The 53764-nt window shown below is 65.4% G+C and carries 48 protein-coding genes; 27 read left to right on the top strand and 21 right to left on the bottom strand.

Annotation, left to right across the window (positions count from 1 at the left end; translation table 11 throughout):
- The 6 genes from VGE27_RS02510 to VGE27_RS02485 form a co-directional block, all read left to right on the top strand.
- The coding region (locus VGE27_RS02510; protein ID WP_331048052.1) for a histidinol-phosphate transaminase at positions 1 to 973 on the top strand (973 nt) is incomplete at its 5' end.
- Positions 970 to 1683, top strand: coding sequence for a cob(I)yrinic acid a,c-diamide adenosyltransferase (locus tag VGE27_RS02505; protein WP_331048051.1), 714 nt, complete (start codon positions 970 to 972; stop codon positions 1681 to 1683). The genes VGE27_RS02510 and VGE27_RS02505, both read left to right, overlap by 4 nt.
- On the top strand, positions 1680 to 2219 hold the full coding sequence (gene cobO / locus VGE27_RS02500) for a cob(I)yrinic acid a,c-diamide adenosyltransferase (protein ID WP_331048050.1): 540 nt from the start codon (positions 1680 to 1682) through the stop codon (positions 2217 to 2219). Before VGE27_RS02505 ends, cobO begins: the two co-directional genes overlap by 4 nt.
- On the top strand, positions 2216 to 3973 hold the full coding sequence (gene cobT, locus VGE27_RS02495; RefSeq protein WP_331048049.1) for a nicotinate-nucleotide--dimethylbenzimidazole phosphoribosyltransferase: 1758 nt from the start codon (positions 2216 to 2218) through the stop codon (positions 3971 to 3973). Before cobO ends, cobT begins: the two co-directional genes overlap by 4 nt.
- Positions 3970 to 4788, top strand: coding sequence for an adenosylcobinamide-GDP ribazoletransferase (cobS, locus tag VGE27_RS02490; RefSeq protein WP_331048048.1), 819 nt, complete (start codon positions 3970 to 3972; stop codon positions 4786 to 4788). The genes cobT and cobS overlap by 4 nt, the downstream gene beginning before the upstream one ends.
- Positions 4788 to 5441: a histidine phosphatase family protein gene (locus tag VGE27_RS02485; RefSeq protein WP_331048047.1), complete on the top strand. Its 654-nt coding sequence runs from the start codon at positions 4788 to 4790 to the stop codon at positions 5439 to 5441. Before cobS ends, VGE27_RS02485 begins: the two co-directional genes overlap by 1 nt.
- Positions 5442 to 5505: 64 nt before the next feature.
- Here the strand turns inward: VGE27_RS02485 and VGE27_RS02480 are convergent, their stop codons facing one another.
- The 5 genes from VGE27_RS02480 to VGE27_RS02460 form a co-directional block, all read right to left on the bottom strand.
- Positions 5506 to 6981, bottom strand: a complete 1476-nt coding sequence (locus VGE27_RS02480) for a diguanylate cyclase (RefSeq protein WP_331048046.1) — start codon at positions 6979 to 6981, stop codon at positions 5506 to 5508.
- Between the two features lie 82 nt (positions 6982 to 7063).
- Positions 7064 to 9583, bottom strand: coding sequence for a DNA gyrase subunit A (gyrA, locus tag VGE27_RS02475; protein ID WP_331048045.1), 2520 nt, complete (start codon positions 9581 to 9583; stop codon positions 7064 to 7066).
- 172 nt (positions 9584 to 9755) lie between these two features.
- On the bottom strand, positions 9756 to 10667 hold the full coding sequence (locus tag VGE27_RS02470) for a mechanosensitive ion channel family protein (RefSeq protein WP_331048044.1): 912 nt from the start codon (positions 10665 to 10667) through the stop codon (positions 9756 to 9758).
- Between the two features lie 71 nt (positions 10668 to 10738).
- Positions 10739 to 10963 carry a hypothetical protein gene (locus tag VGE27_RS02465; protein WP_331048043.1) on the bottom strand — a complete coding sequence of 75 codons (225 nt, stop codon included), beginning with the start codon at positions 10961 to 10963 and terminating at the stop codon, positions 10739 to 10741.
- Between the two features lie 24 nt (positions 10964 to 10987).
- Complete coding sequence (locus VGE27_RS02460; RefSeq protein ID WP_331048042.1) at positions 10988 to 12025, bottom strand: zinc-binding dehydrogenase; 1038 nt, start codon at positions 12023 to 12025, stop codon at positions 10988 to 10990.
- 153 nt (positions 12026 to 12178) lie between these two features.
- Here VGE27_RS02460 and odhB point away from each other — a divergent pair, with 153 nt between their 5' ends.
- Positions 12179 to 13438, top strand: coding sequence for a 2-oxoglutarate dehydrogenase complex dihydrolipoyllysine-residue succinyltransferase (gene odhB / locus VGE27_RS02455; RefSeq protein ID WP_331048041.1), 1260 nt, complete (start codon positions 12179 to 12181; stop codon positions 13436 to 13438).
- An 80-nt stretch (positions 13439 to 13518) separates the two neighbouring features.
- On the opposite strand, the gene VGE27_RS02450 is transcribed toward odhB, so the two are convergent.
- Positions 13519 to 14337, bottom strand: a complete 819-nt coding sequence (locus tag VGE27_RS02450) for an alpha/beta hydrolase (protein ID WP_331048040.1) — start codon at positions 14335 to 14337, stop codon at positions 13519 to 13521.
- A 439-nt stretch (positions 14338 to 14776) separates the two neighbouring features.
- Here VGE27_RS02450 and VGE27_RS02445 point away from each other — a divergent pair, with 439 nt between their 5' ends.
- The 3 genes from VGE27_RS02445 (at position 14777) to lpdA (ending at position 17646) form a co-directional block, all read left to right on the top strand.
- Positions 14777 to 15136, top strand: a complete 360-nt coding sequence (locus tag VGE27_RS02445) for a hypothetical protein (RefSeq protein WP_331048039.1) — start codon at positions 14777 to 14779, stop codon at positions 15134 to 15136.
- Between the two features lie 72 nt (positions 15137 to 15208).
- On the top strand, positions 15209 to 16237 hold the full coding sequence (locus VGE27_RS02440) for a DUF72 domain-containing protein (RefSeq protein WP_331048038.1): 1029 nt from the start codon (positions 15209 to 15211) through the stop codon (positions 16235 to 16237).
- Positions 16234 to 17646 (top strand): dihydrolipoyl dehydrogenase, encoded by a 1413-nt coding sequence (gene lpdA, locus VGE27_RS02435; RefSeq protein ID WP_331048037.1) that lies wholly within the window; start codon positions 16234 to 16236, stop codon positions 17644 to 17646. The genes VGE27_RS02440 and lpdA overlap by 4 nt, the downstream gene beginning before the upstream one ends.
- Before the next feature lie 114 nt (positions 17647 to 17760).
- On the opposite strand, the gene VGE27_RS02430 is transcribed toward lpdA, so the two are convergent.
- The 3 genes from VGE27_RS02430 to VGE27_RS02420 form a co-directional block, all read right to left on the bottom strand.
- Positions 17761 to 18234 carry a hypothetical protein gene (locus tag VGE27_RS02430; protein ID WP_331048036.1) on the bottom strand — a complete coding sequence of 158 codons (474 nt, stop codon included), beginning with the start codon at positions 18232 to 18234 and terminating at the stop codon, positions 17761 to 17763.
- Complete coding sequence (locus tag VGE27_RS02425; RefSeq protein WP_012681963.1) at positions 18234 to 18794, bottom strand: RNA polymerase sigma factor; 561 nt, start codon at positions 18792 to 18794, stop codon at positions 18234 to 18236. Before VGE27_RS02425 ends, VGE27_RS02430 begins: the two co-directional genes overlap by 1 nt.
- Positions 18795 to 18918: 124 nt before the next feature.
- A complete protein-coding gene (locus tag VGE27_RS02420; protein ID WP_331048035.1) occupies positions 18919 to 20106 on the bottom strand; it encodes a CoA transferase in 1188 nt (395 codons plus the stop codon).
- A 224-nt stretch (positions 20107 to 20330) separates the two neighbouring features.
- Between VGE27_RS02420 and VGE27_RS02415 the strand changes: the two genes are divergently transcribed.
- From VGE27_RS02415 to VGE27_RS02375, 9 genes are all read left to right on the top strand, one after another.
- Positions 20331 to 21170: a hypothetical protein gene (locus VGE27_RS02415; protein ID WP_331048034.1), complete on the top strand. Its 840-nt coding sequence runs from the start codon at positions 20331 to 20333 to the stop codon at positions 21168 to 21170.
- Positions 21171 to 21176: 6 nt separating this feature from the next.
- Complete coding sequence (locus VGE27_RS02410) at positions 21177 to 22148, top strand: hypothetical protein (RefSeq protein WP_331048033.1); 972 nt, start codon at positions 21177 to 21179, stop codon at positions 22146 to 22148.
- A 14-nt stretch (positions 22149 to 22162) separates the two neighbouring features.
- The gene (locus VGE27_RS02405) at positions 22163 to 23317 is read left to right on the top strand and encodes an ArgE/DapE family deacylase (RefSeq protein WP_331048032.1); all 1155 of its coding nucleotides are present in this window, start codon (positions 22163 to 22165) and stop codon (positions 23315 to 23317) included.
- 269 nt (positions 23318 to 23586) lie between these two features.
- The gene (locus tag VGE27_RS02400; protein WP_331048031.1) at positions 23587 to 23802 is read left to right on the top strand and encodes a hypothetical protein; all 216 of its coding nucleotides are present in this window, start codon (positions 23587 to 23589) and stop codon (positions 23800 to 23802) included.
- Positions 23799 to 24434: a ribonuclease H gene (locus VGE27_RS02395; protein WP_331048030.1), complete on the top strand. Its 636-nt coding sequence runs from the start codon at positions 23799 to 23801 to the stop codon at positions 24432 to 24434. The genes VGE27_RS02400 and VGE27_RS02395 overlap by 4 nt, the downstream gene beginning before the upstream one ends.
- 39 nt (positions 24435 to 24473) lie before the next feature.
- Positions 24474 to 24656: a hypothetical protein gene (locus tag VGE27_RS02390; RefSeq protein ID WP_331048029.1), complete on the top strand. Its 183-nt coding sequence runs from the start codon at positions 24474 to 24476 to the stop codon at positions 24654 to 24656.
- Positions 24653 to 25363, top strand: a complete 711-nt coding sequence (locus tag VGE27_RS02385; RefSeq protein ID WP_331048028.1) for a zinc ribbon domain-containing protein — start codon at positions 24653 to 24655, stop codon at positions 25361 to 25363. The genes VGE27_RS02390 and VGE27_RS02385 overlap by 4 nt, the downstream gene beginning before the upstream one ends.
- Before the next feature lie 317 nt (positions 25364 to 25680).
- Positions 25681 to 26661: a hypothetical protein gene (locus VGE27_RS02380; protein ID WP_331048027.1), complete on the top strand. Its 981-nt coding sequence runs from the start codon at positions 25681 to 25683 to the stop codon at positions 26659 to 26661.
- Positions 26662 to 26667: 6 nt separating this feature from the next.
- On the top strand, positions 26668 to 27498 hold the full coding sequence (locus VGE27_RS02375; protein ID WP_331048026.1) for a hypothetical protein: 831 nt from the start codon (positions 26668 to 26670) through the stop codon (positions 27496 to 27498).
- Positions 27499 to 27532: 34 nt separating this feature from the next.
- On the opposite strand, the gene VGE27_RS02370 is transcribed toward VGE27_RS02375, so the two are convergent.
- The gene (locus VGE27_RS02370; RefSeq protein WP_331048025.1) at positions 27533 to 28591 is read right to left on the bottom strand and encodes a phytoene/squalene synthase family protein; all 1059 of its coding nucleotides are present in this window, start codon (positions 28589 to 28591) and stop codon (positions 27533 to 27535) included.
- Positions 28592 to 28702: 111 nt separating this feature from the next.
- Here VGE27_RS02370 and VGE27_RS02365 point away from each other — a divergent pair, with 111 nt between their 5' ends.
- Positions 28703 to 30361 carry an FAD-binding oxidoreductase gene (locus tag VGE27_RS02365; RefSeq protein ID WP_331048024.1) on the top strand — a complete coding sequence of 553 codons (1659 nt, stop codon included), beginning with the start codon at positions 28703 to 28705 and terminating at the stop codon, positions 30359 to 30361.
- Positions 30362 to 30406: 45 nt separating this feature from the next.
- Here VGE27_RS02365 and VGE27_RS02360 read toward each other — a convergent pair whose 3' ends face one another.
- Positions 30407 to 30889 carry a MarR family winged helix-turn-helix transcriptional regulator gene (locus tag VGE27_RS02360; protein ID WP_331048023.1) on the bottom strand — a complete coding sequence of 161 codons (483 nt, stop codon included), beginning with the start codon at positions 30887 to 30889 and terminating at the stop codon, positions 30407 to 30409.
- An 80-nt stretch (positions 30890 to 30969) separates the two neighbouring features.
- Here VGE27_RS02360 and thyX point away from each other — a divergent pair, with 80 nt between their 5' ends.
- Positions 30970 to 31737: an FAD-dependent thymidylate synthase gene (gene thyX, locus VGE27_RS02355; RefSeq protein ID WP_331048022.1), complete on the top strand. Its 768-nt coding sequence runs from the start codon at positions 30970 to 30972 to the stop codon at positions 31735 to 31737.
- 202 nt (positions 31738 to 31939) lie between these two features.
- Here thyX and VGE27_RS02350 read toward each other — a convergent pair whose 3' ends face one another.
- The 3 genes from VGE27_RS02350 to VGE27_RS02340 form a co-directional block, all read right to left on the bottom strand.
- Positions 31940 to 34036: an elongation factor G gene (locus VGE27_RS02350; protein WP_331048021.1), complete on the bottom strand. Its 2097-nt coding sequence runs from the start codon at positions 34034 to 34036 to the stop codon at positions 31940 to 31942.
- A 569-nt stretch (positions 34037 to 34605) separates the two neighbouring features.
- Entirely contained in the window at positions 34606 to 35163 is a 558-nt protein-coding gene (locus VGE27_RS02345) for a hypothetical protein (RefSeq protein WP_331048020.1), read from the bottom strand.
- A gap of 226 nt (positions 35164 to 35389) precedes the next feature.
- Positions 35390 to 35872 (bottom strand): hypothetical protein, encoded by a 483-nt coding sequence (locus VGE27_RS02340; RefSeq protein WP_331048019.1) that lies wholly within the window; start codon positions 35870 to 35872, stop codon positions 35390 to 35392.
- A 100-nt stretch (positions 35873 to 35972) separates the two neighbouring features.
- On the opposite strand from VGE27_RS02340, the gene VGE27_RS02335 reads away from it, so the two are divergent.
- Both VGE27_RS02335 and VGE27_RS02330 read left to right on the top strand, forming a co-directional pair.
- Positions 35973 to 37817 (top strand): DUF1800 domain-containing protein, encoded by a 1845-nt coding sequence (locus tag VGE27_RS02335; RefSeq protein WP_331048018.1) that lies wholly within the window; start codon positions 35973 to 35975, stop codon positions 37815 to 37817.
- A gap of 18 nt (positions 37818 to 37835) precedes the next feature.
- The gene (locus tag VGE27_RS02330; RefSeq protein ID WP_331048017.1) at positions 37836 to 39149 is read left to right on the top strand and encodes a DUF1501 domain-containing protein; all 1314 of its coding nucleotides are present in this window, start codon (positions 37836 to 37838) and stop codon (positions 39147 to 39149) included.
- Positions 39150 to 39283: 134 nt separating this feature from the next.
- Here VGE27_RS02330 and VGE27_RS02325 read toward each other — a convergent pair whose 3' ends face one another.
- Complete coding sequence (locus VGE27_RS02325; RefSeq protein WP_331048016.1) at positions 39284 to 41542, bottom strand: PBP1A family penicillin-binding protein; 2259 nt, start codon at positions 41540 to 41542, stop codon at positions 39284 to 39286.
- 498 nt (positions 41543 to 42040) lie between these two features.
- Between VGE27_RS02325 and VGE27_RS02320 the strand changes: the two genes are divergently transcribed.
- Complete coding sequence (locus tag VGE27_RS02320; protein ID WP_331048015.1) at positions 42041 to 42898, top strand: polysaccharide deacetylase family protein; 858 nt, start codon at positions 42041 to 42043, stop codon at positions 42896 to 42898.
- 31 nt (positions 42899 to 42929) lie between these two features.
- Here the strand turns inward: VGE27_RS02320 and VGE27_RS02315 are convergent, their stop codons facing one another.
- From VGE27_RS02315 to VGE27_RS02305, 3 genes are all read right to left on the bottom strand, one after another.
- On the bottom strand, positions 42930 to 43532 hold the full coding sequence (locus VGE27_RS02315) for a hypothetical protein (RefSeq protein WP_331048014.1): 603 nt from the start codon (positions 43530 to 43532) through the stop codon (positions 42930 to 42932).
- Positions 43533 to 43619: 87 nt separating this feature from the next.
- On the bottom strand, positions 43620 to 43928 hold the full coding sequence (locus VGE27_RS02310) for a carboxymuconolactone decarboxylase family protein (protein ID WP_345787971.1): 309 nt from the start codon (positions 43926 to 43928) through the stop codon (positions 43620 to 43622).
- 121 nt (positions 43929 to 44049) lie between these two features.
- Complete coding sequence (locus tag VGE27_RS02305) at positions 44050 to 44643, bottom strand: hypothetical protein (protein WP_331048012.1); 594 nt, start codon at positions 44641 to 44643, stop codon at positions 44050 to 44052.
- A gap of 530 nt (positions 44644 to 45173) precedes the next feature.
- Between VGE27_RS02305 and rho the strand changes: the two genes are divergently transcribed.
- Positions 45174 to 47297, top strand: a complete 2124-nt coding sequence (gene rho, locus VGE27_RS02300; RefSeq protein WP_331048011.1) for a transcription termination factor Rho — start codon at positions 45174 to 45176, stop codon at positions 47295 to 47297.
- A gap of 330 nt (positions 47298 to 47627) precedes the next feature.
- The gene (locus tag VGE27_RS02295) at positions 47628 to 49754 is read left to right on the top strand and encodes a methyl-accepting chemotaxis protein (protein WP_331048010.1); all 2127 of its coding nucleotides are present in this window, start codon (positions 47628 to 47630) and stop codon (positions 49752 to 49754) included.
- A 27-nt stretch (positions 49755 to 49781) separates the two neighbouring features.
- Here the strand turns inward: VGE27_RS02295 and VGE27_RS02290 are convergent, their stop codons facing one another.
- The 3 genes from VGE27_RS02290 to VGE27_RS02280 are packed head-to-tail and all read right to left on the bottom strand — an operon-like array spanning position 49782 to position 53208.
- On the bottom strand, positions 49782 to 51182 hold the full coding sequence (locus VGE27_RS02290; protein WP_331048009.1) for a dipeptidase: 1401 nt from the start codon (positions 51180 to 51182) through the stop codon (positions 49782 to 49784).
- On the bottom strand, positions 51179 to 51574 hold the full coding sequence (crcB, locus tag VGE27_RS02285) for a fluoride efflux transporter CrcB (RefSeq protein ID WP_331048008.1): 396 nt from the start codon (positions 51572 to 51574) through the stop codon (positions 51179 to 51181). The genes VGE27_RS02290 and crcB overlap by 4 nt, the downstream gene beginning before the upstream one ends.
- Positions 51575 to 51597: 23 nt before the next feature.
- Positions 51598 to 53208, bottom strand: a complete 1611-nt coding sequence (locus VGE27_RS02280; RefSeq protein WP_331048007.1) for a glycosyltransferase family 39 protein — start codon at positions 53206 to 53208, stop codon at positions 51598 to 51600.
- 211 nt (positions 53209 to 53419) lie between these two features.
- On the opposite strand from VGE27_RS02280, the gene VGE27_RS02275 reads away from it, so the two are divergent.
- Positions 53420 to 53764, top strand: a 345-nt coding sequence (locus VGE27_RS02275) for an Ig-like domain-containing protein (protein WP_331048006.1), incomplete at its 3' end; no start/stop codon positions are given.

The following is a 53764-nucleotide window of genomic DNA, read 5'->3' as shown; positions in this document are numbered from 1 at the left end:
TTGCCTCAACGCACACGGTCCGGCGACCGTGGTGCGCGACGCCATCGCGGCGTGTGCGGTGGATGAGTACCCGGATCCCATCAGCCTCGGCGCCCGCGCAGCGGTCGCCGCACGATACCGCCGTCCCATCGCGGAAATCATGCTCGGTGCGGGTTCGGCTGAGTTGATTCAGGCCGTCTGCCTGGCGTACGTGGAGCCTCAAGACACAGTGCTGGTGGCCACGCCGTGTTTTGGGGAGTACGCGCGCGCCGCGGGCCTCTGTGGTGCCCGTGTACAGGAGGCACCCACTGTCGACGAGCTGCTGGCTCACATTGCCAATGGACCCAAGATGGTCTTCGTCGCGTCGCCGTCGAGCCCCGTCGGTCAGCAGCTGCCATTGAACACGCTGCGCCTGATTGCCGATGCGTGTGAGGCGGTGGACGCGTTGCTGGTGCTGGACCAGGCCTACGACGGCTTCACCGCCGCGCCACAGGGCACACCGGCACTGCCTGGTCACTCCCATGTGCTGCACCTGCGTTCGCTCACCAAGGATCATGCCCTGGCCAATGTGCGGGTCGCCTTCGGCGTTGGTACGCCCGAAGTGATTCGCGCACTCGAAGCCGTGCGCACTCCGTGGGCTGTCTCGGGCGCCGCGCAGGCGGCTGCGATGGCCACGCTGACTCCGGAAGCCGAGTCACACGCCCGCACGACGACGGCTACGCTGCGCGAGGAAGCGGTGCGCATGCGTGCCGCTATCGAGCGCATCGGCTTCTCGGTGACACCCAGCGACACGCACTACTTCCTCGTGCACTGCGGTGATGCCGCGCGCGCACGTCAGTGGCTGCTGGAACACGCCGCGCTGCTGGTGCGCGACGCCACATCCTTTGGCCTGCCCACCCAGGTGCGCGTGGCCGCCCGACTCGCCGAAGACAACGATCGCCTCATCGAGGCGTTCACCCGGCTTCGCTCCACCCTTTCCCTGTCTGCCTCATGACGCATCCCGACCTGCCGCTCGAGGACGATCTCGAGCCCACCGTGGAACTGCTCGACGACGAGATCGAACCCCGCGTCGATCCACTCGCTGCACCAAAGACCGCGCTCGCCGCCAATGGACGCAAGGTGCCCACCCCCAAGCAGAAGCGCCCCGGTGCGTATCGGGTGCCGCCGCGCAAGGACCGTCACGGCCTCCTCATCGTCAACACGGGACATGGCAAGGGAAAGACCACCGCAGCTCTCGGGGTCATGCTGCGCGCCCACGGCCGCGACATGAGCACCGCCATGTACCAGTTCGTGAAGCGGCTGGGCAACACCGGTGAGCATCGCACCGCACGCCTGCTGGGCATCGAAACCGTGGCCATGGGCGGCGGTTGCACCAAGAGTCGTCGCAAGGAAGACCGCGATCTCACCGAAGACCGCAACCGCGCGATCGCCGGCTGGGAGCTCTGCGCGCGTCACGTCACCGAAGGCACGTATGATGTCCTCATCCTCGATGAACTCACGTTACCGCTCAAGTGGGGATGGCTCGACGAGGCCGACGTGATCCGCACACTGCAGGAACGCCCACAAGGCACCCACGTGATCGTCACTGGACGTGACGCCTCGCAGGCACTCATCGACGCGGCCGATCTCGTCACCGACATGCGTGTCATCAAGCACCCGCTGCGCGAACAGGGCATCAAGGCGCAGGGAGGTATCGACGTATGAGCACCGATCGCGCCACGCGAAAGGGGCTGCTGCTGGTCAACACCGGCAACGGCAAGGGCAAGTCCACCGCCGCACTGGGCATCCTCGTGCGCGCCGCCGGCTACAAGTTCTCGATCGGCATGTTCCAGTTCATCAAGAGCGCGGAAACGCGCTACGGAGAACACATTGCCGCCGAGGAACTCGGCATCGACATCGTACCATTGGGCGACGGCTTCACCTGGCTGTCTGACAACATCGAGGCCGATCGTGCGCTGGCCCAGAAGGGCTGGCAGCGCGTGCAGGAAGTCATCGAGTCCGAGCAGTTCGACATCCTGATTCTCGACGAGCTCACCTACTGCCTCACCTACGGCTGGCTCGACGAGGCCATGGTGCTGGACGTGCTGCGCCGCCGCCCGTCCTGGATGCATATCGTGGTCACCGGACGCAATGCCTCACCAGCACTCATCGAGTTGGCCGATCTGGTCACCGAAATGCATCTCGTGAAACATCCGTACCGTGAGAAGGGCATCCCGGCACAACCAGGCATCGAACTGTGAGTCACGACGCGTCCTCACTCGCGGTCACTCGCCTGCTGCTCATCCGCCACGGTGAAACCGCGCACAACGCGAGCGGCCAATGCCAGGGTCGACTCGATGTGCCCATGAGTGCGCGTGGTGAGCAGCAGGTGCTGCGTCTGCGGTCGCGGCTGGCCGCATCCGGCGCGCTCGATGCAATCACGGCGGCGTATACGTCTCCACTCGCACGCGCCATCCGCACCAGCGAGCTGCTGCTGCACGACGCCGCGCAGCCCGCCAATGTCGACGACGATCTGGTGGAGCTGTCCTACGGACGCTGGCAGGGTTCCTCACCGCTCGACTGGCCACCGGGCGCCGACGCCCAGTGGCGTCTCGATCCATGGTCGCTCGATTTCCCCGATGGCGAATCGCTGGCGGCGGTACGCACACGCGCCATGCAGGCGTTGTCACGCATCGTGCAGCGACATCCTGGCGAATCGGTACTGGTCTCCGCGCACGGTCACTTCAATCGGGTGGTCCTCCTCGACGCACTCGGCATGTCGCCGCTCGACTTCTGGAGTTTGCACCAGCCCAATGCCGATGCCTGGTGGGTGTCGTGCACGCAAGGCGAAACCGGTGCGCTGCAATTCCTATCCGCCGAGCGTGCAGAACTCGCCGTCACGCCTGAAGCCGCCCAGCGGGCCATCGACGGCAAGACCAAACCGCTCGGCGCCCTCGGCGCACTCGAGGCAAGCGCAGTGCGCCTGGCCGTGCTGCAGCAAACACTGTCTCCACGCATCGATCAGGCGCGCATCTGCGTGTTCGGCGCCGATCATGGTGTGGCCGAAGAAGGCGTGAGCGCCTACCCGCGCGCCGTCACCGCGGAGATGATGCGCAACTTCGCCCGCGGTGGAGCGGCCATCAACGTGCTCGCCCGCACCAACGATGCCGAGGTGGAAGTCATCGACGTGGGCGTCGATGCCGACCTGATATCGCTCGCTGCCATCCGGCAGGACAAGGTGCGCCATGGCTCGCGCAACCTGCTCCGCGAGCCGGCCATGACGGACGCCGAGTTCGCCCAGGCATTGGAGGCTGGCGCCTCCGCCGTGCGGCGCGCCGTGCGCGCCGGCGTCGATGTGGTGGGGCTGGGCGAGATGGGCATCGGCAACACCACCGCGGCGGCGGCGGTGCTGTCTGCACTCACCGGTCGCGCTCCGGAGTTCACGGTCGGTGCGGGAACCGGCGTGCAGGGTGCGGCGCTCGCCCACAAGCGCGATGTGGTGGCACGGGCACTCACGTTGCACGGCCAGCGTTCCACTCCGCTGAGCGCGCGCGAATGTCTGCGACGGCTCGGTGGTCTCGAACTTGCCGCCATGGCCGGTGCCACGCTCGAAGCCGCCCATCACCCCGTGGTGATCCTCGTCGACGGGTTCATCTCCACGGTCGCGGTGCTTGCGGCGGCGTCCATGGCGCGGGAAGAGGTAGCGGGACCGAGCGCTGTCATGGCCCGTCTGTTCCTGTCACATCGTTCCACGGAGACCGGCCACACCATGGCCATCGAGTCGCTGGCGGCATTGAGCGGCGGTGAGCTGCGTCCGCTGTTGCAGCTCGATATGCGCCTGGGTGAGGGCAGCGGGGCGGTGCTGGCGGTGCCGCTGCTGCGCGCAGCAGCGGCGATCATGTCCGACATGGCGACCTTTGCGGAAGCCGGCGTGTCCGCCGGTGACCAGGCCGACGTGCACAATAGCGCGAACACAACGACATCGGCGTCGGCATCGGCATCGGTGACGCCGTGAGCAGTAGCGACACCGGCAGCGCCGGTTGGTCGTTCGCCGCCGAAGGTCGCGCCTTTGCGGCCGCGTTCACGTTCATGACGCGCATACCGTTGTGGCGCTGGATCGCGCACGACCTCTCTGACCTGCCCCGTTCCGCCACATGGTTTCCACTGGTCGGCGCAGTGGTCGGTGCGGTTGGTGCGATCGTGTTTCTGCTGGCCGATCAGTGGTGGTCGTCGCTCATTGCTGCGTTGCTCTCCACGGTGGCCACGGTGCGCCTGACGGGGGCTTTCCACGAAGACGCACTGGCCGATTCGCTCGACGGCTTCGGCGGTGGCTGGACGCCCGAGCAGGTGCTCACGATCATGAAGGACAGCCGCGTGGGGTCCTACGCGCTGGTGGGGATGATTCTGGCGGTCGTGACCAAGTGTGTGGTGCTGGCCGAGTTCTCCGGCGCACAGGCCGCCGCCGCGCTGATTGCCGCGCACACACTGGGCCGCTGTGCCAGTGTGTGGCTCATCGCGGCACTCCCCTACGTCCGGCCGGCTGAATCCGCCGAACGGCCCAGCGCCGGTCGACCGTTCGTGGACGGCGTGCACCGGGGCCGCATCATGGCAGCCACCATCGCGTCAGCAATCGTGGTCACACTGTGTCTTGGCGAGGTCGCGCTGCCGGCGATCACACTCGCACTCTTGCTGACAGCTGCTTCAGGGCGCTATTTCCGCCGTCGTATTGGTGGTATTACTGGCGATGCGCTTGGTGCCGTGAATCAACTCGTGGAGCTTGGTGTCTACCTGATGCTTGCCGCTGCACCCGTGAGGGGTTGGCTCGCCTGATGAGCGCGATCGAACCGATGGAGCAGGAAGAGTCGCATTCGGTACAACTCATCCTGATTCGGCATGCGGAAGCCGCACATGCCGACGGCCGTTGCATCGGACACACCGATCTCGCGTTGTCCGACCGTGGGCGCGCTTCATTGGCACACCTGATCGCACCGGACGGCGCACTCGCGGACGCACTTCAGGCTCCCGGTGGCGGGCTCGTAGACGCGGTGGTGGTGACCAGCGATCTCTCACGCGCGCGCGACACGGCCGCAGCAATTGTGTCGGAGTTCACGCTCCCCCTCGTGGTCGACCCCCGTCTGCGCGAGATGCATTTCGGCGCGTGGGATGGCCGTAACTGGCACGAGCTCGAGATGACCGAAGGCGCAGCCCTGCGGGAATGGATGGCGCAGTGGACGCTGCATGCGCCGCCGGGTGGTGAGACGGTCGCGGCGTTGGCGGCGCGGGTGGACGAAGCCCTCGACGCCATCAGCCTCATGCCACACGACGCGGTGGTGGTGGTATCGCACGCCGGCTGGATCCGCACCGCGCTGTGCAAGCTGCGTGATATCCCGCTGGCCAAGATGTTCGACATTCCGGTCGATCATCTGAGCGTCACAGTGGTCGAACTGCAACGCCCGCGCGGCCTCAGCGCGATGATCGGCTGACCAACACCCGGTGACGCACATCCGTCGACCTTCTCCCGACCGTCTCCCGGACGACCGAGGCAGTCTACATCCGGACCCGGTTTCGACCTTCGGCTTTGGACCGGTACAGCGCCGCGTCGGCGCGAGCGAACAGGTCCTCGACATTTTCGATGCGAGCCGCCGGAAACACGGCCACGCCCACTGAGGCCGTGAGCTTGAGCGGCTCCGCCATGGATCCGCGCGCAAAAGGATGTTCCTCAACGGCGACACGAATCCGCTCCGCAAAGGACACCGCGCCCGCATCGTCCGTCTCGGGCAGCAGCACCAGAAACTCCTCGCCACCATAGCGCGCCGTGATGTCGCTGCCGCGAATCGTCTGGCTGAGCAGCGCACCCACATCCCGCAACACGTCGTCGCCGACCAGGTGCCCGAAGGTGTCGTTGACCTTCTTGAAGTGATCGAGGTCGATCATGAGCAACGCGAGCGTCGAATCGTACCGCAACGCGCGCTCCATTTCGGCCGTGATGCGCTCGGTGAGTGCCCGACGGTTGAGGAGCTGCGTCAGCGGATCGGTCTGCGCGAGTTGCTCGAGGCGCGCATTGTCGGCCATCGTGCTTTCCACCATCTGCGCGCGCTGGATCACGGCAACGGCTGCGGTGATCACGGCCTGCGCAAACTCCAGGTCGGCCGGGCCAAAACGCTCCTGATCACGCGTACGACGCACGAGGAAGACCCCGTACTGCCCGCGGTCGATGGAGAACGGCAGGGCGATCACCGAGCGGATGGACACCTCGATGCCTTCGATGCCCCACACCTCGCGCACCCCTTCGTACAGCGGATGGGTCTCGAGGTCTTCCACGAGCACCGGCTGTCCGCTTTCGAGCGCCGCCCGGATTTCCGGGTAGCGATCGAGTTGCACCGACAGGTGCTGCAACGACGGATTCTCGAATGCGGCGACCACCACCGCATGGGAATCTCCCGGTCGCGCGAGCACCACCGAACAGTGTGACACATTGAGTGCACGCGCGGCGCGGCGAACCAGCAGGTGAAACAGCTCGTTCACCGACAGGTCGCCCGTCACCTCGTGGAGGATGTCCACCAGCTTGCGACGGCTGTCCGCGTCCTGCTGCGCACGCACGAGGGCTTCTTCGGTGCGCTGCAGGGCCGTGCGCGTGGAACGCAGCAGTGCGCCCATGCGCAATTGCGCCTGCACACGGGCCAACAACTCCTTGGGGCGATACGGCTTGCGGATGAAGTCGGCGGCGCCCAGGCCCAGCGACTTTACCGACGCTTCTTCCGGCGGCTGCGCCGACAGCATCAGCACCGGTAGATCGCGCCAGCGCTCATCGGCCTTGATGCGCTCGAGCAGCTGGCAGCCGTCTGCATCGGGCATGAGAATATCGAGCAGCAGCAGGTCCGGGGAACGCCGCTCGAGCTGTTCGAGACAGGCGTTGCCACCGTTGGCGGGAATGACCTCATAGCCGTTTTCCTGAAGCAACCAGGTCACGGACTGCAGCACCGCTTCGTCGTCGTCGGCTACCAGAATGCGCGACGTCGCCATTCCCACTCCTCGAAAGACCGACGCGCGCGGAATGCGCGCGTCCTGACGTTACTGCCCCACGTCATCCAGCGACGACGAGGTCTTACTCGCCGTCACCTTCCGTGGCCGGCGCTTCGCCTACCGCCTCTTCTCCACCCTCTCCCTCTTCCTTGTCATCCGGAATGACGCGGGCCACAGCCGAGACCCCGTCCTGATCGTCCAGCGCCACGAGCTTCACGCCCTGTGCCGCACGACCGGTCACGCGGATCTCACTCACCTTGCTGCGGATCGCGATGCCGCCACGGGTCATGAGCATCAGCTCGTCTTCGGGCACCACTTCCATCAGCGCGATGACGTCGCCGGTCTTCACCGTGCGATTGAGCGTGAGGATGCCCTTGCCGCCGCGCTTCTGCACGCGGTACTCGCTCACCTCACTGCACTTGCCGAGGCCACGCTCGGTCACCACCAGCAGCGTGGCCTCACGCTTGATGACGACCATGCCCACCAGTTGGTCGGACGGACGCAGCTCGATTCCCTTCACACCCGTGGTGTCGCGCCCCATCTCACGGACATCACTCTCGTGGAAGCGCAGCGACAGGCCATGCCGGGTGGCGAGCACCACGTCATTGTTGCCGCTCGTCACCTGCACGTCCATCAACTCGTCTTCCGAGTCGATCTTGATGGCCTTGATGCCGTTTGCCCGCGGATTGGAATACTGCGACAGCGCCGTCTTCTTCACGGTGCCGTTTCGCGTGCAGAACAGCAGGAATTCCGTATCCGAGAACTCCTTGGTGACCACGATCGCCCGGATGCGGGTGTCCGGTGTCACGTTGATCAGGTTCACGATCGGCTTGCCGCGCGTGTTGCGCCCGGCTTCCGGCAACTCGTGCACCTTGAGCCAGAAGCACCGGCCGTCGTCGGTGAAGATGAGCATGTACGTGTGCGTACTCGCCACGTAGAAGCGTTCCATGAAGTCGTTTTCCTTCAGGTCCGCACTCGCCTTCCCACGCCCGCCGCGCCCCTGACGGTTGTACAGCGACAACCGCGTGCGCTTGATGTAGCCGCCGTGCGAGATGGTCACCACCATCTCTTCCTCGGCGATCAGGTCCTCGATCGAGAACTCCCCTTCGTCGCTCACGATCTCGGTGCGCCGCTCGTCGCCGTACGATTCGACGATCTTGAGCAGCTCGCCCTTCAGGATCTCCATGCGGCGCGTCTTCGACTCGAGGATGCTCCGCATCTCGACGATGAACGCGCGCACTTCCCGCAGCTCGTCTTCGAGCTTGTCGCGCTCGAGCCCGGTGAGCTTGGCGAGGCGCATGTTGAGGATCGCCTCGGCCTGCCGCTCCGACAATCCGAACCGCGACTGCAGCTGGCCACTCGCCGTCGGCGTATCCTCGGCGGCACGGATCAGCGCTATCACTTCGTCGATGTTGTCGACGGCGATCTTGAGGCCTTCCAGGATGTGCTCGCGTTCCAGCGCCTTGTCGAGGTCGAACTGGGTGCGACGCACGATCACTTCATGGCGATGCTCGATGTAGTGCTCGAGGCACTGCTTGAGCGTGAGCACCTTCGGCACCAGCTGCCGCGTGTTCGGATCGGGCACCAGCGCCAGCATGATCACACCGAACGTGCTCTGCATCGCGGTGTGCTTGTACAGCTGGTTGAGCACCACGCGCGGAATCGCATCGCGCTTGAGCTCGATCACCACCCGCACGCCGTCCTTGTCGGACTCGTCGCGCAACGCCGAGATACCCGTGAGCTTCTGGTCGCGCACCAGCTCGGCGATGTCCGCCACCAGCTTGGCCTTGTTGACCTGGTACGGCACTTCCGTCACCACGATCTGCGACTTGCCGCTCGATTCCTTCTCTTCGATGACGGCGCGCGCGCGCATGATGATGCGGCCACGGCCCGTGTCCTGATAGTCCGCGATGCCTGCCCGGCCGTAGATGTAACCACCCGTCGGGAAGTCCGGACCTTTCACATGCTTGCGCAGCTCCCCGGCATCGAGCTCGGGATTGTCGATCAGGGCCACCACGGCATTGATCACTTCGCGCAGGTTGTGCGGCGGAATGTTCGTCGCCATGCCGACGGCAATGCCTGTCGACCCATTGACGAGCAGATTGGGGAAGCCGGCGGGCAGCACCCGCGGCTCTTCCAAGCGATCGTCGAAGTTCGGCGCGAAATCGACTGTGTTCTTGTCGATATCGGTGAGCATTTCCACCGCCATCCGCGTCAGGCGGGCTTCGGTGTAGCGATAGGCCGCGGCGCTGTCGCCGTCCATCGAGCCGAAGTTGCCCTGGCCGTCCACCAGCGGATAGCGCAGCGAGAAGTCCTGCACCATGCGGACGAGCGCGTCGTACACGCTGCTGTCGCCGTGCGGGTGATACTTGCCGAGCACATCACCGACCACCGTCGCGGACTTCTTGTACGCACGGCCCGGCAACAGTCCGAGCTCGTTCATCGCGTACAGCACGCGTCGATGCACGGGCTTGAGGCCATCGCGCACGTCCGGCAGGGCGCGCGACACGATGACGCTCATGGAGTAGTTGATGAACGACTCCTTGACCTCCTCGTCGATGAGGCGGGGCAGGATGCGTTCGCGGCTGGTTGGACCGGTCATGATGTCGCGGGCAGGGGGTACGGCCAATACGGGTGGAACCAGTGAAATTTAACCGCTGGTTTGCCCGGATTCACATGGGCGAAATCGCGTATTTCGGGCCTTGCGTCAGCCTCGACACATCGCCCGTACTGCGCGGATTTCGCGGTGCGACAGGGGGTGCTACAGGGCCTGCTTACAGCGAGACCTTGGGGGCGGCGCGATCAGGCGTCTGCGACGCCTTGCGGGCCACGGCCTCGGCCTGAGCCGCCGCATCGGCGGCCGCTTCCTCGGCCTCCTCGGACGTGGCCTCCGCCAGCTCCTCGGCTTCCTCGGCGGCCGCCTCGGCGTCGATGGCCCGACGTTCAGCGCGATAGCGCTCGTACCACTCCCGCGTGATCTCCGCGGCGAGGTCGCGATTGCCCAGCCCGAACGACAAAGCCAGCGCCAGGGCGACGGCACCAAACAGGATCGCGAACGCCGTGGTCACGATGTCGGTGGCGATACCCAGCTCCTGCAGCGCCATGAACACCGCCAGCACGATCACGCCACCACGGCCCGTACGCGCCAGCCACGGGCCGCCATACAGGCCGCCCGCCGACGCCATGATGAGCCCACCCACGAAGCCACCGAGCACGATGCCGAGGATGATGATCACGATCGCCGCGATCACGCTCGGGATGTAGCTCATGAGCTCCGTGAAGACGTTCGCCAGCGAGTCGAGACCGATGGCACTCGCGGCCACGAGCAGCACCGCAAACATCACCACCCAGAACAGCAGGTTGGCGATGACCTTGGCCGGATTCAGATGCGAACCCGAACGCTCCACGGCCTGCAGCACACCGCCGCGTTCGAGCAGTTGATTGAGGCGCAATCGCCGCAGCAACCGCGTCGTGCCCTTCTCCACCACCTTCGCGACGAGATATCCCGCGAACAGGATGACCAGCGCCCCGAACAGCGCCGGCACGAATTCACTGAGCAGCGAGAAGCTCTGCTCGAGACGCTCGGAGAACGTGCTCGGCATGGTCGTGGTGCCCGCAGGGCTCTGCGCCGCCGCATCGGCGAGCAGCAGCGAATCAGCAAACGGTGTCGCGAACGGCTGAAACAAGGGAATCCGGAGAAGAGGCGTCGAAGCGCGAAACAATCGGTACAAAACTAGTGGAGCACGGCTCACTACGCCTACAAGCGCGTCCCGCGTTTCACATCGAAGATGGAGCTGCGGCGACACGACGGACACAGCAGCCATTCGCGCTGCCGGTGGTAGCCCAACCCGAACGACCCACCGCCGATCGGGCGATGGGTCATACGCACCGCGCAGCGCGGGCACATGGGCGTCTCACCAGCCAGGACAGCGGCCTTGAGTGCCTTCTCTTCGTCTGCCGTGTACCGCGCGGCTTCGGCCATCCCGTTCTCCGGACCTCAGCGCCTTCAGAGCGTGACGACGACCTTGCCGAACTGTGCGCCCGAGCCGAGGCGCTCGTAGGCAAGTGGCGCCTGCTCCAGCGTCCACACCGAATCCACCGGCGGCTGCAGTGAGCCGTGCCGGAAAAACTCGGTCATCGCATCGAACTCGGCGTCGTTGCCCATGGTGGAGCCCATGAGCGTCCACTGGTTCCAGAACATCCGGCGCACGTCCACCTGCACCATCGGGCCGGAGGTGCCGCCACAGGTCACCAGACGCCCGCGCTTGCCCAGTGCGACCAGTGACTGCGGCCAGGTGGCCTCGCCCACGGAATCGATGACCACATCGACCCCCCGCTTACCGGTGCGGTTGCGAATCAGCTTGCCGAGATCGGCCTCGCGGTGGTCCAGCAGGTGGTCGGCGCCCAGGAACTGGGCCCGCTCGAGCTTCTGCGGGCTGCCCGACGTCACCCACACGGTGGCACCGATGTGCTTGGCGATCTGCAGAGCTGCCAGCGCCACGCCACCACCGATGCCCCAGATCAGGACATGATCGCCCGGGCGCACCTTTGCACGGGTGACGATCATGCGCCAGGCCGTGAGCGTGGCCAAGGGGAAGGCGGCGGCGATGTCCCAGGGGATCCAGTCGGGGATCGTGCGCACATTGGCCGACGGCACAACCACGAACTCGGCCAGCGTGCCCGGCAGGTGTTCACCCAGAATGCCATACGTGAGACACAGCGGCTGGTCACCGTCCCGGCAGTACTCACACCGGCAATTGCGGTCGAGCACGCCCGGATTGATGATCACCCGATCGCCCGGCTTCACGCTGGTCACGGCTGAGCCCACCGATTCAACGATACCGGCACCGTCGGATCCCAACGGCCAGCCGGGAATGATCCTTGACCCCGGGATGCCGCTGAGCACCCAGAGATCGAGCCGGTTGAGGGCCGCCGCCTGAATGCGGACACGCACCGAATCGGCCGACGTGAGGGTGGGCTCGCGCACATCGCGCACGACGAGCTGTTCGGGTCCACCAAAGGCGCTGAAGGTCAGGGCTCGCATGCGCGCAATCTAGTGACATCCCCGGATGCAAAAGGTACGGGTGGGGTGGGCAGCTTCGGTGTGCGGCTCTCTATATTTCGGAGTTCATGACCTGATTCGAAGCCCACGTTCGGATCCCGTTCCGCGACACTGTTCCTTCATCAGCTCCGCCTCATGTCGTCCATCAAGGTTCCCCCACTCGGCGAATCCATCGTCGAGGCGACCGTCTCGCGCTGGCTCAAGAAGGAGGGCGACGCTGTCGCCACCGGCGATACGCTGGTCGAGCTCGAAACGGACAAGATCACGGTTGAAGTGCCGGCGCTCGAAGCGGGCGTCCTCACGTCGCGTGCCAAAGGTGAAGGTGATGTCGTGGCGGTCGGCGAAGTGCTGGGCGAGATCGCGGCCGGTGCCGCGGCGTCGGCCGGCGCGGCGCCCGCTGCTGCGGCACCCGCGCCTGCGGCCTCTGCGGCGGCCCCGGTCGCTGCGGCTCCCGTCGCGGCCACGGCGTCTGCCGACGCCAAGGTCTCTCCGGCTGCGGCCCGTCTCGCCACGGAAAGTGGCGTGAACACGGCCGACGTGGCCGGCACGGGACGCGGTGGTGTCGTGTCCAAGGCCGATGTGGTCGACGCCCTGCGTGCGCCGGCAGCACCTGCGGCAGCGGCCACTCCCGCTGCGCCTGCTGCGCCTGCTGCGCCTGCTGCAGCTCCGGCCAAGGCCTCGGCGCCTGCATCGGCTGCTGGCCGCGAGACGCGCGAGAAGATGACCACGCGTCGCAAGCGCATCGCGGAGAACCTGCTGCAGTCGCAGCAGTCCACGGCGCACCTGACGACGTTCAACGAGATCGACATGACGGCGATCACGGCCTTCCGTGAGCGCATGAAGGAGCGTGTCGAGAAGGAACAGGGCGTGAAGCTGTCGTTCATGCCGTTCTTCGCGAAGGCGGCGTGCATCGCGCTCAAGTCGTATCCGCTCGTGAACGCGCAGATCGACGGCGATTCCATCGTCTACAAGCACTACGTGAACATGGGCATCGCCGTCGCCAGCGACGCGGGTCTCGTGGTGCCGAACGTGAAGGACGCCGACAGCAAGAGCGTCGTGGAAATCGGCAAGGACATCGGCGCCGTGGCCAAGCGCGCGCGCGACGGCAAGCTGTCGATGGACGATCTCACGGGTGGCACGTTCACCATTACGAATGGTGGCGTGTTCGGCTCGTTGGTCTCCACGCCGATCATCAACTATCCGCAGTCCGGCATTCTGGGCCTGCACAAGATTCAGGACCGCCCCATCGCGGTTGACGGCAAGGTCGAGATCCGCCCGATGATGTACATCGCGCTGAGCTACGACCACCGCATCATCGACGGACAGCAGGCCGTGCTGTTCCTCGTGCGTGTGAAGGAGCTGATGGAAGACCCGGCTGCCATGCTGGTCCTCTGATCTGCAGCGACCAAATACGAAGGGGGCACGGAATCTCGGTTCCGTGCCCCCTTCGCGTTCTTCACAACGACACCCTGCGCCTAGACGAGAGCGCGTGGCAGAAATGTGGTGACGGCGTCCATGACCGCCTTGGTGGCTTCACGATGCGGCGTGTGGCGGGCCTTGGGCAGCAGCAGCGCCTCGGCCTTGCCTCCCCACGCCTTCACAATGGAATCCACCTGCGCCGGTGTGCCGTATTCGTCGTCCTCACCCTGAATCACCAATGCGGGACAGCGCGCGAATCGCAGATCGGCCTCGATATTCCAGTCGCGAAAGCCAGGCGACAACCACGTGTCGATCCACGCCGACGTGAGCCGGGCCACCTTGTCACCATGATAGCGCGCGAGGCGTGTCGGGAGATCGGTCTTGGCCATGAGCGCCTTGGCGATGCGCACACCTTCCAGCGTCTCCTCTTCCACAAAGACGTGTGCGCCTTCGGTGATCACGGCCTTCACGCGCGTCGGCTGCATGGCCGCCGCAAGCAATGCGATGGATCCGCCATCACTGTGCCCGAACAGCACCACGTCGCCGATGCCCAATGCATCGAGCAGCGCAAACAGCCGCTCCGCCTCGACATGCAGGTAGCGTTTGGTGCGCGGTGCATCGGACATGGGCGCCGACAGGCCATAGCCCAATCGGTCGTACACGATTGCATCGAGTCCTGCTGCTTCGGCGAGAAACGCGGGGAACTCGCGCCACGTCTCGATGCAGCCGAGCGATTCGTGCAGGAACACCATGGTCGGCGCTGCCGCATCGGCCGGGCGCGATAACGTGATGCGCTGCACAGCCAGCGTCATGCCTCCGCGCACGTTGACATCGGGCACACGGGCGCGCTGGAGATCGATCTTGAAGTCGGACATCGGTGAAGGAGCCCCGGTGAAGTCGGCGCGGGGTGAAAGCACCCCCAGATGCACCACGACGCCCCAAGCGTTTCCGCCAGGGACGTCGGGGTTCGTCAGCGTGCGTTTTCAATGCGAGGATTGGAGCCGCTGCCGACGATCGGTCTGGAGCACGGCCTTGATGGCCTTCATGCTCAGGACGCAGTGAGCGTCGTGACGTCACGGATGCCGGTATGGTGACACCGGCCGTGGATCACGCACTCCTGATGCTCAATGTACGGACGGAGCCCGGGTTGCCAAGTGCCACAGCGGGCTCAGGCGACGTCACTGTGGCGTAACGGCGCCGTTCCGTTGCCAACCTTGTCACGGATCGCCGTGTCTCACGGGTACAGGCAATCAGGAGCCCCATTCCCGGCGCGCTCCACTGTGCTCCGCACCATCGTCAGTCAGGATGTCCGTCATGCCCTCGCTCTCTCTTGCACCGTTCTCGCTCTCCGGCCCCTGGCAGGGAGCGCTGACCGCCGACGAAGGCGGCGAGACGACGAGCTTTTCGTTGCAGCCGTCCCGCTCGCTCAACCCCAGCACTACCAGCACCATGGTCCCGTTCATGGGACTGACCATCACTGTCGCCGATGCTGCGCCTGAGCCGGTGCAGCTGCTCGACGGCGCCCAGCGCGCCCTGGTGGGTCTTGTGGAGGGTGCGCAGCTCCTGTTCGACGCGCGCGTGCGCGGCGGGCGCCTCGTGGGCCAGTGGTGGCGTCGTGACGCCGCCGGTGATGTGATCGCGCACGGTTCGCTGGACGCGGCGGCGGTGCGCTAGCGGTGCGTTAGCAGCACGCGGAACACTCGCTCGACGGTAGACCGGCTGGCTGCTGCCGCCTACAATGGCGGCATGGCGCCACGGGACGATTTTCAGCCATCGCTGTTCGAGGAACCCCTCGACGGTCACGAGCAGTTCATGCAGGAGGCGGCCAGGTTGAGGGCCGCTCTGCCACCGACGCTCCGCTTCGGAACATCCAGCTGGACGTATCCGGGCTGGTCGGGCATGGTCTATCGCCGCAGCTATCCGAAGACCGGCGCAACGGTCGAGATGTTGGCGGAGTATGCGCGATGCCCGCTGTTTCGGACGGTGGGAGTGGACTCGTTCTTCTATCGGCCACCAACGCCTGAGGTACTCGAGGAGTACCGACACGCGCTTCCGCCCGATTTCCCGCTCGTCATGAAAGTGTGGGATCAGGTGACCTCCTATGCGCTGAACAGCCCGCGACACCACATGCTCCGGCAGATGGGCGTGGTGCAGACGCATCCATCGGGCAGGAACCCCGACTGGCTCAATCCGGCCCTGTGCGTGGACGCGGTGATCGGGCCGACGGTTGAACATCTCGGTGAACACGCCGGCGTGTTTCTTTTCGAGTTCGAGACCATCCCCCGATCGGCAGGCCTCGATGCAGCGGCCTTTGCCGAGCAGCTCGATCGTTTCTTTGGCGCGCTACCCGTGGGGCCGCGATATGCCGTGGAGATTCGCACCCCTCAACACCTCAAGGCACCGTACTTTGCGGCGCTGCGGGCTCACCGGGTGGCGCACGTGTTCAGCTCCTGGACCCACATGCCTGCGATCGGTGCGCAATTGCTCCACGCGGATGCACTCACCGCGGATTTCACCGTCGCCCGCGCCCTGCTTCGGCCCGGACGCACCTACACAGACGCGGTCGAAGCGTTTTCGCCCTACGATCGGATCCAGGACGCGTTTCCTGAGGGGCATGACGACATCCTGACCCTGATCGACCGTGCGCTGGCCCATGCCACGACGGTCTTTGTCATTGCCAACAACCGATTCGAAGGGTCGTCCCCTTTGACCATCACCAATCTCGCCCGGCGCTTCCTGCTCCGGGACAGCGAGCCGTTTATCTTCCGCACATGACTTCCCCGACCCCTCAGACCGCCGACGTCCTCGTCCTCGGCGGTGGCCCCGGCGGCTACGTGGCCGCGATCCGTGCAGCCCAACTGGGCTTCTCCGTTACCTGCATCGAAGCCGACAAGACGCTCGGCGGCACCTGTGTCACGGTCGGGTGCATTCCGTCCAAAGCACTGCTGCAGAGTTCCGAGCACTACGAGTGGTTGCGCCTGCACGCCGCCGAACATGGTGTGAAAGTGGAAGGCGCTTCGGTCGACCTGCCGGCGATGATGGCGCGCAAGACTGATGTGGTGGCGCAGAACACCAAGGGCATCGAGTTCCTGTTCCGCAAAAACAAGATCACGTGGGCCAAGGGCTTCGGTACGCTGAAGGCCGGTAACGTCGTGGACGTGAAGGATGTCGATGGCAACGTGACGTCGTGGCAGGGCAAGCACGTCATCATCGCCACGGGCTCGGTGCCGGTGCAGCTGCCGTTCCTGCCATTCGACGAGAAGCGCGTGTTGTCGAATGTGGGGGCGCTGCAGATCCCCGAGGTGCCGAAGCATCTCATCGTGATCGGCGGTGGCGTGATCGGTCTCGAGTTGGGCTCGGTGTGGCGCCGTCTGGGTGCCAAGGTCACGGTGGTGGAGTTCGCCCCCACCATCCTGCCGGGTAACGATGACGATGTCATCAAGGAAGCCGACAAGATCCTGCGCAAGCAGGGGCTCGAGATCCACACGGGCACGAAGGTCACCGGCGCCGATGTGCGCGCAGACGGTGTGACCATTCACGCCGAGAAGGATGGCGCGGCACTGTCGTTCGAGGGCGACTATGTGCTGGTGTCGGTGGGCCGTAAGCCGTCGCTGTCGGGAGTGGATGCGGCGGCCCTTGGCTTGCAGCTCGGTCAGCGTGGCGAGATCGCGGTGAACGATCAGATGCGCACCAACCTGCCGAACGTGTTCGCCATCGGCGACGTGGTGGGTGGCAAGCTGCTCGCGCACAAGGCGGAAGACGAAGGCGTGATCGCGGCGGAAGTGATCGCCGGCAAGCCCGTGCACATGCATTACCGCACGATGCCGGGCGTGGTGTACACATGGCCCGAGATCGCCACGGTGGGCCTCACCGAGCAGGAAGTGAAGGCCAGCGGACGTGCCTATCGCGTGGGCAAGTTCCCGTTCAGCGCCAACGGTCGTGCGCGCACCATGGGCGAGACGCAGGGCTTCGTGAAGTTCGTGGTGGACAAGGACACCGACGAGATCCTGGGCTGCCACATGATCGGCCCGCACGTGGCCGACAACCTCGCGCAGGTGGTGCTGGCGATGGAATACCGTGGCAGCGCGGAAGACATCGCAATCACCGTGCACTCGCACCCGACGTTGAGCGAGACGGTGAAGGAAGCCGCGCTCAGCGCGCTGGGCCGCGCGCTGCACATGTAGACCGGCAGTCCCGGGTTGCGGGTTTGGCGACTCGGGGTGGAGGAATGACGAAGGGCCCGCGCAGAGATTGTGCGGGCCCTTCGTGTATTCGCCGGGTGGCGAATCAGAACTACATCAGAACAGCATGCGACCGATCACGACACCGATCGCCAGCATGATCGCACCGACGATCGCCGTGCGACCGAAGGCCGTGCTGTTGTCTTCGGAGGTGCTGGCGTTGAGCTGCGTGGCGGTGGTCGTCGCCGTAGCAGTTGCCGTGGCCAACTGGGCCTCGACCTGCTTCGGCGGCAGCGCCGCCATGATGTTCGCAGCCACATGGGCCGGCGTCTTCATGCGACGCATGCGATCGGTGTCCTGATCGACACGCTTCCAGAATTCCACCTGACGGGCATCCGCACGGCGGGCATCGGCTTCTGCCGTCTCGCCATCGAGCCACTGGTGGATGATATCGGCACCGCCGGTCGATGCGCCCATACCCGGCAGCGGGACCTCGCGATCGGCCAGTGGGCGGTCCGCGAGCGGCGCGACTTCGCGCTGCAGGCTGCGGGTCGCGTCCAATTCGTCGTGAGCTTCGTTGCGGTTTTGCATCAGGCGTATTTCTCCTCGAGCAGGGCCTGAAGCGCTTCGCGGGCACGATGCACGCGCATCTTCAGGGCACCAACGGTAGTCCCCAACAGGTCCGCCATTTCTTCGTAGGAGCGTCCTTCCACGTGCTTCATGATGAACGCTTCCCGAAGCGATGGCGCCAACTGTGCGAGCGCTGAGTCGAGATCCTGACGCAACTCCGTGCGATCAAGGTCCTCATCAGGCGATGCATAGCCGGACGGCTGATCATCTTCGTCGTAGCTCAGATGCGTGCGCCGAATGTTCTTCAGCCAGTCCTTGCATCCGTTGGCCACGATCCGAAACAGCCAGGCGTCGAATCGACCACGGACTTCACCGAGATGGTGATAGGCCTTGATGAACGACGTCTGGAGAATGTCCTCGGCGACGTCGGGACTGCCCGTCATTCCGAGAGCATGCCGATACAGTGGATCACTGTAGCGGCCGATCAGCATCGAGAAGGCGTCTCTGTCGCCCGCCATTACGCGGGCGATGACTTCCTGGTCCGAATCGACGTCGTTCGGCGGGAGCTGGGGTTCCGTCATGTGCACGGCGCTAGGATAACGCCGCTAACACGGGATTGACACCCCTGCAGACCGAACTTCGATGCATTCCTGCTGTTCGTCTCGCGCATATGACGAACGCCGCACGGGGAGGTCACACGCGTGCTCACTCCAGTATCGGCACGACGTCGAACGAACTCCACTGTTTTTCCCGGATTGTGACACCGTGCTCGTCGAGCAACGGCGGCTCGAAGCGAACACGACCATTCAAGAGTGGCGTCACACCCGTGCGTGCCGATGCCGTAACATCGGCCAAGGCCTCATGCACCTCACGGACGAGTCCGCATGGAACTCCAACGGCATCCAGTCGGCTCACCCACTGCTGCGCTGACGCTTCACCGACCCGAGCCGCGATGGCGCTCACTACACGATCCCGTTGCGCGAGTCGTCCGGCGTTGGTGGCGAGCGCGGGATCTGCGGCCAGGTCCGCCAAACCAAGCGCCTTTGCCGCCTGCTGCCACTGTCCGTCGTTGCCCACAGCAATGACGAGCGGACGGTCCTCGGCGTGAAACAGTTGATACGGGACCAGATTGGGGTGCGCATTGCCCCATCGCTTACTGGGCTTTCCCGACACGAGGCTGTTCTGGGTGACATTCACGAGCGCGGCCACCGCAGAACTGGCCAGGGTGACGTGGACCCGACGGTCGGCGGCTGGCAGGACTTCCCCGTCACGGGCCGCCCGATCCCGCCCAGCCACCGCGGCGAGGATCCCGATGGCCGCGTCCTTTCCGGCAATGACATCCACGAGAGCGACCCCGACTTTCATGGGCTCCCCATCCGGCTCACCGGTGATCGCCATCCACCCGGATTCCGCCTGCGCCACGAAATCGTAACCCGGTCGCTGGGATTCGGGGCCAAACCCCGAAATGGTGCACCATATGAGTTTTGCGTTTTGCGCCATCAAGAGATCACTATCGAGCCCATTTCTAGCCAGAACACCAGGCAGATAGTTCTCGATGACGATATCGGCTTCGGCAATCAGGCTTCTGAGGAGCTGTAGATCATCGGCGTTCCTGAAGTCCGCTGCCAACGAGAGCTTGTTTCGATTGGCGGAAAGAAAGTACGCCGCCTGGCCGCGATCATCGAAAGGCGGCCCCCAACCTCGCGTATCGTCACCGGTGCCGGGGCGTTCCACTTTGATGACCGATGCGCCGAGGTCTCCGAGCATCATGGTGCAGTATGGCCCTGCCAGAACTCGGGACAGATCAAGGATTTTGAATCCTTTTAGGTTCTGAGACATGATAGTGTCGCCTTTATGAGCCTTGACTGTCTTTATTTCTGTGGCGGCGAACATGCACCTGCCGCATCCCCTGATGCGATATCACCGGGTCGCCTCGGCGCATTATATGTAAGAAGACCTCGCAATTCACCACCGCGCACCTTGCATAGATCACTGAAAATCATATAGTTACCCCCGTTCCGGTGGACGCGGACCCCTCGGCGGCTTGCTTTCAGTTTCCCTCCGACGCATTCGAGCGACCACCTCCCCCTCCCTGTATGGCGGAGTGCGCTCCACCCATGGCCGATTTTCCACAGGCTGACGAAGAAACGCAGGCGGACGGCGACGCGCCGCCATCGGCTCCGGCCCCGCGACGGGGCCCTGGCCACCGGGCGGCCGACGCCCGGGACACGGCAGCCGAAATGGCCGCCCGTGCCCATGAAATCAGCCTCGAAGCCGGCAGCCGGATGGCTGGCGCCATGCGGGATGTGGTTGGCGCTGCGGCAGGACTGAGCGCCTTCGTCATCGAAAGCGCGCGCGACCTGATCAACTACATGGTCCGCCGCGGGCAGATGAATCAGGAAGAAGCCGATGTCCTGATCCAGCAGGCCGAAGCCGCGTACATCGCCAAGCACGGGTCGCTGCCCAAGCCGGAGCCGAAGGCGCCGCCGCCAAAGCCGATTCCGCTCGGTCAGCTGCCCAAGGCCGTTACGGCACCCGCCGCCGCCGCCGAAGCAGCGCTCGAGGCGCGCGCCGCGATGCGCATCGAGCCGCAGAAGCCGTCCGACAAGGTCAACTTCGCTCCGCCACCGCCAAAGCCGGCTCCAAAGGCTCCTGTCGCGCCGAAGCCCGCTGAGGTGAAGCCGGAACCGAAGGCCGAAGCCAAGGTGGAGAAGGCTGCGCCAAAGGCCGCGGCCGCACCGGCCAAGACCGCAACGCCGGCCGCCAAGGCTGCTCCGGCCAAGGCAGCTCCGGCCGCTAAGGCTCCAGCCAAGACGGCAGCACCCGCCAAGGCCCCTGCGGCGAAGGCTGCTCCGGCCAAGCCCGCTGCCAAGGCGCCGGCCAAAGCTCCCGCGAAGCCCGCTGCCAAGGCGCCGGCCAAGGCTCCCGCCAAGAAGGCCCCGGCCAAGAAGAAGTAGGCCCCCGTGGCTGCAGGTCTGCATGTCCCGACGAGTGGGCGCACGATCATTGCATCGGCGCCCACTCGTCTTGATTTCGGGGGTGGGTGGACCGACGTCCCGCCCTATACGCATGAACGCGGCGGCTACGTCTGCAACCTGGCCATCGAGCGGCGTGCGACCGTGTCATTCACCTTGGCGTCGCCCGCTGAGGAAGGCCAGAACTCCCGTGACCCACTCACGGTGGCCGCCCTCCGCCGATCTGGGCTCGCGGCGGCCCGTGTGGAGATTCACAGCGACTTCCCGTTTGGCGCGGGACTGGGCGGCTCGTCGTCGGTGGGCGTGGCACTCGCTGCGGCCATTGCCCACGCGACCGGCACCAATTGCTCAGCCGCCGAACTGGCCGAACGCAGCCGATCGACCGAAGTGGAAGAGCTGGGTGTCGCCGGTGGTTTTCAGGACCACTATGCCGCCGCATTTGGGGGAGCGCTGGGTCTGTCGTTCAGCCATACCAACAGCGCAGAGCCCATTCCGCTGACTGATGCGTGCGTCGAGGAACTGGAGTGCTCCCTGACGTTGGTGTACACGGGCGAATCGCGCATTTCCGGCGAGACCATCAGTGCGGTACTCGATGCCTACAAGGAGCGGGTGCCCCGGGTGGTCAAGGCACTCGATTACATGGCGTCGCTCGCACGCACGATGCGGGATGCCCTCACCGCCGGCGACGTAGCGCATCTGGCCGCGTGCATTGATGAACACTGGCAGTACCAGCGGTCACTGCATGAGCGCATCAGCACACCGCGCATCGATGCCCTGGAGCAGGCCGTTCGCGCGGTCGGCGCGACGGGATTCAAGGCCCTGGGCGCCAGCGGTGGCGGCAGCGTCCTGATCTGTTCCTCGCGCGAGAAAGCTGAGCCGGTGCGCGCGGCAGCGTCGTCGCTTGGCGACGTGCTCACATGGCGTGTTGCCCGCGATGGGGTGCGGGTGAGCACGGCGTGACCTAGACTGTAGGGGTGAACTCCCGATTCCCACTCGATGCCGTCGCCCTGACGGAAGCACTGGTTGCGGTGGACTCACGCAACCCGGACCTGGTACCCGGCGCACCCGGTGAACGTGCCTGCGCCGAGTTGCTGGCATCGATTCTGAGTGGGTGGGGGTTTGCGGTGTCACTCACCGACGTGGCGCCTGGTCGCTCCAATGTGATCGCGCGCATCGGGCCGGTGGGACGTTCGCCCCTCGTGCTCAACGGGCACCTCGATGTCGTGGGTACGGACGGGATGACCCACGAGCCGTTCACACCGGTCACGCGCGACGGCAACCTGTATGCGCGCGGCGCCACGGACATGAAGGCCGGCGTTGCGGCGATGTGTGTGGCCGCCGCCCGCGCCGCAGCGCGCGGGGCGCTGCACTGCGAGATCATCATCGCAGCGGTGTGCGACGAAGAGTTCGCGTCCATCGGTACACGCGCGCTGCTGGCCGACGGGCTGCACGCCACGGGCGCCATCATCACCGAGCCGACACGCCTGTCCGTCGTCCCTGCGCACAAGGGCTTCGCCTGGATCGACATTGCAGTGCAGGGTCGTGCCGCACACGGCAGTCGATACGACGTGGGCATCGATGCCAACCGGCATGCAGCACTGCTCATCGCGGCGCTCGATCGCCTCGAGCATGATGTCCTGAGCGGCCGCACTCACCCATTGCTCGGCCGCGCATCGCTGCACGCCGCGATGATCAGTGGCGGCACCGGATGGTCTACCTACGCCGATCGCTGCGATGTGCGCATCGAGCGCCGCACGGTGCCGGGTGAGACGGGTGCACAAGCTTTGGCAGAAGTGGAAACCGCAATTGCTGCACTGCACGCCGAGCGCCCGCAGTTCTCGGCGCGGGCTTCGCTCGTGTGTGCACAGCCACCGCTCGATCTCGCAGCGGACGCACCACTGGTACAGGCTGTGATGCATGCCGCCCAGAATGCCGGATTGTCGGGCGCCATCAAAGGCCTGTCGTGTTGGACCGATGCGGCGCTGTTCGCCGAGGCAGGCATTCCCGCGCTGTGCTTTGGCCCTGGTGACATTGCGCGCGCGCACTCAGCGACCGAATGGGTCGAAGTGGAGCAGATCGAGCAGGCGACCGTCGTGCTAGAGCAGGTGTGCTCGGCGTGGGGGACCTGATCGTCTCCGCAGAGGATCTGAAGGGATTGCCTTGGAATTGAAGGGCTACCTGCCGGCCGCTGCGCGGCGAAAACTGCATGAGTGGAAAGGAACGAAGGGAAACAACGGAAAACAAAATCTCTTTTTTGTTTTCATTTGACTCCCTTTGATTCCTGCTTTTTTCGCCGCGCAGCGGCCGGTAGGTAACCTTTCCAATCCCTCCGAATTCCCTTTCTGTGCTTCGATTCGGAGTCATCGGCAGCTTGCAGCACGTCCATTAGCTTCCCGGCATGCAACTTTCCACCACGCAGTACGATCAGCTCGAACGCGCCATCGTGGACGGGACACGCCTGACCATCATGCGACGCGGCACGGAGTACATCGTGATCCCCGAGCGTCTGCGGGTCGCTGACGGTCGCGAGATCATCGTGGCGCGTCACCCCAGCACAGGGCATCGCCTGGAGCTGGTGCTCGATGAGATCGACGCACTGGAGGTTGTGCGGTGAGCGCGAAGTTTCCGTTGGTGGCCGTTTATGCCGACGAGTCCTGTCTTGGCAACGGAAAGAGCGGCGACACACCGGGCGGCCTTGGCGCGCTGGTGGAATTCCGAAAGGGCGACGGCTCGGTGACACGCTTCGACCTGTGGGCGTCGGAACCCGATACCACCAACAATCGCATGGCCCTGCGCTCGGTGATCGACACGTTCCAGGCGATGTCCCGAAAGGGCAATCGCCTGTCGGTGCTGTTCACCACCGACTCCCGCTACATCGTGGACGGGATGTCGAGCTGGGTGCGCGGCTGGATGTCGCGCGGATGGCGTCGGAAGGACGGCGCGGTGGAAAACGTGGAGCTCTGGCAGCAGGCCGTGGCGGCCATTGCCACCCATCAGACCCAGTGGGCGTGGGTGAAGGGGCACGCCGGCCATCCGCAGAACGAATACGCGAACTACCTCGCGACCCGGGCGGCCGCGACGCAGGACCGCTCGGACGGACTGGTGGGAAGCCAGTTCGAAAGCTGGTGGGCGGGGGAACAGGCCAAGGGTCTGGGCAACAAGCCGCTCTCACCTTTTCCCGTGGCGGAACAGTTTGTGCCAGCCCCAGCGTTACCCGCTCTTCCCGTCTCGCGTCTGGAACAATAGCAGGCCGGCGCCCGAGCGTCGGTTTCACCCCGGACGCTCATGTTCAAGTTCCTCTTCATCCTCGCGATCGGTGTTGCCATCGGCTACGGCTATGGCTTCAAAGACGCCCAGAAGCACGAAAAAAACGTCGCCGAGCGGCTCATTGAGCGCGTGGGCGGTGAGACGCGTGAGCGGATGGGGAACGACGTGGACGGCCGCTACGGTGCGAGCGACACGAAGTGACCACGGTTTCCCGTTCACTCGACGATCTCGATCGTCTGGCTTTCCGACTCTCGCGTACGGTGCGCACGCAGTTCCCGCACCTGATCACGCAGGGCTTCACGCTGATTGACCTCGAAGAGCGACTGCTGCCCTATCGGGACGTACGCCGCGAAATGGCCGATAGTGGTCCGGACGCCTTCGAGAGCACACTGCTGCGCCTTGTGTCCGGCGAGCGTGGGTACCTGCGCACGGATCCGGGGCTGCAGCAGGCCAGCCTTCAGGCGCTGGCGTTTCCATCACCGACGCTGGCCCTCGTGCGTGAATGGGCCACGACCTCGCTGCGGCTTGGTGATACTTCCGGGGCTGGCACGAATCGCCCAACGCCGGCCATGGACGTTTTTCCGGCGCCGTCGGGAGACCACGGCGCGGTGCATCCATCGGGGCATCAGTGCAGCACCCACGACGCCAGCGCTCGATCCTCGGCACGCACTCCGAATGCCAGCAGCGTGGCGGGGCTGGCCAACGTCCGCCGAGCCACGCCCGCGCGCGGCACACGGGCCACGCACGCGCACTGCCGCTTCTGCGACGGCCAGCTGCCCGAATCGACGCGCAAGATCACGTTCTGCCCGCACTGCGGCACCGACCTGACCAAGCGTCAGTGTCCCGCGTGCAGCACGGAACTGGAAGCCAACTGGCACTACTGCGTGACCTGCGGACGGGGCGGCTAGACCACCCCTTCCGCCAGAACGCCGGAGCAGAGAGAGGCCGCCACGGGTTGAATCCGCTGGGCGGCCTCGCGTGTATTGAGACCATGCCCGGGACGCCGCGTTTTCTTCAGAAAGTCGATTTACCTGTCGTGTGTGCCAGCCTGACCAGCACGCAGGCCCGCTTGGGATGGCTGCCATTGCTGCTGGCGACCGGACTCGCTGCATGTGCAGGCGGCTCCTCGGGGCCGACGCCTGCCCCGGACGCCCGGCCAATCGCCGCTGTAGGGAGCGCTGTCCCGTCGACGGCGGACGCCTCTCAGGCGCAGTTGCGCTGGCCCGTGCGCACCCTGTCGCATGTGGATCTCTGGTTTCACGCGTTTGCGATGGTGAGCGTGGACACCGGCACCGTGGTGCCGCTCTACCGCCGCGGTTATCGCGACTCGATCACCGTGCAGAAGAACCAGCGCAACGTGCTCACCGCACTCGATGGAAATCGCGAGACGCTGGCCCGGGGACTGCAGCGCGGCGGATACCTGTCGGCGCAGTTTCTGGCGTTCGACTACGCGTCATGGGAAGAGATGCGCGGCACGATTGAACGGTTCCTGCAGCTCGAGGGTGATCCGCGTCGCGCCTCCGATGAAGTATCCGCTCGACGCATGATGCAGCTGGCCGCGTTGTTCCGGACGGCCACCGATCGGGAGTGGCTGCGGCTGTTCATCAGCGGCGTGCAGGATGAGGCGGTGCGCTACTTCGACGCGGAGTATCTGCGCGTCTTTCGGGAGCGTCGCGCGGTGATCACCGCGGTGGACAGTCTGTGGCAGCAGCAGTATCGCGCCAAGTTCGAACGCTTCCTGAACAACACCGGCCAGCGTCAGGGCGACCTGCTATTGTCCCTGCCCATGGGCGGTGAAGGACGCACCGGCCCGGGACGCACGCAGCGCACGATGATGGCCGTGCCTTTCCCGGCGCGCCCGGAAGACGCGGTGCAAGCGTTGTATGTGCTGGTGCACGAAGCAACCGGCTCACTGGTGGGACCGGTGGTCGCCGACAACGTGACCCCAGCGGAGCAGCGTACCGGTGCTGCTGATCGTGCGGTGGCGTCCGGTCAGGTGGTCGCTGGAGCGATGGTGCTCACGAAGATCGCGCCGGAGCTGCTCGCGGGATATCAGCGCTACTATCTGGCGCAGTCCGGCGTGCGAGTGGATGCGGCGGCTGATGGCGCAGCACTGACGGCCGCGTTCGAGCGGGCCTTCTCGCTACCGGCGTCGATGCGTGATGCACTGCGGCGCCAGATCGACATCGTGCTTGGGGGCATCTGATCCGCCATGAGTGAATTACCACGGACTGCCCTCGAGCGCGTGCTGGCGCGCGCATCGGAATTGCAGACGAGTACCAGCGCCGAACCAGGCGAGACCATCAGCGAAGCCCGGCTCGTCGAGATCGCCAAGGAAGTGGGGCTCGACGTCCAGCATGTGCGTCAGGCCATCGCCGAAGAACGCGCACAGGTAGTGCTCGCTGAACCGGAGCACGGACCGCTGCTCTCGTCGTTGGGTCCATCGGTGGTGAGCGCACAGCGCACCATTTCGGGGTCACCATCGGAATTGCTGGCGCGGCTCGAAGCCATGCTGCCGCGACTCGAGATGATGCTGCCCATTCGTCGTACCGGCGACCGGCTGATCCTCGAGCCGCGCCGCGACACATTCGGCAACTTCATGCGCTCACTCGGTGTGGGTGGTCGCCGGTTCGATCTCGTGCGTCTCGATCAACTGGTGGTGACGGCCACGCGGGTGGACGATGGACGCACGGTGCTGCGCTTCGATGCGGTCATGAACGGCGCACGTAGCTCGGAACGCACGTCGGCGGTGGTGATCAGCACCGTGCTGTTCCTGCTCGCGGCGGCGGTGGCCGTGCCGGCGTTCGTGTTCTCGCTGGTGTTGCCAAGTTTTGCCGTGGCCACCGTGGCCGGACTCACGGCGCTCGCCGCCGGTGGTTCGTGGCTGACCTGGCGATCGGTGCGCAAGCGATTCCGCACGCTCGTCGCACGGGTGCAGAACCGCGTCGAGTTCCTGCTCGACGAGGCGCAGCAGGGAAAACTCGAACAACCGCCATCACTGCTGGACCGGATGCTCAAGGGCGGCAACAACTGGCAGCTCTAGCCGGGCGGACGCCAAAAGCTGCCGTTCCCGCTGATCAGGCGAAGGCCAGCTCGAAGCTGCGGCGGCGCACCCGCGACACGAGCCAGCGCACGCCGCTGTTGCTCATGGCCAGCATCGCCCCGGTGAGCAGCAGCGACTTCACTTCTCGGCGTGAGATCTTCACCGATCCACCCGGCTGGAGCATCGCGGAGCTCTGTACGAGGTCACGCAACGTGGCGTAGGCCAGCAGCAGCGGCAAAATGCAGAAGAGCCGAATGGAGACGGCGCGCCGCGGAATGTCGAGCAGGTAGGTGCGCGCTTCCTCGAGATCGTGCCATGCCAGCTGGATGAGCTGCGCGAGTGCGGCGCGATTGCTCGACAGCAACTCAGGTGCGAGGATGCGGCTCTGTGAGCTCCCGTGTGCCTCGAGCAACTCCTCGGGGATGTACACGGAGTTTTCCTTCTCCGCGTCCACCGCCACGTCCTTGAGGATGTTCACCGTCTGCAGTGCTTCAGCAAACGCGCGGCACCGTTCGCGTAAAATCGCATAGCGCTTCGCGCCGATACTGGGCGAATGCTCGTGCCAGAGATCGGTGAGCATATATCCCACCGTACCGGCGACGTAGTAGCAGTACTCCTTGTACTCGTCGACCGTCTGGATGCGGATGCCGTCTGGATAGAGCAGCACGAACTTGCGCATGCCCACCGACATCTCGGTCACCCAATGTCGCACCACCTCCTGCGTGCGCTGCGGCAACCGTCCGAAGTGCTCGAGCACCAACGCGGTATTGCGCGTGAGTGTGAGGTGCGCGAGGTCACCCGTGAGGTGCTGCACGCCGTCGGTGAAACGCGCGAGTGCCGAGGCATCCGAGAAGCTGGCCAGGAAATCGTCGAACAGCGCCGCCTTCACGTCGGGCAGAATGCCGGGCGCGTCTTCCACCGTATCGGCGATGCGGCACAGCAGGTACGCATCGAGCACCGCCTGTCCCAGATCCCCCGGCAACACCTTGATCCCGAGCGCGAAGGTGCGCGACACCGCAGGAAGAATGGCTTCGCAGAAGCGAGCCGCATCCTGGCGGGCGAGCGCATCGGTGACGGTGGCAGGAAGGGGCATTCCGGGCTGGTTCGGGTAGGCGGGAAAGATAGCGAGGCTCGTGACACACAACGGTGTGCGAATAGGCGACGCGCTACACAAAGGCTCGGCAACGGCATCATACTCCCGGGGATGAGCATATCGTCCTCACTGCTGTCGCCCGGACCCGACGGATTTCGCGGCCCGTTTCGCACCGACCTGCCGGCGCGTGCCATGTACGCGGAAGGCGCGGGCATCGCGCGCTGTATTCCCATGGCCGTCGCGGTGCCGGCTGATGCCGAAGACGCGGCAGTGCTGGTGCGATGGGCGCGAGCGATAGGCGTGGGACTCATGCCACGCGGCTCTGGCAGTGGCATGGCCGCCGGCGCTGTGGGACCGGGGATCGTTGTGGACCTGAGCCGGTTCACGTCCATCGACGAGGTCGATGTGGGCGGCCGGTCGCTGCGCGTGGGCGCCGGAGCGTTGCGAGCCGAGGTGGACGCGAAGGCCCGTGCCGTGGGGCTGCGATTTCCGGTGGACCCGTCGAGCGGGGCCTTTTGCACAATCGGCGGCATGGCGGGCACCAATGCGGCCGGCGCCCGGACGCTGCGATTTGGCGCCATGCGTCCGTGGGTGCGGGGCGTGCACTGCGTGTTCGACGACGGCAGTCAGGGCTGGGTGCATCGCGACCGACCACTGCCCATGGATGTGCCGGCTATCGCGAGGCTGGTGCAGGCGCTCGACTTGATCCGCACACATGGCGCGCTCGGTGCCCTGAGTCGGCCTGGCGTGCGAAAGGAGTCTTCTGGCTACGGTATCGCCGCGGCGCTGGCGGATGGCGGGCACCTGGTGGACTTGCTGGTGGGTAGTGAGGGGACGCTGGCCCTGTTCACCGAACTGGAACTGGCTCTCACGCCGATCGCTGGCGCAACTGCGACCATCATGGCGACATTTTCTTCGCTTGAAGAAGCCACTAGCTGCGCAATTGAAGCGAGAGGTGCAGGTGCATCCGCCTGTGAGTTGTTGGACCGGACATTCCTGGACGTGGCGGAGCGTGGCGGGCCGACCGGTGTCCCGCTGGACGCTGAAGCGGTGTTGTTGACGGAGTTGGAGGGCGGTTCACGGGATGAGTGCGCTCATAATGCGCTGATCATGAACGCATTCTGCCGCGCGCATGGCGCCACCTCGGTTGTAAATGCCGGCGACCAGGAATCTGAACGGGAGCTGTGGGCGCTGCGGCACGCCGCGAGTCCGATCTTGTCGAGGCTCGCGCCGAGGCTGCGGTCCATGCAGTTCATCGAAGATGGGTGCGTACCCCCGGAGCAGTTCCCGGCCTATGTGCGCGGCGTGCGGCAGGCGCTCGCACGATTCGAGACCGTGGGTGTGATCTTCGGGCACGCCGGCGACGCCCATGCGCATGTGAACCCGTTGGTGGATACCATGGCCGCGGGTTGGCGGGACCGGGTGCACGGCCTGCTGGACACCGTCTGTGAGCTCACGGCGACGCTGGGGGGCACGCTCGCCGGCGAGCATGGCGACGGGCGCCTGCGGGCGCCGCTGCTGCCCAGGGTTTGGTCCTCGGAGGCGCGTGCGGCCTTCGCCAATGTGAAGGCCGCCGCCGACCCGGCGGGTGTGCTCAATCCCGGGTGCAAGACCACAGTGGGAGCGCCAGCCGATACCGACCCGATCGGAATGCTGCGCCATGACCCCGAAGCACCACCGCTGCCGGCGGCGGTACGTGCGGCCCTCGACGAGGTGGAGCGGACGCGCAGCTGGCACCGGTTCCGACTGGAGCTGGTGCCGGAAGCCTGACCGGGTGAAGCGGGGGCATTTTCAGCCCCCCGCTGCCCCAAACCGCTATTCCGACTCTGCGCGGATCCTCGCCAGCAGGTCGATGAGGGTACGGCGCTCGTCGTGGGTGAGCACTGCTGTGGCCGCGTCGTCCATCGCATCGACCGTGGGGTCGAGGCGTGCGAGCAAGGTGAGGCCTTCGGGCGTGATGCGGCAGAGCACCTGGCGACGGTCGGGACGGCTGCGGTCCCGCGTCACGAGCCCCGCCGCTTCCAGTTTGTCGAGCAGCCGGGTAACCGTGGAGCCTTCGTCGATCATCCGGTCGCGGATGGCCAGCGTCGGCAGACCTTCGGGACCGGCACCACGGAGGATGCGCAGCACGTTGTACTGCGCGAGACTCAGGCCCTCGGGCTCGACAACACGGGCGAAACGGCGGCTCACCACCGAGGCGGTACGAAGCAGCGACAACGCCGCCTCCTGCGCATCGGAGCGGAAGGGGCGCGTTTGCTGGATTTCCTGCTGCAAGCTGTGCGGGGCTCGATCTGACATTGCGCGAAAGAAGGCTAGAATTGTTCGTGTACGGTCGTGCTCTGCCCCGACCACTCTCTTCGACACTTCGTACCCTGCCGATGCCGCTTTCCGACACCGCGATCCTGCGCGAGCCCACCGTGACGGTGCTCGCCCGTCCACAGTTCGCCGAACCATCGCACCTGCCGGTGCAGTGGATCGGAGAATCGACGGATGGCGAGCGCCTCGCGGAATTTGCCGGCCGACTGTGCTACATGAGTCAGCGCAATCCGGCCGGACGCACCACGCGCGAGTATCTCGAGAACATCAAGAAGCAGGGACACGGCAGCGTGCTGGAGCACGCCAACTACTCGCTGCTGCTCGAAGGTGTGAGCCGCTCGCTGACGCATGAACTGGTGCGTCACCGCGCAGGCTTCGCCTACTCGCAGCTCTCGCAGCGATATGTCGATGAGAGTGCCGCCCAGTTCGTGATGCCACCGGCGATCATCGGCGACGAGCCACTGGAGACGGCATGGCGGGCCCAGGTGACATCCGCGCTCGAAAGCTACGTCGCTCTCGTCGAGTCATTGATGACGCGCTACGCCTGGGTGGACGACAAAGTGCACCGCCGCAAGATGGCGCGCGAGGCCGCGCGCGCAGTTCTTCCAAATGCGACCGAAACCAAGATTGTTGTTACAGCAAACGCTCGTGCGTGGCGCACGATGCTCGAGCTGCGCTCGAGTGAGGGCGCGGAGCTCGAAATCCGCCGCATGGCGGTGATGGTGCTGCGCATTCTCATCGCCGAAGCGCCGGCATTCTTCAGCGATTTCGAGATCTACACCGCCACCGATCGCCGTGAAGCAGCACGCATCTCGTATCACAAGGTGTGACCACTGCGTGATGATCCGTCAGATGTGATCCGCGGTCCGCAATCACATCATCGCATCTGACTTGTTCCTGAATACTTGCAACGGCACGCATTTCCCGCGCGATGACTGCGCTCGACGGAATGCGTGCCGTTGCACATGAAGGGGCAGCCCCCCGAAAATCCGGCCCCAACCGATCCCGGATCTCTTCAGGATGGTGCCATGCTCACGCTTCGGCGGCCTCCAGGTCGCGCGCGTGCTCGGAGATCACCTTCTGGGCGGCGTCATGCGGCACCTGCTCATAGCCGTTGAACCGTCGCGTGACCTGTGCATCGCCATGCGACAGTGAGAAGAGCTGGGTCGCATACAAGTGGAGCTCCGCCTGTGGCACCACGGCGCGAACGGTGGTGCGTCCGTCCTCGGCGCTCGTACCGAGAATGTGGCCGCGTCTGCTGGAGAGATCACCAAGCACATCGCCCAACCAGGCATCGGGCACCGACACTTCGAGCAAATCGAGCGGCTCGAGGATGACGGGCCGGCACTTGGGCGCCACCGTCTTGAACGCGAGAATGCCGGCCATCTTGAATGACATTTCGTTCGAGTCGACCGAGTGCGTGGAGCCATCGTAGAGCTCCACCCGGTAGTCGACGAGCGGGAAACCAGCCAGCACACCGCGCGCCGCGGCTTCCTGCACGCCACGATCCACCGCGGGCGTGTACTTGGAGGGAATCACGCCCCCCACGATGCGGTCGTCGAACAGATAGCCTTCGCCACGGGGCATCGGGCTCATGCGGATCCAGCAGTCGCCGAACTGCCCACGCCCTCCACTCTGCTTCTTGTGGCGCCCCTGCCCTTCGGACTTTGCGGTGATGGTCTCGCGATAGGCAATGCGCGGCTTCGCCAACTCGGCCTGCACACCGAACTTTCGCTTGAGCACCGCCATGGCCACATCGAGATGGCGCTCACCCATGCCGCCCACAATGGTCTCGTGGGTCTCGGGGTTGTAGTGCACCGTGAGTGTGGGATCTTCGTCGTGCAAACGATGCAAACCCTGTTGCAGCTTGTCCTCTTCACCGCGTGCCGTCGCGCGCACCGCGAAGTGCACCACGCTGTCCGGGAACGTGATCGCCGGCAGTCGAATGGGATGCTCACGCGTGGACAGCGTGTCGTTGGTGTGCGTATTCCGCAGCTTGGTGACGCAGCCGATATCGCCGGCATGCAGGACGTTCACCTCCTGTCGCTCGCGTCCGCACGGCACGGCGAGATGTCCCAGCTTCTCGGTCCCGTCCCGCGTGGCGTTGAACACCTCCTGACCGTTCACCACCTTACCTGACAGTACGCGGAAGTAGCTCACGTCGCCCACATGCGGCTCGGCCAGCGTCTTGAACACCAGCGCGGCGAAGGGTCCGTCATCCTTCGCGTGCAGCTGCACGGTGTTGTGCCCCTCTGCCCCCGTCAGCGCATGGATCTCCTCCATCTCCCACGCGTTCGGCATGAGCTGCACGAGTTCGGTGAGCAGCGCCCGCACGCCGATCATGCTCTCGGATGACACGCAAAACAGCGGGAACAGATCAAGACGAGCCATGGCGTCCTTCATGCCATGAATGGCATCGTCGCGATCGATCTCCTGTCCCTCGAGATAGCGTTCGAGCAACGCGTCATCAGTGGCACTGATGGCTTCAATCAACTCCTGGCGATAGCGCGTGAAGCGCTCCATGCACTCGGCGGGTATCTCCTGTTCGACGTACTCGCCCTTCGTACCACTCGTGTACATGTACGCGCGCTGCGTGAAGAGATTGATCACACCACGAAACGCCGGCCCTTCACCACAGGGCACCTCGACGGGAATGACCTTTGACGTCAGCCGCTGCTTGATCTGCTGATAGATGCGATCGAAGTCGGCGTGCTCCTTGTCCATCATCGACACGGCAAACAGCACCGGGTCCTGCTTGGCCATCGCCGCACGAAAGGCGCGCTCGGTGCCCACCTCCACACCGCTCGCCGCGCTGATCACACAGAGTGCGCCGTCGGCGGCGGCAAGTCCGGCGATCGTGTCGCCCTGAAAGTCGAGCGAGCCCGGCGTGTCGATGAAGTTGATCTTGCTCTCCATCCACTCGGCGTAGGCGCAGCCAAGGCTGATGGAATACCCGCGCTCGATCTCCTCGGGAAGATGGTCGGTGAGTGCGGTGCCGTCGCGCACGGCACCGTGTCGCTTGCCGGATCCGGCCGCAAAACAGAGTGCATCGACGAGACTGGTCTTGCCGCTGCTGCCGTGTCCGAGCACGGCAATGTTTCTGATGCCGGCGCTGTCGTATTCGCGCATCGTCCCTCCGCGTCCCGTCGGTGAGCCGACGGTCGGATTGCGCGGGCGCGGAAGCCACGGAGTCGCGGGTCAGCGGGGGCCGAAGGCGCGGCGACCGCTCACGAGGACGTCAGGGGCAGGAGAGCCCGCAAGGTTCGGACGTCGCGGCCCTCAGGAGTGGGGGTCGTGGGCCCGGTGGGGCCACCTGTAGGGTGCAGGTTCAGGCGCGAGGGGGCAAGCAGGGTGGGGCGTACGGGGTGGAACTGCCGGGGGGACTGCGGGGGGACTGCGGGGGCTGGAACCACGGAAGCTGGACCTACGGGAGCTGGTGGGACGGGAGCTGGGGACACGGGAGCTGGAACTACGGGTTCGCGCGGGGGCCCTCGTTGGAATCCGTAGTTCCAGCCCCCGTTCCTTCAGCTTCCGTGGGTCCAGCTCCCGCGCCCCTAGCTTCCGTGGGTCCAGCTCCCGCCGTTCCGGCTTCTGCAGTCCCGACCCTGCGGTCGCGCACCTCTCCACCAAACAAAGACGCGGGCAAGCGCTCAGCGCTTGCCCGCGTCAGTCCTGCTTCTGACAAATCGAGGGTCCGATCAGTCTCCCTCCACATCGTAGGTAAAGGCATCGGCCTGGCGAATCGAATCGAGCCAGTTCTCAACCTTGGCATCATCGTCGAACGAGTTGCCGGCTCCACCGCTGGCCGCCGAGGCGGACATCAGCGAGAACGTCAACGCGCGTTCCGTTCCCTCGGGCCAATCCGGCATCGCCAGACCAGCAGCCACCCGACGCAGGGTCGGGCCGCAGGCGCCGAGCAGCTCAACCGCACGAGCTTCCAGCGTCGGCAAGGGAATATCGAGATCCTGCGTGACCAAGCGGCCCGTCGTGCCATCGCGCCACGCCGAGTCACCCACCGCACCGCGGTCGGGCCACACGCCAAGGTGACGCACCACTCCAGCCGTCACCGCTTCCAAACGCTCACTTTCCACGGTTGCGGCCAACGCCAGTGCCAACGACTGGGCGTCTGCCTCTCCGTACAGCGTCACCACTTCACGCCGCGAGCGAGTACCGAACGGAAGCACGGGAATGGAGTTCACGTGCGCGAGTACCGGCGAATCGCTCGGACGAGCCTCGAGTCGTACGAGGACGTCCATCGTATCCCTCCTGGGATCAGGGTAAGCATGTCCGGTGGTCGCTTCGTCACGCGCGCCGTCCACGTTCTCAAGACGTGCCACCGGGGGAACTGCAACGTCGAATGCAGCATAGCCGATGCCACCAAAACTCCAGGCACGACCAGCGTCACTCTAGGTTGCAAACGTGTCACAGCGCCGGCGTGTTGGTGACATCAATCACCAACTCAATCGCCCCGCGTCGCGCGGCTCACTCCTCGGACGGCTCCGAGGACGCCAGCCAAGCTCCACCAAACAACGCGACCGCCAACGCTGCTCCGATAGGAACCGCACCAGGCAGGCTTCCCGTCACAGCGTAGCCTATACGCAACGGTGCGGGCACCACACTGGTGACTAACAGCACGTACCCCACCGCCGCGACAACGGTCACGAGGACACGTGTTGTCCCCCTCCAAGGTAGCACACACAGTGCGAGCAGCACGCCCCACGCGGTCGCGATGGTGAGATGGTGCACATATCCGAGCGCCACGGAAGACAGTGGTGCGGCATTGGATACCACCCCGAATCGTTCCAGCAACGCGCGTCCGGCGAGTCGGAACACCCGTCCCGCTTCGCCTTCGCGCCAGCCGAGCCCGAGCAACGCACCACCGGTGGCAATGGTGGTGAGCGTGCCGGTGGCGAAGGCCGCGTCGAGGAGTGCGGCGGGTGACGTGAACGGTCGCGGAGCTGCCATGCCGAAAGATAAGGCGCGAAACGTCGGATGGTGTCGCATTAACGCGTTCGTTGGCGGCGCGTCCAAACGAAAAGACTCAAGTCTTCAACGGAGCAGGCCCGTGAACCGACGTCGCATCGTCTCAACTGGACATCGAAATCTCTGGCTGGCGGGTGCACTGCTTGCACTCCCTGTCATGTTTGGCTGCGCAGCAGCGTCCGGATCGTCGGCGCCCGCCGGCAGCACCACAGCCTCTCGCGCACCGGCCTATCAGCCGCCATCCGCCGCCGTGATCGCAGCCCGTGAGCAGACGGCCGATCAGCAGGTGCAGCACGTGCTCAACCGTCTGGCGTTCGGCCCCCGTCCAGGCGATGTGGCCGCCGTCCGCACACTGGGAGTCGATCGCTGGATCGACCAGCAGTTGCACCCCGAGCGTGTCGCCGACACTGCCGTCACCAGTTTTCTGGCGCGCTATGAAACGCTGAATAAGACCAGCGAGCAGCTCTACGCCGAGTATCCGCCTCCGGCCCAGGCGCTCGCCCAGCTGCAACGCCGCGGCGGCACGGTGACTGCAGAAGATTCCGCGCGAATCCGCGAACAAGGACGCCGCTCGGGAATCCTGCTGGCCGAACTCACATCGAGTCGTGTGGCGCGCGCGGTGCTCACCGAGCGACAGCTCGATGAAGTGATGGTCGATTTCTGGGAGAACCACTTCAATGTGTTCTCCGGCAAGGACCGCACGCGGTATTTCCTCACGGATTTCGATACGCGCGTCATCCGTCCGCACGCGATGGGCAAGTTCCGCGAACTGCTCGGCGCGGTCGCCAAGAGCGAGGCGATGCTGTACTACCTCGACAACTGGCAGAGCGTCGCCGACAGCGGCCGGCCGGTGCTGCAACCTGCCCGCCCGTCGCGGGCGCAAAACCCACGTGCGGCGGCGCGTCGTGCGGCAGCCACACCACCACGCCCAGCCCAGATGCCCGCCGTGGCACAGCGCCGCCGCGGTCTCAACGAGAACTATGCGCGTGAGCTGATGGAGCTGCACACGCTCGGCGTCGACGGCGGATACACACAGCAGGATGTCATCGAGGTCGCGCGCGCACTCACGGGCTGGACACTCGATCGCGGAGCGCAGGGCGGCAGCTTCGTGTTCCGTCCGATGGTGCACGATGCTGGCGCAAAGGTCATCCTTGGCCAGAAGTTTCCCGCCGGACGTGGCATTGAAGAGGGCGAAGCGGTGCTGGACCTCCTGGCTCGTCACCCGAAGACGGCCACCTTCATCGCCACGAAGCTGGCCCGCCGCTTCGTGAGCGACACACCGCCGCCCGCTCTGGTGGCGCGCGCGGCCGAGACGTACCGGTCCACCGATGGCGACATTCGCGCCGTACTGCGCACGATCGTCACGAGTCCGGAGTTTTTCTCGGCCGATGCGTATCGCGCCAAGGTGAAGTCACCGTTCGAACTCGTCGCCAGCACCTTGCGCGCAATGAACGCGGTGCCGGACTCCACCGCACGTTCGGCGCAGCTCGTCAGCCGACTGGGTCAACCGATCTTCGGCCATCAGGCGCCGAATGGCTATCCCGAAACCGGTGACGCGTGGATGAATACGGGTGCGATTCTCAACCGCATCAACTTCGGCCTGGCCGTGGCCGGTGGACGCGTGCCGGGTGTGCGGGTCGCCATGTGGCCGGCATCGAAGGAATTGGCCACGCTGCCGCGAGAGCAACAAGTGGACGGTGTCATCCGCGAGCTGTTTGGCGGCGCGGTGTCCACCGATACGCGCCAGGTGTTGATCAGTGGCACCAATCCGTTCCTGGAGAAACGCGGAAGTGATAGCGACACGTCGTTCGCCATGAACGGCAACGGTGGTGGTGCGAACAACGGCAACAAGCGACAGCAGCAGGCCGCGGGATTTGCGCAGATCGTCGGGCTCGCCCTCGGGGCGCCCGAGTTCCAGCGCCGCTGATTTTCCGATCGTCGACCGATGAAGGTCGACGACGGCTCTACCTTCGAGGGGCACATGGATCGACGCATCTTCCTCAAGAGCGGCGCGATGGCGCTGGTGACGCTTGGCCTGAGTCCGAGCTTTCTCAGGCGTACGGCGCTGGCCATGGACCTGCCGCGCGCGGCGCGTGGCAAGACGCTCATCGTGCTGTTTCAGCGCGGTGCCGCGGACGCGCTCAACGTGCTCGTGCCATTCGGCGATCGTGAGTACTACACGGCGCGACCACAGCTCGCGATCGGTACCCCGGCTCGCACGAATGGCCCGGTCGGCGCCATCGATCTGGACGGGTTCTACGGCCTGCATCCGTCGCTGTCGTCGTTCAAGCCGCTATGGGATCGTGGCATGCTCGCGCCCATCCATGCCGTCGGCAGTCCGAGCGCCACACGCTCGCACTTCGACGCGCAGGACTACATGGAGACCGGCACGCCCGACCGCAAAGGCACCACCGACGGCTGGCTCAATCGCTATCTCGCTGTACAGGGCACCTGTGAAGCGTGTGTGGATGGCAGCAAGATGGCGCCGTTCCGGGCCGTGGCCATGACCGCACAGACACCACGCATTCTCGAGGGCGCGTCACCGGTGGTGGCGATGAACTCGATCAGCGAGTTCTCCATCCGCAGTGCAGGTGGTGATGCCGAACGTCGCCTCGAGGCACTCTACCGCACCGGATCGGCTGATCTCATTCACGGCAGCGGCAGCGACATGTTCGAAGCACTCAAGGTGCTACGATCGGCCGACCCGCAGCAGTACAAGCCGGCCGCCAACGTGCAGTATCCGCGTTCACAATTCGGTCAGCGCCTGCTGCAGATCGCGCAGCTCATCAAGTCGAACGTCGGTCTCGAGGTGGCGTTCGCCGATGTGGGTGGCTGGGACACACACGTGAATCAGGGCGCCGCGCAGGGACAGCTCGCCAATCGCCTGTCCGATTTCTCCGAATCGATCGCGGCCCTCGTTACCGATCTGGGTGATCGCATGGACGACGTGGTGATCCTCACCTGCTCGGAGTTCGGCCGCACCGTGCGCCAGAACGGCACCGGCGGTACCGACCACGGTCACGCCGGCGCGATGTTCGTGATTGGCGGTTCGCTGGGCGCGTCGCAGAAAGTATTCGGCAAGTGGCCCGGTCTGGCGCGCGAGCAACTCTACGAAGGACGCGATCTTGCCCTCACGACCGACTTTCGTGCGGTGTTCTCCGAGGTCACGTCACGGCATCTCGGCGCCGACAAGCTCGCGCAACTCTTTCCCGGCTATGCTGGAGGCCGGCAAGACTGGCTTGGCGTGCTGAAAGGCTAACAACGGGGGGAACACAGATCGCGCAGAGAAAAAGCAAAACGCACAGATACCACCAAAGAATATTTGGATTGGTATCGTGCGTTTGTTGTGTCGATCTGCGTGATCTGTGTTCCCCCCGCTGTTCTCTTGCGATCCTAGGGATGCTCCTCGTTGCCGCGCTGACTGACACGGCGCTCCCGGTCGCGACGTTCCCTACGTTCGCGCTCCACCGCACGCTTGATTTCCCGCATCACGCGGTCGGTGATATTGCGGACCTTCTCGGTGGACCGCGTCTTCTCCATGATGCTTTCGACCGCGGCGCTGATGTCGTCGACATCCACATCGTCCCCACGATGCCAGTCGGGTGGGTCGTCGTCGCGCATGGCAAACGGCGCCGCCCCTTCGCAGGATCCCGTGGGCTGCGTACCGGTGCGGAAGTACTCGCGGCGCGACGGCCCACACCAGTCGCTGGCCAGCATGCCGGTACCGATGTCGATCTGACGCGACTCGATGCCTGGCGGCGGACGCCACGGCGTGTCCTGCTCGGGGCTGTGCCAGCCATCGCGCACGAAGCGCGCCCACACGGGTGCCGCGAGTCGCCCGCCTGACGCGTTCCAACCCAGCGGCTGCGGATTGTCGGCGCCAAACCACACACCGGCCACCAGCGTCGGCGTATAGCCCACGAACCAGACATCGGTGCCGTCGTTGGTGGTGCCAGTTTTGCCGGCCACCGGTCCACGAATACCCGCATCACGCACCGCGCGCCCCGTGCCCTTGTCCACCACGCTCTCCAGCAGCGACGTGACCAGGAATGCATCGGTGGGCTGCAACACGCGGGAACCCGACGTCGCCTTGCGCTCCCACAGCAAGCGGCCGAACTGGTCTTCCACCCGTTCCACGATGTGCGGCACCACACGCATACCACCGTTCGCGAATGGGGCGTACGCGGTGGTGAGCTCGAAGGGCGTGACAGCAGCAGCGCCGAGCGCCAACGCCGGCACCTGCGGCAAGTCACTGGTGATGCCCTGCGCGTGAGCCAGTGATGCGATCACCGGCACACCCACATCGCGGCTCACACGCACGGTGGCAGCGTTGGCCGAACGCATGAGCGCATCGCGCAGCGTGATACGCCCCGCGTACTCGTCGCCATAGTTGGCGGGCCTCCAGGTGTCGCGGCCGCTGCTGATTTCCACTGGCTCATCGTCCACCATGCTGGCCGGCGTGAAACCGTGCATCAGCGCTGCGGCATACACAAACGGCTTGAATGTCGAACCCGGTTGACGACGCGAGCGCATCGCGCGGTTGAAGCCTTTTCGCTCAAGACGACGCCCACCCACAATCGCGCGCACCGCACCGGTCGAGGGATCCATCGCCACCAATGCGCCCTGCGTGCGTTCATCGGCGCGACGCACGGGGAATCCGTTCCACGACCGTTCCTCGTCGATTTGCGCTGCACCCGCTGCGATGGCCCGTTCGGCCGCGATTTGGGCCCGTCGATCTATCGTGCTCCATACCCGTAGCTGCGCATCGTTGAGCGCACGGGGGATTACCCCCGCAGCACGCAGCGAATCGAGCGTACCACGTACCGCCTCCACGGCCCACGAATCGACCGTGCGCGTAAGCACGAACTCCCGCCGCGCGAGCTTGAGCGCCGACTTGCGCGCCGCGCGCAGGGTGGCGGCATCGGCGACCTGCTCGCGCTCGAGCACATCGAACACCACAGCACGACGTGCCAGCGCTTTCACGCGGTCATTGCGCGGTGAATAGCTCGATGGAGCTTTGGGCAATCCGGCCAGCATCGCGGCCTCGGCGAGCGATACATCACCAATGCCTTTGCCAAACAGGTCACGACTGGCGGCTTCCACGCCGTACACGCCGTTGCCCAGATAGATGGCGTTGAGATATCGCTCGAGAATTTGCTCCTTGGAGAGCGACGCCTCGAGCAGGCGCGCATAGCGCCACTCGAGCAACTTGCGTCCCCAGCTACGCTCGGTGGCGCGATTGCCGAGGAATACATTGCGCGCGAGCTGCATGGTGATGGTGCTCGCGCCTTCGCGTACGCTGCCCGCGCGCAGGTTGCTCACACTGGCGCGCATCACGCCACGCCAATCCACGCCGGCGTGCGTGTGAAAGCGACGGTCCTCGACGGCAATGAACGCCGCCTGCACATGGGCCGGTACGCGGGTCAGCGGCACGTTGACGCGCCGCACCGCAGACAGCGCCGATACCACGCTGCTGTCGCGGGCCAGCAATGCGCCGCCTTCGGTGGGACGCCAGGCGCGCAGCTGAGTCGGCGTCGGGCATCCCTGCCAGCCGCAGCTCCACCACCAGGTGCCCATCACCATCGTCCACACCACGCCGGCCACGGTGGCACCGAACGCCACGCGCCGCGCGTTCCGGTTGGTCCGGAGCACGCGAATCAGCGTTCGCGGAAGCGAAAAGAGGAATGCCGACGCAGACCGGAGGCGTCGGCCCAACGCCAACCTCGTGCGCCACGACACCGACGCGGCACGCTCCGGCGTCTCTGGTGTCACTGTCTCGGCAGGCGATCCGTTAGGTTGCACGTCCATCGTGGTTCTGGCAGCACCCTGGTTGTGAGTATCGGTGTCATGGCGTTTCCGCACACGAAATCCGAGTCCGTCCGAGCCGCCATTCCGGCTCGACTTCACGCGCGTTTGGGTCGTCCCGGTTTGGTCCCGCGCATCCTGAGTGGGACAGTCGCAGTGGGACTGATGGTTGGTGCGCTGTCTTTGCAGGGGGCCGAAGCCGCGCGGTCATCAGTCCTACGTGGCCTGGGTCCAGAAAGTGCCAGCCAGCCCCAGCCGCGCCCGGCAGCAGCGTCAAAGCCGGCCCAGCCAGCTACCCGCCCGGCGACCACGCCGGCGCCGAGCGGCCCCCGCACGCCCAACGAGATGGGCCGATTCCCCATCGTCGAGTGGCATCAGGTAGTGGATGCGGACGGCACGTACAAAGTGTCGCGCGAGCGATTCAAGGCCGAGCTCGAGGAGCTGCATCGCCGCGACTATGTGCCGGTGAACCTGTCGGAGATTCTCGACAAGACGCTGTCGATTCCGGCGGGCAAGACGCCGGTGCTGTTCACCTTCGACGACGCGTCGCCGAGCCAGTTTCGCTACATCGAAAGGAACGGACAGCTGGTGGTCGATCCCACCAGCGCCGTGGGCATTCTGCTCGACTTCATCCGTACGCACCCGGACTGGAAGCCCAAGGGTCTGTTCTGTCTGTTGCCTGCGGCAGCGGCTGGCCACGCGTTCTTCGGCGAGAAGGGCATTGACGGGCAAAAGTCGGCGTGGCGTTTCCAGAAGCTGCAGTTTCTGGTGCAGCAGGGGTTCGAGCTGTGCAACCACACGTTGTGGCACGCGCAATTGAACAAGTATTCCGACGCGGTGGTGCAGGAGCAGTTCGCGCGGGGGGCCATGGCCATCGATTCGGCCGTGCCCGGCTACAAGGTGCGCGGCATGGCATTGCCCTATGGCATCTGGCCGAAGAATCGTGCGCTCACACTCGCGGGCTCATGGTACGACCCGAAGGCGAAGCGCACGGTGTCGTACAAGCACGAAGCAGTATTTCAGGTGGCCGGTGGTCCGGCACGCAGTCCGTTTGACTCGGCGTTCAATCCCGCATCCTTGCCGCGTGTACCGCTGCAAGGCGGCACGAAGTTGACGCCTACACTGGACATGCTCGACAAGCCGGGGCCGGGCACGCGATTCGTGTCAGACGGCAATCCCAAGACCATCGCCAAGCCACAGTAGCTCTCGCCCCTTCCGCGCTGATTGACGGGAATCAGCGCGGAAATACTGTGGGTCCGAGTCGGACACCAAGCAGGATCGTATTGACGCGCAGGTTTTGACCAACGAAGCGCACATGATGTTGCTCGACGGAGCCGACAAGCGCCACCTTTGGTGTAAGCGCGAGCATTCCCGTGCCCGCCAGCAGCAAGCCGACACCGGATGCGCCATCCTCACCCTCGCGGCGCGTCGCATACAGGTTGGGGCCGGCGAGTAGTGACAGCGACGCACGGTGTCCACCAATGCGGATACCACCAGCGGCGCTGAAGGCGAGCAAGTCAGGTTCGAGTGGCGAGCATGCTCCGCCAACAGGAGCTTCGCAGACCAGATCGCTGCCATTGTGCAGGGTGGCCGTACCGCCAAGTCGCCACGCGAGCGCCACACCATGCGACATCGCCTTGCCGTGATCATACGCTATGGCACCCACCGCAGAACCGCGCTCTGCGAACCGTCCGCCGTTGCTGTTTCCGAGACCGGCGCTGAGCGAGACACCCTGCGCGGCCACGGTGTGCGCTGAGAGCGAGAGCGCAATCCCCGAGAGAGAAGCCAGCGCGACGACGCGGGAACAACGTCGTGGGTACGATACGAAAGTCGGCATTGGTGGGATCGTTGAAAGGCCAAGCAACGCATCACACAAGCATGCGGGACACTTTCGCGTGCGTCCCACCAGTGCCGCCGTACCCTCCTACCCGCGCATGCGTTCCACTTCATCCCACCGATCGACGGCGCGACGCAGATGTGGAATGACAATGCTGCCACCGACGACGAGGCCAATGCTCATCGTCTCGAACACCTCGTCGCGCGTCACGCCTTCTTCGCCGCACCGAACGATGTGATACGTGATGCAGTCGTCGCAGCGCAGCACCATCGACGCCACGAGGCCGAGCAATTCTTTCGTCTTCACATCCAGCGCGCCACCTTCATAGGCACGACCATCGAGATTGAAGAACCGATTGATGACGAGATTGTTCTCGCCGAGGATGCGCGTGTTCATGCGCTCGCGGAACTGACGGAATTCGGCGAGGGCTGCGCTTTCGTCGCCGCGCCCGTGGTCATGCGGCGCGCCGGAGGTGGAGTCGGTCACGGAAGTCTCAGGCCGTGCGGGGCACGGATATTCAGAAGGTGTAGTTGCGCAGCGTGGTGAGCGCGGTCTCGAGCGCTGCCCGTTGCTGTTCCGTGGGCGAACTGGCCCACAACTCTTCGTAGGCAGTGATGGCCATGGCGAGCGCCTCCTTGTCGTGCTCGCTGGCGGCCAGTGATGCGGCATTGTCGGCCAGCGCAGCCTTGGCGAGATGATCTTCCGGGAAGCGCTGCGAGACCTGCAACCAGCGCACGGTGCGGTCGCGCGGGTTGGCCTCGGTGAGCGCCCAGAGGTGCCAGGCGCCGCGGTTGGTGGGGTCGATGGCGAGCGCGCGGTTGGCCAGTTCGCCCACCTGCTCCGGACCACGGCCGGAGAGCCAGTAGGCGTTCGCCAGAATCACCAAAGCGCGCGCATTGGAGGGCTGCTCCTCCACCACGCGCTCATACAGGGGTCCAGCGACCTCTGGCATATGCAGCCACGGTTCGGCAGCAGCCACGAGGGCGTCCGGCATCGTGCCATCACGAAGGTGATGCAGCCGCTCCATCAGGGCTCCGATGTTGCCGGAAGCTTCGTAGGCGCCGACGGCATCGGCGAGAGCAGCGGGGATATCCTTGATCGGGGCAATCATCCTTCAAGAATGACACAAAGCTGGGTCATGGGGGTAGCCACGTCAGCAGTGTTTCCCGGTTGGCGGTTTCCGTATGGGTGTTACCCAGTCCGTACCGGAACCGTATTCGTGCAGGGTTGCGCGATTGGCCGAGGCTCGCAATACTCAACACGATTCAACTGCATCGCAGCGCAGCACCTCGAAGCATGTGATGCCACGGCGCCCCGATATTGATGCGCTGAGGCGTGGCCCGGCTGGTTCGCCATCGGTGCCCATTCGAGTGATGGGAGGCACGATGCCTCCTCCCCCCGGCAGTACCGGATTGGCCCTTGCGCCACTCCACCCCGAGCGACGGCACGACCCACCCCGTCCAGAACACCCTGCATTTCCAGCGCCTCTGGCGCGTCCGCACCCGTCCCGGGTGTCTGTCCTGTTGGCTCAGGCACGCTCTGCTACGGCAGTTCCTGCTGTGGCGGCCGTGCTGAGGCCGTGCTCTGCCCGTCGGGCCGCGCCCGACGATCTGGAGCCCACGTACCACTCGCAGTAGTCGAATGACCGAACCGAAACGTCCTTCCCGCCGGGGCACCACGCGCACCCGGCAGAGCCCCGACACCGTTGGGGACGACAATCCATATCTCGACGCACCGGTCAGCCGGGCGTCCAGTGACACCGGCAGCGAACGCAACGCGGAAGGGAGCGCATCCGACGCCCCCCGTCCCCGTCGTCCTCGCCAGCCCCGCCGCACCGCTGCGGACACCGAGTCCGCGCCGTCCGCCGGCGATTCCAATGACAGCGCCGCTCCAGCGCCCACCGCGCGACGGAGTCCGCGACGCACCGCCCGGAGCGAGGCCTCCGGTAGCGACGCCAGCGAAGCGCCGCGCAGCGAAGCCCGGAGTGAGCCGCGCGCTGAGCCCCGCAACGAACCGCGCGCCGAAAGCCGCCCGGAACCCCGCGACGAGGTGCGCCAGGCCCCCCGTTCGGAGTCGCCGACGGAAAGCCGGCCAAGCTTCCGGGACCCGTCGCCGCTGGGTTACGAGGCTTCCATGGAACGGCCACTCGCCGACCGCCAGGAAGCCCCGAACCGCTACGACCGCGCCTTTGATCGCACCGATGGACCGGAACGCCAGGACACCGCCCGTCCGGAGCGACCGTTTCAGCAGGACCGCCAGGATCGTCCTGAGCGTCACGATCGACAGGACCGTCCCGACCGCCGGGATCGCAACGGACGCCGCCGTGGTCGCGGTGGACGTCCGGACAACAACCGCGGGCAGGGTGGTGATCGCCACCAGTCCTCGGGGCCGACCTCCGATCGGTCGCATGACCGGACCCATGATCGTGGTGGCGAGCGCACCTTCGACCGGGGAGACCGCGGTGACCGTCCGTCCGAGTCACCGGATCGCTTCGATGGGCAGGACCGTGGCGGCTTCCGCCAGCAGCGCAACGGGCGCCGTGGACGCAACCGGTTCCGTCGTGGCGGCGGTGGTGGAAACGAGAGTGGGCCAGCCCCGTCGTCGGGTGGTTCGCCACACCAGTCCGCGCCGTCAGCGCCTGTTGGCGTCGAAGGGACGATGGCTGGCTGGTTCGATCCGTCGCGTGATGGCGGCTTCCTGCGCCGCGCCGAGAACAGCTACCTGCCCGAGCCCACCGATCCGTTCGTACCCCCGGCCTTGGTGCGCCTGCACCAGCTCCGCCGCGGTGACCGGCTCGAAGTGACGTATGGGCGTGATCATCGCGGCCGCTATCTCGTCATCGAAGTGCAGACGCTCAACGACGGTTCGCCCGTCGTGCTGGAAAAGCGCCCCGACTTCAACACGCTGACCGCGAGCTATCCCGATCGCAAACTCACACTCGAGACGGGACGCCCGGCCAAGACCGGCCCCGAACTCACGCGGCGCGCCATCGATCTCATTGCGCCTATCGGCTATGGCCAGCGTGCGCTGATCGTCGCCCCGGCCCGGGCCGGCAAGACCACGCTCCTGCAGGCCATCGTCGAAGGCGTGGCCGTGAATCATCCGCAGGCCGTATTGCTGGTGCTCCTCGTGGATGAACGTCCCGAGGAAGTGAGCGAGATGATCACGTGGGGCTACGGTGAAGTCGTGGCCTCCAGCTTCGACATGCCGCCCAAGCGCCATGTGGAAGTGGCCGAGATGACGCTCGAACGTGCGCGTCGTCTCGTGGAACAGGGCAAGGATGTGGTGATCGTGCTCGACTCGATCACACGCCTCGCCCGCGCGCACAACACGGTCGATCGCGGCACCGGCCGCACGATGTCGGGTGGCCTCGACGCCACCGCGATGCAGAAGCCCAAGGCGTTCTTCGGTTCAGCGCGCATGATTGCACCGCAGCACGGGGGCGGCTCACTCACGATCATCGCCACCGCACTCGTCGAAACGGGCTCGCGCATGGACGACGTGATCTTCGAGGAGTTCAAGGGCACCGGCAATTGCGAGATCAAGCTCGATCGCTCGCTTGCCGATCGCCGCATCTTCCCGGCATTCGATATCGCCACCAGCGGTACACGTCGCGAAGAGAAGCTCTATCGCCCGGACCAGCTCGAGAAGGTGCACCTGCTGCGTCGCGGCCTGCACCAGTTGCCGCCACAGGCCGGTATGGAGTGGCTCATCAAGCGCATTGCGGCCACGTCGAACAACGACTCATTGCTCGACGGACTGTAAGCACACCGCGCATCCATATATTAAGGTTGCTGCAGCATCAAGTGGCGGGCGGTCATTCCTTGGGGAGTGATCGCCCGTTTGCATTGCGCCATCACACCATCGGCCCAGGCCACCACAATCACCGATGCCACTGTCACCAATGCGGCACCCGCGTGACAATTGCGCCGGCGGTGTGACGGTTTTTACGGCTTGCTCAAGTGCATGAGCCAATGGTCCGATACCCCTGATTGTGCCGTGTCGGACGACGACGTCCATTCCCTCCGCGCTGTCCCTTGAAGCGAATCCATGTTTCGTACTTTGACTCTGCGAGCCAAGATTTTGGCTCTCCCCGTGGTTGCCGCCCTTGGCTTCCTGATCACGCTCAGCTCGACGATCATTCTGGGCCGCCGCGCGCAGTCTGAGCTGACCACCATTCGCGAAGACTATTCACCGGCATTGGAGCAGAGTCGCCAGCAGCTCAACCTGCTCGAGCTCTATCAGCGTACGGTGCGTGACGCCGTCGCGGCAAGTGACACGGCCGCGATCACGGCTGCGGATTCGATCATCAAGAAGTTCGCCACGGTCAACGATTCGCTGGCGCACAACGCCACCACCGATTCGGCCGCCGTGGTCAAGGTGCTCGCATCCTTCAAGGAATACGCCGCTGCCACCAAGTCTTCGAGCATGGGCATGATTACCGGCTCCATGGAAGACATGATGGGCGCCCGGGCAGAAGCGAAGACGAAGTACGCCGACCTCACCAAGCAGCTCAACACCGAACTGCAGACGCGCAGCGAGCAGATCAACGCCTCGTTCGACAATGCGACCGGTCTGCAAAGCACGTCCTTCTACAGCACCAGCGCCATCCTGGTGGTTGCGCTCGCCGTACTCATCGTGCTGGCGTGGGGCACGCTCAACAGCGTGATCGGTGCCATGCGGACGCTGTCGAACACGGGCCGCGACATTGCGCAGGGCAAGCTCGACCTCGTCGTCGACATCGAATCGAAGGACGAAGTCGGTGAACTGGCTGAAGCGTTCCGCGGCATGTTGTCGTACATCGGTGGTGTGGCCCATGCGGCGGATCGCCTCGCGAGCGGCGACCTGAGCGTCAAGGTGCAGGTGCGCTCGGAGCACGATGTGCTGTCACGCAGCATCAATGGCGCCACCGACACGCTGCAGAATGTGGTGAGCGAGATCAACGGTGTCATCGACGCAACCAAGCACGGTGACCTGTCCAAGCGTGGCAACCCGGATCGTTTCCAGGGTGCCTACGCGCAGCTGGTGTCCGGCACGAACTCGACGCTCGATGCTGTCATCGAGCCGATCGTCGAGGCGAAGGAAGTGCTGACGCGTGTGGCCGCCAAGGACCTGTCGGCGCGCGTGAAGGGCAACTATGTCGGCGAGCATGCTGCCATCAAGGAGTCGCTGAACACCGCGCTCGAAAACATCTCCGAAGTCTTCGCCTCGCTCACCCAAGCGATCAGCCAGGTGAACTCGGCGGCCCGTGAAATCGGCGATGGCAGCCAGGAACTGGCGAGTGGTGCGGCCGATCAGGCCGGCGCGATCGACCAGGTATCGAACCGCATCGGTGTGGTGGACGAGCGCACGAAGGCCAACGCGGCGGATGCCAACGAAGCCCGCACGGCGATGGTGAAGGTGACGGAAACGACCGAGCAGGGTGTGGAGCGCATGACGGCGCTGGCTCAGGCGGTCGCCGAGATCAAGCGTTCCGCCGACTCGACGGCCAAGATCGTGAAGACGATCGACGAGATCGCGTTCCAGACGAACCTGCTGGCGCTCAACGCGGCGGTCGAAGCAGCACGTGCCGGCGACGCGGGCAAGGGCTTCGCGGTGGTGGCCGACGAAGTGCGCAGCCTGGCCATCCGTGCTTCGGAAGCGTCGCGCAACACGGCGACGCTCATCGAAGAGTCGGTGCAGAAGGCCGAGACGGGTGTACAGCTCAACGAAAGCGTCACGCGTCGTCTCGAAGAGATCCGCACCGGTGTGCAGCGCGCGGCCACGATCATGAACAACATTGCCGAAGGCGCGGTGGAGCAGGAGAAGGAACTCGCCGAGGTGACGGTGGCGATGTCGCAGATCAGCGGCCTCACGCAGCGCACCGCCGCCAATGCCGAAGAGTCGGCCAGTGCGGCGGCAGAACTCTCGGCGCAGTCGGCCGAAATGCAGGATCTCGCGGCGCAGTTCGAGCTGGGCAATGCGCGTGTGCAGTCGGTGTCGGCGCCCCTGGTGGCGCCCACCTCGGCTTCGACGCGCCGCGCGGCGGCCAGCACGCCGCCGAGCACCGCCTCGCGCAGCAGCAGCAAGGCCCGCACCACCACGGCCACCCGGAGCAAGGCGAAGCCTGCGCGTGCGACCGTCGCCGCGAACGCCGATAACGACGACGTGTTCCCAGTGAATGGCGCGGCGCTGATTCCGTTCGACGACGACAGCTCCGACGATATCCTGGGTTCGTTTTAAGTCCCAGACACCCGGCTCCGCGCCGGGTCAGTCTTCGAGGTCATGACGGCGGCGGTACTCTTCGTAGAGCGCCGCCGCCGCTCTCGTTCCGCGCTGGTAGTTCTCCACGCTGATCCATTCGTCGGGCGCGTGCGCGTTCTCTCCAGGCAAGCCAAAACCCATGAGCAACACCGGCGCGCCGAGGATGCGCTCGAAGTCGCCAACGACGGGAATGCTGCCACCTTCGCCTGTGATCACGGGCGCGCGTCCGAAAGCCGCTTCAAGTGCCGTCTTGCCGGCTTCGATGATCGGGCCCTGCAGATCGGCGCGCCATGGACGTCCGCCGTGCAGATGCTCCACCTTCACCGTGACACCCGCCGGTGCGACGCGCTGCACATGCGCATCCACCAGCGATGCAATGACGGAGGGATCCTGGTCGGGCACAAGACGGAAGCTCACCTTGGCCATGGAGTGCGCGGGCAGCACCGTCTTCGCGCCTTCTCCCGTGTAGCCGCTGAGCAGGCCGTTCACTTCGCACGTGGGGCGCGTCCACAAGCGCTCGAGTGTGGTGTAACCCGCTTCACCGCCGAGCGCGGTCACGCCCACTTCGTGCATCATCTCCGTATCACTGAACGGCAGCTCGCGCATCTGCGCACGCACATGATCGGGGAACGGTCGCACCGCGTCGTAGAAGCCGGGAATCGCGATGCGGCCGTCGGCATCGTGCATGGTGGCGAGGATGCGCGCGAGCGCCATCGCCGGGTTGACCACCGCGCCACCGTACATGCCGCTGTGCAGATCGCCATTGGCCCCCTGCACCGTGATCTCGAGATAGGTCATGCCACGCAGCGACGACAGAATGCTCGGAATGCCTGGCGCGAACATGGTGGAGTCGGAAATCACCACGGCGTCGCACGCCAGACGTGTCTTCTCGCGCTCGAGGAACGCTTCGAGATTCACGCTGCCCACTTCTTCTTCGCCTTCCGCTAGCACGATCACATTGACCGGCAACGCGCCACGTGTGGCGAGATGTGCTTCGAGCGCCTTGATATGAAGATAGAGCTGGCCCTTGTCGTCCACCGAGCCGCGTGCGTAGATGCGCCCGTCGCGAACGGTCGGCTCGAATGCTGGTGAGGTCCACAGCTCCAGCGGCTCAGCGGGCTGCACATCATAGTGCCCGTAGATGAGCAGTGTCGGCGCATCGGCGCCGGCACCACGCCACTCGCCCACCACGATGGGGTGACCGGGTGTGGGTTCCACCGCCGTCGTGAAGCCGATGCGCGTGAGATGCTCGGCCACGAAGCGGGCGGCATCGGCGCAGTCGGCCTTGTGTTCAGAGCGCGCGGAAACCGACGGGATGCGCAGAAAGGCAAACAGTTCGTCGAGCGCACGCTGATCGTTCTCCGCACACCAGGCGGCGAGATCGGCAGGAATCGCGGGAGCGGTCATGGCTGTGGACGCGGCTTGGTGAGGTAGAGACCCAGCACCGTGGCGCCGAGTCCGAGTATGAGACTGGAAGCGATGTAGAGACCGGCCCGCGCCGTGCGACCTTGCTGTACTAGCGCGATGGTCTCCGCGCTGAGCGTGGAGAAGGTGGTGAAGCCGCCGCAAAAGCCCGTGGTAAGCGCAAGGCGCAGCAACTGATCCGATTCGCTGTTCATGGCGATGCGCGCGAAACAGCCAATGAGGAATGCGCCGAGCACATTCACCACCAGCGTGCCCACGGGAAATCCGCCGCTCGCCGGCAGCAGCCACACACCGGCCGCGTAGCGTGCCACTGAACCCAGGGCACCACCCAGCGCCACGACGAACAGCGCAGACAGGCTCAGTGTTGGCGTCATGGGCGTGTCATGCGTGAATCATCTCACGGCGCCACTGGACGCTCACGTGGCACATCCCGCGCGATACGATACAGCCAGATGCGCCGCGTGGTAATTTCGCCACCGTTGCGCTGCAGCGAGACCGTCGCGCCCTGCTGCGAAGACGCGAACCACGATCCCACCACCGCTGCCAAGGAGTCGCCCTTGGTATCGGCATCGAACACGGCCACGAGGCCGTCGCCCGGCCTGATTTTGGCAAAGGCGTTGGGCCACACGTCGTACTGATTCGTGCGCCCGCCGAGGTTGAGGGCGAACACCGTGGGTTGGTCGTGCAGGTGGAAGGCCAGCTCCGATGCGTCCTGATAGCGGTCGGCCGAAACCCACTGGTCCACCGTGCCCTCGAGGAACGGGTTCGTGCGCGCACTGTCGACCGCGTTGGCGAGCGTGGTCCAACCATGCGCGCGGGCGATGGGATCGCGGCGTGGCGGGAGCGGCAACAGCGGACGCCACGCCTGTGCGCTCACAACGAGCAGCAGAAATGCAGCGAATGCCAATCCGCGTCGCCACCACGCGCCAATCGCCCATGAACGCCCGCTGGTGGCCAGCAGCATCATTGCGCCAGGGTAGATCATGGCCGGCCAATTGGCTTCGACGGAACGGCGCCATGCGCTGATGGCAAAGAAGGCAAGCGGCGCCGTCGCGATGACGGCGAGGGCAAAACGGCGCACGCTTGCGTCGGTGGGCTGGGCAGCGGCTCGCGCCCGCCATCCCTCACGCAGGGCAAGTCCCACGACCATCGCCATGAGTACAAAGAGAATCGGCGATGCGAGTCCGGCCTGTCCGCCGATCATCTCGAGTTCGCGTGACAACGGATTGCCACGCGCGCTGGGATTGAAGCCATGCCCCAGCTGGAAGCGGAACGACACCCAGTCGTTCATCGCATTCCAGAAGACCACCGGCGCAAACATCAGCAGGGCGATCGCGCTCGCCACCCAGGGACCGGGTTCGGCGAAACGGCGGCGCAGCGCCGGGTGCACCACGCAGGCGATGACGAGTCCCACGGGCAGCAGCACGGCGGTGTACTTGGCCACGAAGGCCGCCCCAAGCCCCACACCGGCGAGCGTCCACCACGCGAGCCCGTTCCACGAGCGCACCGGCGCGGCCAGCGCGCGCTCCACGCCCAGCAGGGCTACCATGGCGGCGGCGAACAACACCGCATCGGGGGTGGCGAGCACCAGGCCCAGCGTGGCGATGGGCAGCAGCGCCACGAGTTGGGCAGCGCGCCGGGCGGCGGTCCAGCCAGCCGTGCCCCGCCCGCCAAGCTGCCATGCGCAGTAGATGGCAGCGACATGGGTGATCAGGGCGGCAATGGCCGGACCGGCGCGCACGCCCGCCACGGTCGGGCCCGCCAAAGTGGTGCCCAGTGCGATCAGCAGGGCAATGCCGGGGGGGTGATCGAAATACCCGGCTTCGAGGCGCCGGGACCACTCCCAGTAGTAGGTCTCGTCGGGGAGAAGTGGTACGAGCGCGGCGAGGAGCGCACGCAGCAGGACGGCGCCGAGCACCCATGCTGCGATGGTGCGTGCGTCTCGGTTGGTGGAGGCAGCGGAGTGTGGGCCGTCCAGGGAACGCGCCGCAGGGGCCGGGGTCTGCATCGCATGGAAAGTAGCAGGTGGGGCCGCTTGCCCGCCCGGACCGGCATGGTCAGGTTGCTGGAGGGGGCACGTGCCCGCACTGTGACAGTTACGGCTGCCTCAGACCGTGCGTCCTCTGTTACCAGCCCGTGGGCCAATCCTGCGGGTACCCGATGACATTGGGAGCGATCGTCGCCCCCATTCACTTCCTTGCTGAACAGGACGGACCTGCATGCGGGTCGCTGCCCCTCTCGTGACGTTCCTCTCCCGCCGCGCTGCCGCGTCGAGCGCCCTGGCGCTTCTGGTGGGCCTTGGCGCCTGTGATGCCCTGAAGCCACCCGAGGCGTGCTCGGTGACGGTGGCGCCGCTGTCGTTGTCGCTGCCTGTGAATGGGTCGCAGAAGATCGTCGGCACGGCGTTCGACTGCAAAGGCAACTCCATTCGCAACCGGACTCCGTCGTACTCATCGAACAATTCGTCGGTGGCGACGGTGACCAACGATGGCACCGTGCTGGCCGTGGCGATCGGTTCCGCCACGATCTCGGCAGTGTCGAATGGCAAGAGTGCCAGCGTCGCG

The organism is Gemmatimonas sp. (assembly GCF_036405635.1).
GTDB lineage: Bacteria > Gemmatimonadota > Gemmatimonadetes > Gemmatimonadales > Gemmatimonadaceae > Gemmatimonas.
This window is presented reverse-complemented; position numbering and strand designations above follow the sequence as displayed.

Coding starts and splice junctions, on each gene's coding strand:
- VGE27_RS02505 (WP_331048051.1), top strand. CDS start 970: ATGACGCATCCCGACCTGCCGCTCGAGGACGATCTCGAGCCCACCGTG.
- cobO (WP_331048050.1), top strand. CDS start 1,680: ATGAGCACCGATCGCGCCACGCGAAAGGGGCTGCTGCTGGTCAACACC.
- VGE27_RS02485 (WP_331048047.1), top strand. CDS start 4,788: ATGAGCGCGATCGAACCGATGGAGCAGGAAGAGTCGCATTCGGTACAA.
- VGE27_RS02480 (WP_331048046.1), bottom strand. CDS start 6,981: ATGGCGACGTCGCGCATTCTGGTAGCCGACGACGACGAAGCGGTGCTG.
- gyrA (WP_331048045.1), bottom strand. CDS start 9,583: ATGACCGGTCCAACCAGCCGCGAACGCATCCTGCCCCGCCTCATCGAC.
- VGE27_RS02465 (WP_331048043.1), bottom strand. CDS start 10,963: ATGGCCGAAGCCGCGCGGTACACGGCAGACGAAGAGAAGGCACTCAAG.
- VGE27_RS02460 (WP_331048042.1), bottom strand. CDS start 12,025: ATGCGAGCCCTGACCTTCAGCGCCTTTGGTGGACCCGAACAGCTCGTC.
- odhB (WP_331048041.1), top strand. CDS start 12,179: ATGTCGTCCATCAAGGTTCCCCCACTCGGCGAATCCATCGTCGAGGCG.
- VGE27_RS02450 (WP_331048040.1), bottom strand. CDS start 14,337: ATGTCCGACTTCAAGATCGATCTCCAGCGCGCCCGTGTGCCCGATGTC.
- VGE27_RS02445 (WP_331048039.1), top strand. CDS start 14,777: ATGCCCTCGCTCTCTCTTGCACCGTTCTCGCTCTCCGGCCCCTGGCAG.
- VGE27_RS02440 (WP_331048038.1), top strand. CDS start 15,209: ATGGCGCCACGGGACGATTTTCAGCCATCGCTGTTCGAGGAACCCCTC.
- lpdA (WP_331048037.1), top strand. CDS start 16,234: ATGACTTCCCCGACCCCTCAGACCGCCGACGTCCTCGTCCTCGGCGGT.
- VGE27_RS02430 (WP_331048036.1), bottom strand. CDS start 18,234: ATGCAAAACCGCAACGAAGCTCACGACGAATTGGACGCGACCCGCAGC.
- VGE27_RS02425 (WP_012681963.1), bottom strand. CDS start 18,794: ATGACGGAACCCCAGCTCCCGCCGAACGACGTCGATTCGGACCAGGAA.
- VGE27_RS02420 (WP_331048035.1), bottom strand. CDS start 20,106: ATGTTCGCCGCCACAGAAATAAAGACAGTCAAGGCTCATAAAGGCGAC.
- VGE27_RS02415 (WP_331048034.1), top strand. CDS start 20,331: ATGGCCGATTTTCCACAGGCTGACGAAGAAACGCAGGCGGACGGCGAC.
- VGE27_RS02400 (WP_331048031.1), top strand. CDS start 23,587: ATGCAACTTTCCACCACGCAGTACGATCAGCTCGAACGCGCCATCGTG.
- VGE27_RS02390 (WP_331048029.1), top strand. CDS start 24,474: ATGTTCAAGTTCCTCTTCATCCTCGCGATCGGTGTTGCCATCGGCTAC.
- VGE27_RS02375 (WP_331048026.1), top strand. CDS start 26,668: ATGAGTGAATTACCACGGACTGCCCTCGAGCGCGTGCTGGCGCGCGCA.
- VGE27_RS02370 (WP_331048025.1), bottom strand. CDS start 28,591: ATGCCCCTTCCTGCCACCGTCACCGATGCGCTCGCCCGCCAGGATGCG.
- VGE27_RS02365 (WP_331048024.1), top strand. CDS start 28,703: ATGAGCATATCGTCCTCACTGCTGTCGCCCGGACCCGACGGATTTCGC.
- VGE27_RS02360 (WP_331048023.1), bottom strand. CDS start 30,889: ATGTCAGATCGAGCCCCGCACAGCTTGCAGCAGGAAATCCAGCAAACG.
- thyX (WP_331048022.1), top strand. CDS start 30,970: ATGCCGCTTTCCGACACCGCGATCCTGCGCGAGCCCACCGTGACGGTG.
- VGE27_RS02350 (WP_331048021.1), bottom strand. CDS start 34,036: ATGCGCGAATACGACAGCGCCGGCATCAGAAACATTGCCGTGCTCGGA.
- VGE27_RS02345 (WP_331048020.1), bottom strand. CDS start 35,163: ATGGACGTCCTCGTACGACTCGAGGCTCGTCCGAGCGATTCGCCGGTA.
- VGE27_RS02340 (WP_331048019.1), bottom strand. CDS start 35,872: ATGGCAGCTCCGCGACCGTTCACGTCACCCGCCGCACTCCTCGACGCG.
- VGE27_RS02330 (WP_331048017.1), top strand. CDS start 37,836: ATGAAGGTCGACGACGGCTCTACCTTCGAGGGGCACATGGATCGACGC.
- VGE27_RS02320 (WP_331048015.1), top strand. CDS start 42,041: ATGGGCCGATTCCCCATCGTCGAGTGGCATCAGGTAGTGGATGCGGAC.
- VGE27_RS02315 (WP_331048014.1), bottom strand. CDS start 43,532: ATGCCGACTTTCGTATCGTACCCACGACGTTGTTCCCGCGTCGTCGCG.
- VGE27_RS02310 (WP_345787971.1), bottom strand. CDS start 43,928: ATGAACACGCGCATCCTCGGCGAGAACAATCTCGTCATCAATCGGTTC.
- VGE27_RS02305 (WP_331048012.1), bottom strand. CDS start 44,643: ATGATTGCCCCGATCAAGGATATCCCCGCTGCTCTCGCCGATGCCGTC.
- rho (WP_331048011.1), top strand. CDS start 45,174: ATGACCGAACCGAAACGTCCTTCCCGCCGGGGCACCACGCGCACCCGG.
- VGE27_RS02290 (WP_331048009.1), bottom strand. CDS start 51,182: ATGACCGCTCCCGCGATTCCTGCCGATCTCGCCGCCTGGTGTGCGGAG.
- crcB (WP_331048008.1), bottom strand. CDS start 51,574: ATGACGCCAACACTGAGCCTGTCTGCGCTGTTCGTCGTGGCGCTGGGT.
- VGE27_RS02280 (WP_331048007.1), bottom strand. CDS start 53,208: ATGCAGACCCCGGCCCCTGCGGCGCGTTCCCTGGACGGCCCACACTCC.